The organism is Flavivirga jejuensis (assembly GCF_030540765.1).
Taxonomy (GTDB): domain Bacteria; phylum Bacteroidota; class Bacteroidia; order Flavobacteriales; family Flavobacteriaceae; genus Flavivirga; species Flavivirga jejuensis.
In genome coordinates, this window is record NZ_JAUOEL010000012.1 from 1 (window position 1) to 53,126 (window position 53,126).

At 31.3% G+C, this 53,126-nt stretch carries 58 protein-coding genes, 2 pseudogenes and 1 riboswitch; of the genes and pseudogenes, 18 read left to right on the forward strand and 42 right to left on the reverse strand.

Annotated elements, in window-relative coordinates; genetic code table 11:
- Positions 1-139: 139 nt before the first annotated feature.
- From Q4Q40_RS22985 to Q4Q40_RS23000, 4 genes are all read right to left on the reverse strand, one after another.
- Positions 140-1,054 carry a tyrosine-type recombinase/integrase gene (locus tag Q4Q40_RS22985; protein ID WP_303304406.1) on the reverse strand — a complete coding sequence of 305 codons (915 nt, stop codon included), beginning with the start codon at positions 1,052-1,054 and terminating at the stop codon, positions 140-142.
- A 582-nt stretch (positions 1,055-1,636) separates the two neighbouring features.
- Complete coding sequence (locus Q4Q40_RS22990; protein ID WP_303304407.1) at positions 1,637-1,948, reverse strand: type II toxin-antitoxin system RelE/ParE family toxin; 312 nt, start codon at positions 1,946-1,948, stop codon at positions 1,637-1,639.
- Positions 1,941-2,174, reverse strand: a complete 234-nt coding sequence (locus Q4Q40_RS22995; RefSeq protein ID WP_303304408.1) for a type II toxin-antitoxin system ParD family antitoxin — start codon at positions 2,172-2,174, stop codon at positions 1,941-1,943. Before Q4Q40_RS22995 ends, Q4Q40_RS22990 begins: the two co-directional genes overlap by 8 nt.
- A gap of 184 nt (positions 2,175-2,358) precedes the next feature.
- Entirely contained in the window at positions 2,359-2,652 is a 294-nt protein-coding gene (locus Q4Q40_RS23000) for a DUF6088 family protein (protein ID WP_303304409.1), read from the reverse strand.
- Positions 2,653-2,838: 186 nt separating this feature from the next.
- Here Q4Q40_RS23000 and Q4Q40_RS23005 point away from each other — a divergent pair, with 186 nt between their 5' ends.
- The 7 genes from Q4Q40_RS23005 to Q4Q40_RS23035 all read left to right on the forward strand — a co-directional run bounded on the left by Q4Q40_RS23005 (position 2,839) and on the right by Q4Q40_RS23035 (position 9,620).
- Positions 2,839-4,257, forward strand: coding sequence for a tyrosine-type recombinase/integrase (locus Q4Q40_RS23005; protein WP_303304410.1), 1,419 nt, complete (start codon positions 2,839-2,841; stop codon positions 4,255-4,257).
- Positions 4,258-4,269: 12 nt separating this feature from the next.
- Positions 4,270-5,106, forward strand: a complete 837-nt coding sequence (locus tag Q4Q40_RS23010; protein WP_303304411.1) for a hypothetical protein — start codon at positions 4,270-4,272, stop codon at positions 5,104-5,106.
- A 194-nt stretch (positions 5,107-5,300) separates the two neighbouring features.
- Entirely contained in the window at positions 5,301-5,591 is a 291-nt protein-coding gene (locus tag Q4Q40_RS23015) for a helix-turn-helix domain-containing protein (protein WP_303304412.1), read from the forward strand.
- A 12-nt stretch (positions 5,592-5,603) separates the two neighbouring features.
- Entirely contained in the window at positions 5,604-6,485 is an 882-nt protein-coding gene (locus Q4Q40_RS23020; protein ID WP_303304413.1) for a hypothetical protein, read from the forward strand.
- Between the two features lie 78 nt (positions 6,486-6,563).
- A riboswitch (SAM-I-IV-variant riboswitch) is annotated at positions 6,564-6,653 on the forward strand.
- Between the two features lie 167 nt (positions 6,654-6,820).
- A complete protein-coding gene (locus Q4Q40_RS23025; RefSeq protein ID WP_303304414.1) occupies positions 6,821-7,249 on the forward strand; it encodes a hypothetical protein in 429 nt (142 codons plus the stop codon).
- Positions 7,233-8,147 carry a hypothetical protein gene (locus Q4Q40_RS23030; protein WP_303304415.1) on the forward strand — a complete coding sequence of 305 codons (915 nt, stop codon included), beginning with the start codon at positions 7,233-7,235 and terminating at the stop codon, positions 8,145-8,147. Before Q4Q40_RS23025 ends, Q4Q40_RS23030 begins: the two co-directional genes overlap by 17 nt.
- Before the next feature lie 129 nt (positions 8,148-8,276).
- Positions 8,277-9,620: a hypothetical protein gene (locus tag Q4Q40_RS23035; protein WP_303304416.1), complete on the forward strand. Its 1,344-nt coding sequence runs from the start codon at positions 8,277-8,279 to the stop codon at positions 9,618-9,620.
- Positions 9,621-10,001: 381 nt separating this feature from the next.
- Here the strand turns inward: Q4Q40_RS23035 and Q4Q40_RS23040 are convergent, their stop codons facing one another.
- Genes Q4Q40_RS23040 through hsdR form a run of 5 tightly spaced genes read right to left on the reverse strand, consistent with a single transcriptional unit; the run spans position 10,002 to position 18,059 of the window.
- Positions 10,002-11,645, reverse strand: a complete 1,644-nt coding sequence (locus tag Q4Q40_RS23040; RefSeq protein WP_303304417.1) for a hypothetical protein — start codon at positions 11,643-11,645, stop codon at positions 10,002-10,004.
- Entirely contained in the window at positions 11,645-13,642 is a 1,998-nt protein-coding gene (locus Q4Q40_RS23045; RefSeq protein WP_303304418.1) for a restriction endonuclease subunit S, read from the reverse strand. The genes Q4Q40_RS23040 and Q4Q40_RS23045 overlap by 1 nt, the downstream gene beginning before the upstream one ends.
- Positions 13,635-15,059, reverse strand: coding sequence for a type I restriction-modification system subunit M (locus Q4Q40_RS23050; RefSeq protein ID WP_303304419.1), 1,425 nt, complete (start codon positions 15,057-15,059; stop codon positions 13,635-13,637). The genes Q4Q40_RS23045 and Q4Q40_RS23050 overlap by 8 nt, the downstream gene beginning before the upstream one ends.
- Positions 15,059-15,697, reverse strand: a complete 639-nt coding sequence (locus tag Q4Q40_RS23055) for a hypothetical protein (RefSeq protein WP_303304420.1) — start codon at positions 15,695-15,697, stop codon at positions 15,059-15,061. Before Q4Q40_RS23055 ends, Q4Q40_RS23050 begins: the two co-directional genes overlap by 1 nt.
- Positions 15,675-18,059, reverse strand: coding sequence for an EcoAI/FtnUII family type I restriction enzme subunit R (hsdR, locus tag Q4Q40_RS23060; RefSeq protein WP_303304421.1), 2,385 nt, complete (start codon positions 18,057-18,059; stop codon positions 15,675-15,677). Before hsdR ends, Q4Q40_RS23055 begins: the two co-directional genes overlap by 23 nt.
- Before the next feature lie 1,326 nt (positions 18,060-19,385).
- Between hsdR and Q4Q40_RS23065 the strand changes: the two genes are divergently transcribed.
- Positions 19,386-19,628, forward strand: coding sequence for a hypothetical protein (locus Q4Q40_RS23065; RefSeq protein WP_303304422.1), 243 nt, complete (start codon positions 19,386-19,388; stop codon positions 19,626-19,628).
- A gap of 105 nt (positions 19,629-19,733) precedes the next feature.
- Here the strand turns inward: Q4Q40_RS23065 and Q4Q40_RS23070 are convergent, their stop codons facing one another.
- The 20 genes and pseudogenes from Q4Q40_RS23070 to Q4Q40_RS23170 all read right to left on the reverse strand — a co-directional run bounded on the left by Q4Q40_RS23070 (position 19,734) and on the right by Q4Q40_RS23170 (position 33,162).
- A complete protein-coding gene (locus Q4Q40_RS23070; RefSeq protein WP_303304423.1) occupies positions 19,734-20,132 on the reverse strand; it encodes a GIY-YIG nuclease family protein in 399 nt (132 codons plus the stop codon).
- A 45-nt stretch (positions 20,133-20,177) separates the two neighbouring features.
- Positions 20,178-20,768 (reverse strand): PDDEXK nuclease domain-containing protein, encoded by a 591-nt coding sequence (locus Q4Q40_RS23075; protein ID WP_367892796.1) that lies wholly within the window; start codon positions 20,766-20,768, stop codon positions 20,178-20,180.
- Positions 20,745-21,224: pseudogene (locus Q4Q40_RS24165) on the reverse strand (DUF1016 N-terminal domain-containing protein); the annotation flags it as partial. The gene Q4Q40_RS23075 and the pseudogene Q4Q40_RS24165, both read right to left, overlap by 24 nt.
- Positions 21,225-21,234: 10 nt before the next feature.
- Positions 21,235-21,786 (reverse strand): hypothetical protein, encoded by a 552-nt coding sequence (locus Q4Q40_RS23085; protein WP_303304426.1) that lies wholly within the window; start codon positions 21,784-21,786, stop codon positions 21,235-21,237.
- 174 nt (positions 21,787-21,960) lie between these two features.
- Positions 21,961-22,218 carry a hypothetical protein gene (locus tag Q4Q40_RS23090; RefSeq protein WP_303304427.1) on the reverse strand — a complete coding sequence of 86 codons (258 nt, stop codon included), beginning with the start codon at positions 22,216-22,218 and terminating at the stop codon, positions 21,961-21,963.
- A gap of 52 nt (positions 22,219-22,270) precedes the next feature.
- Entirely contained in the window at positions 22,271-22,531 is a 261-nt protein-coding gene (locus tag Q4Q40_RS23095) for a hypothetical protein (RefSeq protein WP_303304428.1), read from the reverse strand.
- A gap of 3 nt (positions 22,532-22,534) precedes the next feature.
- Positions 22,535-22,795 carry a hypothetical protein gene (locus tag Q4Q40_RS23100; protein WP_303304429.1) on the reverse strand — a complete coding sequence of 87 codons (261 nt, stop codon included), beginning with the start codon at positions 22,793-22,795 and terminating at the stop codon, positions 22,535-22,537.
- A gap of 34 nt (positions 22,796-22,829) precedes the next feature.
- Positions 22,830-23,027: a hypothetical protein gene (locus Q4Q40_RS23105; RefSeq protein ID WP_303304430.1), complete on the reverse strand. Its 198-nt coding sequence runs from the start codon at positions 23,025-23,027 to the stop codon at positions 22,830-22,832.
- Positions 23,027-24,175 carry a trypsin-like peptidase domain-containing protein gene (locus tag Q4Q40_RS23110; protein ID WP_303304431.1) on the reverse strand — a complete coding sequence of 383 codons (1,149 nt, stop codon included), beginning with the start codon at positions 24,173-24,175 and terminating at the stop codon, positions 23,027-23,029. Before Q4Q40_RS23110 ends, Q4Q40_RS23105 begins: the two co-directional genes overlap by 1 nt.
- Before the next feature lie 15 nt (positions 24,176-24,190).
- On the reverse strand, positions 24,191-24,613 hold the full coding sequence (locus Q4Q40_RS23115; protein ID WP_303304432.1) for a p24 family protein: 423 nt from the start codon (positions 24,611-24,613) through the stop codon (positions 24,191-24,193).
- 46 nt (positions 24,614-24,659) lie between these two features.
- Complete coding sequence (locus tag Q4Q40_RS23120; protein ID WP_303304433.1) at positions 24,660-24,953, reverse strand: hypothetical protein; 294 nt, start codon at positions 24,951-24,953, stop codon at positions 24,660-24,662.
- A 650-nt stretch (positions 24,954-25,603) separates the two neighbouring features.
- Complete coding sequence (locus Q4Q40_RS23125) at positions 25,604-26,041, reverse strand: recombinase family protein (RefSeq protein WP_303304466.1); 438 nt, start codon at positions 26,039-26,041, stop codon at positions 25,604-25,606.
- Complete coding sequence (locus tag Q4Q40_RS23130; protein WP_303304434.1) at positions 26,038-26,835, reverse strand: DUF4138 domain-containing protein; 798 nt, start codon at positions 26,833-26,835, stop codon at positions 26,038-26,040. The genes Q4Q40_RS23125 and Q4Q40_RS23130 overlap by 4 nt, the downstream gene beginning before the upstream one ends.
- A 10-nt stretch (positions 26,836-26,845) precedes the next feature.
- Positions 26,846-27,781, reverse strand: coding sequence for a conjugative transposon protein TraM (gene traM / locus Q4Q40_RS23135; RefSeq protein ID WP_303304435.1), 936 nt, complete (start codon positions 27,779-27,781; stop codon positions 26,846-26,848).
- Positions 27,762-28,388, reverse strand: coding sequence for a conjugal transfer protein TraK (locus Q4Q40_RS23140; RefSeq protein WP_303304436.1), 627 nt, complete (start codon positions 28,386-28,388; stop codon positions 27,762-27,764). Before Q4Q40_RS23140 ends, traM begins: the two co-directional genes overlap by 20 nt.
- A complete protein-coding gene (locus Q4Q40_RS23145; RefSeq protein ID WP_303304437.1) occupies positions 28,372-28,719 on the reverse strand; it encodes a single-stranded DNA-binding protein in 348 nt (115 codons plus the stop codon). The genes Q4Q40_RS23140 and Q4Q40_RS23145 overlap by 17 nt, the downstream gene beginning before the upstream one ends.
- Positions 28,720-28,771: 52 nt before the next feature.
- Positions 28,772-29,611, reverse strand: a complete 840-nt coding sequence (locus Q4Q40_RS23150; protein ID WP_303304438.1) for a hypothetical protein — start codon at positions 29,609-29,611, stop codon at positions 28,772-28,774.
- On the reverse strand, positions 29,611-30,192 hold the full coding sequence (locus tag Q4Q40_RS23155) for a TrbJ/VirB5 family protein (RefSeq protein WP_486320584.1): 582 nt from the start codon (positions 30,190-30,192) through the stop codon (positions 29,611-29,613). Before Q4Q40_RS23155 ends, Q4Q40_RS23150 begins: the two co-directional genes overlap by 1 nt.
- Positions 30,193-30,203: 11 nt before the next feature.
- A pseudogene (locus Q4Q40_RS23160) lies at positions 30,204-32,604 on the reverse strand (TraG family conjugative transposon ATPase).
- 270 nt (positions 32,605-32,874) lie between these two features.
- The gene (locus tag Q4Q40_RS23170) at positions 32,875-33,162 is read right to left on the reverse strand and encodes a hypothetical protein (protein ID WP_303304440.1); all 288 of its coding nucleotides are present in this window, start codon (positions 33,160-33,162) and stop codon (positions 32,875-32,877) included.
- A 162-nt stretch (positions 33,163-33,324) separates the two neighbouring features.
- On the opposite strand from Q4Q40_RS23170, the gene Q4Q40_RS23175 reads away from it, so the two are divergent.
- Positions 33,325-33,984: an N-acetylmuramoyl-L-alanine amidase family protein gene (locus Q4Q40_RS23175; protein WP_303304441.1), complete on the forward strand. Its 660-nt coding sequence runs from the start codon at positions 33,325-33,327 to the stop codon at positions 33,982-33,984.
- Positions 33,985-34,090: 106 nt separating this feature from the next.
- Here the strand turns inward: Q4Q40_RS23175 and Q4Q40_RS23180 are convergent, their stop codons facing one another.
- From Q4Q40_RS23180 to Q4Q40_RS23195, 4 genes are all read right to left on the reverse strand, one after another.
- A complete protein-coding gene (locus Q4Q40_RS23180; protein WP_303304442.1) occupies positions 34,091-34,753 on the reverse strand; it encodes an ABC transporter ATP-binding protein in 663 nt (220 codons plus the stop codon).
- Entirely contained in the window at positions 34,750-35,289 is a 540-nt protein-coding gene (locus tag Q4Q40_RS23185) for a hypothetical protein (RefSeq protein WP_303304443.1), read from the reverse strand. The genes Q4Q40_RS23180 and Q4Q40_RS23185 overlap by 4 nt, the downstream gene beginning before the upstream one ends.
- A 6-nt stretch (positions 35,290-35,295) precedes the next feature.
- A complete protein-coding gene (locus Q4Q40_RS23190) occupies positions 35,296-35,574 on the reverse strand; it encodes a helix-turn-helix domain-containing protein (protein ID WP_303304444.1) in 279 nt (92 codons plus the stop codon).
- Positions 35,575-35,858: 284 nt separating this feature from the next.
- On the reverse strand, positions 35,859-36,695 hold the full coding sequence (locus Q4Q40_RS23195; protein WP_303304445.1) for an RteC domain-containing protein: 837 nt from the start codon (positions 36,693-36,695) through the stop codon (positions 35,859-35,861).
- A 320-nt stretch (positions 36,696-37,015) separates the two neighbouring features.
- Here Q4Q40_RS23195 and Q4Q40_RS23200 point away from each other — a divergent pair, with 320 nt between their 5' ends.
- Both Q4Q40_RS23200 and Q4Q40_RS23205 read left to right on the forward strand, forming a co-directional pair.
- Positions 37,016-37,387, forward strand: a complete 372-nt coding sequence (locus tag Q4Q40_RS23200; RefSeq protein WP_303304446.1) for a DUF7793 family protein — start codon at positions 37,016-37,018, stop codon at positions 37,385-37,387.
- 90 nt (positions 37,388-37,477) lie between these two features.
- On the forward strand, positions 37,478-38,518 hold the full coding sequence (locus Q4Q40_RS23205) for a helix-turn-helix transcriptional regulator (RefSeq protein ID WP_303304447.1): 1,041 nt from the start codon (positions 37,478-37,480) through the stop codon (positions 38,516-38,518).
- A gap of 33 nt (positions 38,519-38,551) precedes the next feature.
- On the opposite strand, the gene Q4Q40_RS23210 is transcribed toward Q4Q40_RS23205, so the two are convergent.
- From Q4Q40_RS23210 to Q4Q40_RS23245, 8 genes are all read right to left on the reverse strand, one after another.
- Positions 38,552-38,974: an exodeoxyribonuclease X C-terminal domain-containing protein gene (locus tag Q4Q40_RS23210; protein ID WP_303304448.1), complete on the reverse strand. Its 423-nt coding sequence runs from the start codon at positions 38,972-38,974 to the stop codon at positions 38,552-38,554.
- A 428-nt stretch (positions 38,975-39,402) separates the two neighbouring features.
- The gene (locus Q4Q40_RS23215) at positions 39,403-40,980 is read right to left on the reverse strand and encodes a type IV secretory system conjugative DNA transfer family protein (protein WP_345027163.1); all 1,578 of its coding nucleotides are present in this window, start codon (positions 40,978-40,980) and stop codon (positions 39,403-39,405) included.
- Positions 40,981-41,040: 60 nt separating this feature from the next.
- Positions 41,041-42,060 (reverse strand): MobB family relaxase, encoded by a 1,020-nt coding sequence (mobB, locus tag Q4Q40_RS23220; protein ID WP_303304450.1) that lies wholly within the window; start codon positions 42,058-42,060, stop codon positions 41,041-41,043.
- A 3-nt stretch (positions 42,061-42,063) separates the two neighbouring features.
- A complete protein-coding gene (locus tag Q4Q40_RS23225; RefSeq protein WP_303304451.1) occupies positions 42,064-42,693 on the reverse strand; it encodes a BfmA/BtgA family mobilization protein in 630 nt (209 codons plus the stop codon).
- Between the two features lie 979 nt (positions 42,694-43,672).
- Positions 43,673-44,122, reverse strand: a complete 450-nt coding sequence (locus Q4Q40_RS23230) for a JAB domain-containing protein (RefSeq protein WP_303304452.1) — start codon at positions 44,120-44,122, stop codon at positions 43,673-43,675.
- Positions 44,123-44,198: 76 nt separating this feature from the next.
- Complete coding sequence (locus Q4Q40_RS23235) at positions 44,199-44,555, reverse strand: single-stranded DNA-binding protein (RefSeq protein ID WP_303304453.1); 357 nt, start codon at positions 44,553-44,555, stop codon at positions 44,199-44,201.
- 62 nt (positions 44,556-44,617) lie between these two features.
- Positions 44,618-44,818, reverse strand: coding sequence for a hypothetical protein (locus tag Q4Q40_RS23240; RefSeq protein ID WP_303304454.1), 201 nt, complete (start codon positions 44,816-44,818; stop codon positions 44,618-44,620).
- Between the two features lie 755 nt (positions 44,819-45,573).
- On the reverse strand, positions 45,574-45,828 hold the full coding sequence (locus Q4Q40_RS23245) for a helix-turn-helix domain-containing protein (RefSeq protein ID WP_303304455.1): 255 nt from the start codon (positions 45,826-45,828) through the stop codon (positions 45,574-45,576).
- A 421-nt stretch (positions 45,829-46,249) separates the two neighbouring features.
- Here Q4Q40_RS23245 and Q4Q40_RS23250 point away from each other — a divergent pair, with 421 nt between their 5' ends.
- From Q4Q40_RS23250 to Q4Q40_RS23265, 4 genes are all read left to right on the forward strand, one after another.
- Positions 46,250-46,627, forward strand: a complete 378-nt coding sequence (locus Q4Q40_RS23250) for a hypothetical protein (RefSeq protein WP_303304456.1) — start codon at positions 46,250-46,252, stop codon at positions 46,625-46,627.
- 77 nt (positions 46,628-46,704) lie between these two features.
- The gene (locus Q4Q40_RS23255; RefSeq protein WP_303304457.1) at positions 46,705-47,157 is read left to right on the forward strand and encodes an RNA polymerase sigma factor; all 453 of its coding nucleotides are present in this window, start codon (positions 46,705-46,707) and stop codon (positions 47,155-47,157) included.
- Between the two features lie 962 nt (positions 47,158-48,119).
- Entirely contained in the window at positions 48,120-49,550 is a 1,431-nt protein-coding gene (locus tag Q4Q40_RS23260; protein WP_303304458.1) for a hypothetical protein, read from the forward strand.
- A 306-nt stretch (positions 49,551-49,856) separates the two neighbouring features.
- Entirely contained in the window at positions 49,857-50,171 is a 315-nt protein-coding gene (locus tag Q4Q40_RS23265; protein ID WP_303304459.1) for a hypothetical protein, read from the forward strand.
- A 152-nt stretch (positions 50,172-50,323) separates the two neighbouring features.
- Here the strand turns inward: Q4Q40_RS23265 and Q4Q40_RS23270 are convergent, their stop codons facing one another.
- Entirely contained in the window at positions 50,324-50,875 is a 552-nt protein-coding gene (locus Q4Q40_RS23270; protein ID WP_303304460.1) for a hypothetical protein, read from the reverse strand.
- A gap of 614 nt (positions 50,876-51,489) precedes the next feature.
- On the opposite strand from Q4Q40_RS23270, the gene Q4Q40_RS23275 reads away from it, so the two are divergent.
- From Q4Q40_RS23275 to Q4Q40_RS23285, 3 genes are all read left to right on the forward strand, one after another.
- Positions 51,490-51,759, forward strand: coding sequence for a hypothetical protein (locus tag Q4Q40_RS23275; protein WP_303304461.1), 270 nt, complete (start codon positions 51,490-51,492; stop codon positions 51,757-51,759).
- 241 nt (positions 51,760-52,000) lie between these two features.
- A complete protein-coding gene (locus Q4Q40_RS23280) occupies positions 52,001-52,276 on the forward strand; it encodes a transposase (RefSeq protein WP_303304462.1) in 276 nt (91 codons plus the stop codon).
- Positions 52,277-52,390: 114 nt separating this feature from the next.
- Positions 52,391-52,621 carry a hypothetical protein gene (locus Q4Q40_RS23285; protein ID WP_303304463.1) on the forward strand — a complete coding sequence of 77 codons (231 nt, stop codon included), beginning with the start codon at positions 52,391-52,393 and terminating at the stop codon, positions 52,619-52,621.
- The last annotated feature ends 505 nt before the right edge of the window (positions 52,622-53,126 follow it).

Genomic DNA, 53,126 nt, shown 5'->3' on the forward strand with positions numbered 1-53,126 from the left:
TCATCATCAATCTGTCTAATCTTTTTTGATAATTTTTGTAATGATTTTTTTGTATTGTGATTAGTTGACGATAGTATGATTAGAATTTTCCAAACACCCATAATAAATAGTTATCCGTTATTCGGAATCTAATTATTATCTAAATCGATATCAAATTTCGAGGGTTCTTTAAAGTAAGGAGTTCTGTCTTTTTTCTTTCATTTACATGTGTATATATTTGTGTCACCATTATAGAGCTATGCCCCAATAAGTGTTGAATATACCTTATGTCCGCATCCCCTTCTAACAATAAAGTAGCAAAGGAATGCCTAAATACATGAGGTGTAATGTTACGCTTAATTTGAGCTTCTTTAGCTATTTTTTTAACAAATAATCTCACTGATTGTTCTGACAATGGATTACCAAAACGGTTAATAAATAAATAGGATTGTTTTTTAATGGATTGTTTGAAATTGTCATAATTAGCTCTCAATGCATTTTGAGTTGCCTTATTAGTTATTGGAATTGTTCTCTCTTTATTCCCTTTACCTTGTATTTTAATTAAAGAAAAATCATGAGTAACGTTTGACCTTTTTAATGTACACAATTCAGACACTCTAACTCCTGAGGCTAATAAAAGTTCTATAACGGCTATGTTTCTAATAATTTCTTTGTAAGCATATGATTTTATATCAGAAATCCTATTTTTCGCTTTATAAAGGGTTTTTAAAATCTGCTCAATTTCTTTAACAGATAAAATTTTAGGCAATATCAAATCATCTTTAATTTTTATTCTAACTTTTCTAAAAGGATTATTTTCTATAATTTCTTCAAATTCTAAATAGGAAAAAAAGGTTTTTAACGTAGCTATTTTTCGTTTAATGGTCTTCCTTGCGAATTTAGATAAATATAAAAAATAGGACTTTAGTTCCTCCTTCCCAATATCTTTAGTATCATTGATATCGATAAAATTTTCAAATTGTCTTAAATCTGTTTCATAGGCTTTGATTGTTTTATCACTTAATTTCTTTTCTATTTTGCAATGGAAAATAAAGGTCAAAATGTGATTTTTCATCATTTAGGGAGTTTAATTATTGGGTTTAATTCAAATCCGCCTAAAGTACCTTTTATTTCTTAGTCTTGAATTGAAAAAAAATCTTTAGAGGTTATTGATAGTAAACACATGTTGGTTATTTGGGTTCCAGTAGGAAGCAATAGATCTGATAATGTTTTGGAGAAACATAAAACGTATAACTATCGTATATTAACATTCTTTATGCATATCAAAATTTTCATTATATTTTCTATTTCATGTAACATGAAATAGAAAATAAATGAAAAATGATTGAATTTTAGAAAATAAAAGACTTTTTTGAGAAACTTGAATTTGATGTTGAAATCAAAAAGCATCAAAACAAAAATGGACACTTATGTGATATTGTTGCAAACATTAACAAAGGGAAAGTATATGTAGATACTAGGGCAGAAATAAGACCAAGCAATACTTTCCATTTGTTGAATTATCTAAAAATCACATTCCGCTACTTGTTGTTGCTGATTATATTACACCAAATGCAAAAGAATCTCTAAAACAGAATAAGATTACAAGATTGGTGCAGTTAAATTTTCTTATAAAATAATAAATGTCTAAAACCGATTATTCTGACCTTTTTCTTATTTTAAATTGAGCAGGAATATCTTTTCTTCCGTGTAACACTCTTACAATTCTGATATGATTTAAAAAGACACGATAAAAAATGATATGTGAATTATATGGAAAACTTAATAAATCTTTTTTAATTTCATTTCGTTTTTTCCCTATTTCTGGATTCTCTTGAATTGATTTAAAGTAGGTTCTTAATCCTAATAAATAGTCTAGTGCTTTATCATTTCCAAAATGATGAATTCCACAATCAAACAGCTCATCAATATCCTCTTGGGTTTTTCTTGATAAAATATATTTATCCATTAATTTGCTTCTTCTTAGACTCAATTATTTCATCCATTGTCTTTGTGCTTTCTGCTCCTTCCCAGCCTTTCTCAATTTCTGCTCTTAAATCCTTAATAACTCTATGGCGATATATTTGATGCAATCTCAATGCGTCACGAACCAACTCACTAGCATTTTGAAAATCTCCAGATTCAATTTCATCTGAGATATAATCTTCTTGTTTTTTTGTTAAGCTTACATTCATTTTACTTATTTTATTGTTTACTCAAAAATAATAAATTTATCTATATTTAACAAATATGGATAACATTAAAGAAAAGAATCCTGAACTTGAAACACGATGGGGTGTTGAATCTGGAACTGCAATAATGACTAATCTAAATCCAGAAAGTATACCTTATTCACAAATCGACCAAAACAAGGCTTTATCAAAGATTACAGACTTGCATGCCTGTTGGAATGATTCGAGCATTATCCCTTTTGGCAATTTCTTGGGTAATGGTTTCAATACCTGGATATAAAACACCGAGCACGTCGTTCTTTTCTGGATATAAATAAACACCTCTTGTTAAACGTTCGATAAATCCCTCATTATTAAGTCGTAGTAATGCTTTTTTAGTATTTTCCATACTAAATTCCAGTTCATAATCTGAAGGCAGAATAATTTCTCCTTTGTTACGACTTTTAATTTTAGCACGTATTTTTTCTTTTACTGATTCCAACTACATCTATTTTGTCCCAAAAACACACTTTTTTTGGGACAAATATTAATTAAAAGAGTCAGATATAATGATTAAAAAAACAAATTCTGTACCCATTGTAAAAAAGAAAGGCTCCACATTTCGTGAAGCCCTATATTTACTAGTAGCGGGAACTGTTCTACGCCCTTTAATTTGGAATGAATTCAATTGAATTTAAAAACCTTGAAAATCCTATGTATATTAACTAATTCAAAATTCACTTCACTTTCAATTTTATCAAGATCGGATTCTTTTAAAAAAAATCGGGAAGATATCGGGAAAATATTTTGTATATTTGAGCATACTTTTAAAAATATGGCTAACGTAAAATTCTTAGTTAAATCTAAAAAGAATCCTGCAAGTGTCTATGCTCGATTCTATAAAGGAAAGGGCATAGATTTCACAAGCAATACAAACTATTTATTAAATCCTAAATATTGGTCAGAGAAACAACAAAGAGTTACTGTAGGAATTGAAACAAAAGCTCATGAACTTGACTTAACCAAAAAACTTAAAAACCTAAAAGAATTTATTATAGACTCATACAACTCTCACTATTCAGAAGGAGGCGTAATTGATAAAACATGGTTCGACAAGACAATATTAAAATTTAATAATAGACCTCAAGATGAATCTTCAAATCGTGAAATATACTTCATTCCATTTGTAGATAAATATATCGAAGAATCTAAAACAAGAATTAACCCCAATACTAATAAGGTAATTAGCACTAAAACAATTCAGAAATACCAAACCACTTTAAAAAGATTAAAAGAGTTTCAAGAAAAGGAACAAATAATTCTCAAAATTTGGGATATAAACTTAGCTTTTCACAGAACTTTTCTTTCCTTCTTAAAAATAGATGGGAACTATGGAGGAACTACAATTAGTAAATATCTAGACCAAATAAAAAATTTCTGTAGAGAAGCTAAAACTATGGGGCTGAAAGTTAGTCCAGAATTTGAACATAGAAGTTTTACCGCCAAAAGGGATAAGCCAATTGACGTTTACTTGAATGAATCTGAGATTAGTCAAATATTTAAAGCTGATTTCAAGAATAATGATAGGCTAAACAACACAAGACAACTCATGATTATTGGGCTTTGGTCTGGGCTGAGGATATCAGATTTAAAAAGAATTCATGACTTTAATATTAATGACAATGTTATTCAAATTGTAGACTCAGTAAAAACTGGGATCTTCATTAAGATTCCTATCCATAAGCATGTTAAGGCGGTAATAGCTGAAAACAAAGGGCAACTTCCAAGAATTATATCAGATGCTAAATTCAATAAATACATGAAAGAAGTATGTAAAGAAGTTGGTATCACTCAAATTGTCATGGGAAATAAAACAAATCCAAAAACCAAAAGGAAAGAAAAAGGTTATTATCCTAAATATAAATTAGTGTCTTCGCACACAAATCGTAGGTCGTTTGCGAGTAACCTTTATGGAAAGTTACCCAATCAAACTATAATGTCTATAACAGGTCATAAATCTGAGCAGCAGTTCATCAAATATGTAAAGACCACACAGGACGAACATGTAGCTATGGTTCAAGATCTCTGGGAGCAAAATTCTAAATAAAGCATAATTACCATGCCAAAAAAATTGGAAGTAAAATACACTAAATTATTTCTTAAACATGTCTCTCGAAATTTTACACATGATAAAAAAGGGAATGCTTTACATCCATTTGAATTTTTCGAAAAACTATTAAGCGAGGAAGGGTTCGAAGTAATTGAATTTAGAAATTTTGATAATGGATTTATTTTTTACAATAATTTACAAAAGCAAGCCGAACACTCATTTAATTGGTTTCAGTATGAGTATAGTCTAATTAAAGGTAGTAATGAATACCTTAATAAAATAGTAAACAAGTTATTGGGTTTTTATAAGCTTACCAGAACCTTTGACAAACAATATGAATTTAAGAAAGGATACTTTAACCTCATAGAAACCGTATTGAAAAATATTCTTGAAAAAATCTTTACTTCTTATCATTTAGACTTAAACAAAAGTAATCGCATTTATCTTTCAAAATGGTACTATTTAAAGGAACCTATCAATTCATTTAAGTTTTCAAAGTACCCAGAAGACAAAAGACTAAAAGAACTTTATGACAAATATTTAAAAACTTCCTTCATACACTATAATACGCCATTTGTTACATTCAAAGCTTTATTTGAAAACAGAACATTAGTCAATAAAATAAACTGGGTTGACCAAAAAACCACGCTTTACTTCTTTATTAAGTTGCTAAGACAACACAAAGTCATAAAAAATACTAAAAACAAGCATTGGATAATAGCTTCCGAATTTTTTCTTCTTAAAGGCGAAACCCTAATCCCAAAAGATTTCTTAAATCAAAAAGAACCCCAAACCAAGAAAAAAAGGGAACTACTGGAAAAATTCGTCCTAGCTTTAAAAATATAGGCTCTTAGTTTCTATTTATTTTTTCAAGGGTCATATTAACTAATTTAAAGTCTGCCATAATTTGCCATTTTCATTGACTTCTTAAAAATTATTTTTCTACACTTATAAACAAACTCTTAGTTTTAAATAAGAGTATTTTATTCTGTCTTTTTAAGCTTAATATTTGCCTTATCAATAATTAAAAAGTCAATATCATGGAAAAATTAATTTTAACACAAGTAACAGTAAATGAGCTGTTAGAATCTTTAATTAAAAATCTTTTACCTCGCCTGGAGAAGATTATATTATCAAGTAAAGAAGAAGGCATTAAAGAGTATTTAACTAGTGAGGAAGTTGCAGAACTGTGTAATATAAAATCACTAAGTACACTTTGGAATTGGAAAGAAAAAAATGTCTTAGTTCCAACAGCAAGGGCTGGCAGAAAACCACTTTATAAATATCAAGATGTAATTGATTATTTAGAAAACAAATCTATCGACCAATAAACCCCAATAAGTATGATAGATAATATAAAATTCAGTATAACTGACAAGGAAAGGTTAGAAATAGACCTTGAAAACAATAATTTAATTACTCTCAAGTCATCATTTGATAGAATTACTGGAGAAGCTAATGAATATCCTAAAATTGGGACATACAAAAATCTTCAAATTAGGATTACCCCAACCACCACCACAATAAAGGGAAGCATCCATAAGTATTATAATATAGTAAAGGGGAAAGGGAATCAAAACCATAGCGACTTTAGCTTTAAACAGTGGGAGTTTGCAATTAATCACCTATGTGAAAAGTTACAAATCAACAAAGAGAAGACTAAAATAACCAACTTAGAGTTTGGGTTTAATATTGAAGTGAACAGAAGTCCCAAATCTATAATTGACTATCAAATTCTCATGTACAACTTTCAAGACCATAATAGAAATCACAACTATAGAGGAAAGGGTAGTTATAAGGAATTTGAAAAAACAGATTATAGTATAAAAGTCTATGACAAATCTAAGCAGTATCTTCTTTTAGATAAAAGACTTTTAAGAATTGAACTAAAAATTGTTAACTCTAGATATTTAAAGAAAATAGGAATTGTCAACCTTAATCAATTTGGCAAAAGCACTTTTAAAACTCTTTTCAATTGCTTCTTAATCCATTTTAATAAACTAATGATAGTTGACTCTATTATGGCTCCAAAGGGCATTAGAGATGACCAAATGTTTTTATTTAAAATGTGTGTCAATCCAAATCATTGGAACAGTATCGACAATATTGAGAAGAAAGAGACCAAAAGAGAATTTATCAAATTAATTAAAAAGTATAATCATGACAAAACTCATTCCCTTTTAAGAGATATAATAATTAATAAATTTAAAATCCTTATGAGTTAAAAACCATAACAAAATGCTTAAATGTATTAAAATGTCAATAATAAGACTTAATACAAATAAATAAAGCTATATATAACTCTTATGCATCAGGAACGCTTTTAGCGTACCAACCTAGCACAAAAGCAAAGGTGGTTTAGAATGCGGACTTCGTCAAAAAAATGACTGCTTCATTGTATTTCTATTCCTGATGTTTTGCATTTATTTTTAATATATTTCTTTAGTAACTATATATATATTCTTATATTTATACAATTGAAATATTCTTCCCTATAGAATTTATAATAGCTATTACTCTGGGTTTTCCAGTATAATATTAACTTTTAATATAAGCTATTATGAAAATTGAATTTGAAATCACTAAAAGTGATGCTAAAATTATTGTTAAAGCACTTGAGTATGCAGCTTCTAAAGCAGGTAATCAAAGCTCTGTCAATGCAATTCAAAATGCCATTCAGGAAATAAAAGAAGATATACAGAATGGCATAAGAGTTTTAAAAAAATTAAAGTCAGAACTCAAAGGATATACAGATGGTAGTCCTATTTTAGAAACTTCTAAATTTAGAACTCAACTTGGCTTGTCGAATGCTTTTATCAAAAGTGACAATGGACTTATTGCCCTAATGAATTACATCCTAAAATCTTTTGTGAGCTTCTATAAACCTGGAGTAAAGCCCGACTTCATCAAAAAAACAAAAATAGACGATGCAAAAACAATAAAAGATTTAATCAATTTAATAATAAACAATTATGAAAGCTCTAATTAGTACAATTGTAATAAGTCTTTTGTTTATACCCTCTGTATTTTCACAAGTAACATTACGCCATAGTAATGACACTATAAGACTAAAACTTAATATTGGTAAAGCTTCAGATAACACATTCACCAAAAGTGAAGGAGCAGAAATAATTGGAACTTTTCCCAAAAATGATACTATAAAAAAAAGTTGGCAAACTAATGCGTATTTGGAGCTTGGAATCGTATCTGAGTCTAGTAAATGGAGTATTGGTTTAGTTGGTGAAATTCATAGAAACACACTCATTGAAAAAGAGCAAAATGTAAAACAATTTGGAGTCAACCTCGGAAAGATAATAATGTTTCGTGATAAAGTAACGAATGTATCAAACATGGAAATACCTCTCACTCTTTCCTTAAAAAAATCAAAAGATGAAATTAAAGACACTAATACTTTTCAAGGGATATTTGGATTAAGCATTAATAAATTTAAAGGTAGTAGTAGTTTGTTAAAAACACAAACTCAATTCCCTAGAATATCTTCATTTGTCGGGCAGTTAATTGGTTTTTCTCATAATCATAATATCGGTCTTGCTTACCTTGGTGGAGATGAAGATTTACTTCTGGGGCAGTTTGATTTTGAATTTAACACTTTCATATTACCATCATTGTCTGATAAATGGACAGATAGAACAGATTTTTTCAAAATTCAATATTTGTTCAAAGGCAGGACACGTTTTTCATCAGGCGAAACAAGCCTAGATTTAAACAATTATAGGTCTTTTCAAACAGGAATTAATTTATCCTTTAATAAAAAGAATTCTATTGAGTTAGCATACGCATGGATTAAAGGAGCTGCCCCCTTGAAGGGACTTGCTAACCAAAATTATGAAACATTAATTGCTAAAGTAAAAATCTCAATTGAATAGAATAACTTTTAAGCTAGCTTAAGAAAATTTATAAGGTACGCTAGAGTTAATTAATGTCCAAATAGCTCATAATATTCTTTGAAGCTAAATCCTTTTCATTATCATAAACAAGGAATAATAATATTTTAAATGCCAAATTACAAAGTTTCAAAAAAGGATTTAAAACGAATACAGAACAGTCTAAATAAATATGCAAGAAAATTTAAAGGACACCCTTTAAAAAGCTTTGGAAATAATATTAAAATTGAGACTCTACATAAGCATATAGGTTATGAATATGTTGTTCATTTCAATTATGAAAAAAGAACTGTTGTAAATAAAGTTAAGGCTACAAGAAAAAAGAAATTCCCTCCTCGTGAAATAACAAATACTTCACAGGTTGCTCCATGGTCTATTAAATTAAGAAAGCGGTATTTTAATATTAAAGCTATTAAGACAATTAAAGTACCTCGCAGTAGTTATCATAAAACATGTACAACATGCAGTGGCTCTAAAACTGTAACCTGTAATGATTGTAGAGGGCAAAGAAATTTTTCATGTTCTTCTTGTGGAGAAAAGGGTTATGTTAGATGCTCATGTATTGGAGGTAGAGAAACTTGTAGTAATTGTTCTTTTGGAAAAACTAACTGTAGAACTTGTGGAGGAAGTGGGCAGGATACAACAGGTCTTAAAGGTGTATATAGCACTTGCTATGGTTGCAATGGTAGTGGAAAGAAAACATGTTATTCGTGTGGAGGGACGACATCTGTAACTTGTCGAAATTGTTCAGGCACACAACAAAGAAGGTGCTACTCATGTGGAGGAAGCGGTAGAGTAAATTGTTCAGGATGTAGGGGTTCAGGATATAAAAAATGTTATTCTTGCAATGGTAAAGGAGGGTTCGAACATTATATTGGTTTAGAACAAAGTTTTAACAAAGATTCATACAGAGATTATTATATCCCAAGGACTCATATTTTAAAGACTGATAACGTAAGCCATAATAGTATAAAATCAGAAAACTTTGAAAAGGCTTTTCAAGCCCATGATTTCTTTAACCACATATCAATTAATATTAAATACCCTACAGAATCGATTAAGCGTATTTTACAAAGAATTAAAAACAACTGGCAAATAAGAACTTCTAAGCAAAAGTTAACAATTAACAGTTATTCACTTATAGAATTCACTTATTTCTTTGAAGGTAAATCATACATGTCATTTATTATTGGGAAAAGCAACACGTTATTTATTCATTCTTGTCCAATTTCTAAATATGCATTGAATCAACTTGAAGAGGTCAAGCGACAATTGAGATTTGAAAATTATTTTGAATCGTATAAAATATTAAAAAGAATAAATGGGCTACCCGATATTGAGGGCAAAGATGTTAAACATTTAGAAACGCTAATTAGACAAAGGTTAAAACTTAAGAAAGGTTACAAATATTATAAGCAAAAAATTAGAATTAAATTACATGGTAAAATTAAATAGTTTTAAACCTCCTTTTATTCATTATTTCAATACCAATTCTTTCTACCCCACCTTTCAAAAAATAAAATTCAAGATTTTATCTCAGACCCATTATTCTTTTTATTGATAAGTCGTGTTTGTAAAATAAATCTCCTGAACTAATTCTTCCCTGTTCGAAAGCCTTATATTTTTCGTAATGAAAGTATTTATTATATAGCCCCGATTTTAAGCTAATAAATATTCTCTGAATATTTGTATCAAAGCTATGACGAATACTGTCTACATAGAAGTAATCAGTCCCTACTTGTGCCTTTAAAAATGGAATTTCAATATTTTCTCCAACTCTAGGAATAAAAGGTAAGTTTCTACATTGAAAGTCCCCTCTATCGTATTCAAAATAATTTAAATCAAAGTAAATCTCTGTTTTGCTAAAATATTATTATAACCTTGGAAAAGCTTAAAAAAATCACAATCACCAGACTTAAGTGATTCTTCCATTGCTTGAAGCTCTGAAACACTCAATATGATTAGTGGTTTTATTGAATGCTGCTCGTTACTTAAATCAATTCCCTCTTCTTCCAATAGTTTTAAGAATCTTTGTTTCATAGCAAATGCTACATATGTAGAACTTAGGATAGGTTCATTTACTAGTAGAACAGGATAGAGATGAACTCTTTTATTTTCATTAAGTCCATCGTCACCTATACTCATTTTATATTCATGAAAGAACTTTATTGTCTTTGAAGATAGCTGACTAAGACCAAAATCCTTATAAAACTTTGGGAGATTTAAATTTCTGTAATCATCAACAGTGGCAACCAATTTATAACCTTGAACCATCGGAATATAATTACTCTTTGCTTCAATTAAAGCAATTTTATTTCCCTTTCGTAAATAAAAATCCGCATATTCAACTTCTGATTTCCTTCCCAGAGATACCTTCAAATCATCGGTAGATTTGTAAATATAATATGGGCTATTTTGAAGGCTATTAGTAAAAATTTCCTCAAGAAAAGGTTCGAAAAAAGTAGCTCCGATGAAATTCCCCCAGTCCGTCCTATTACAAACTTCGTTTTGCTTTAAATAATCAAACCAAAAATCATTCACAAAAAGAGAATACATCTTTTCAATAAAAAAAATATTGTCTAAAACAATATAACTTCTTATTTCATCATTACCAACATCTTCATTTATGTAAACAGGGCTTTTTTTCAAATCGAAAAAATCAAAAATGCGCAAATCGTCTTTAGCAGGAACTTCATATTCTTGTCGCTCACTTAGTTTATCCAATATGACTATTGCTTCTGTTTCAGAAATTAGAACATTTAAATAGTTTAAACCTAGATTTTCGTCATAGCTTTTAAAATAATTATACATCTGAAACTTAAAATAAGTATCAAGATTAGATGTCCCAAAATTATCATTTAAAAATACTTCCAAATGTTCCTTAAAAGCATCGGCATTTTTCAATGCGCTAAATAAAGACCATGATTTAAAAAAAACATTTAAAGGATTACTTGTTTCATAATACTGATTATGAGGTATTTCTTTAAACATGAAATATTCAAAAAAATCTTCTCCTAACTCTTCTGAAGTTCCTTCTTCATGAAACTGGTCAAAAAATAACAGGTTTTGATTTGAACATAAAAGAAACTTAAAAATTTGTTCTCGGTCTTCTGATGTATATTGTCTTTGCTCAATATTTGGAAAGTTATTATCTCCAATAATTTGTTGAAGAGCATATAAACATGTTACCCTTGTATATAAATTGAAATTAATTGCAAGCGAAGTATATCTTTGCATTAAATTAATAAAAAAACGAGATTTCGTTGGGTTAAGGTTTTCCAAGAAAAGAAATTCCGAACACTCAATTTGTTTTTCTCTGGAATCGTCAAAATGAGTTTGATATACTGGTTTTAATTTTGCATTGATTAGACTTATGGTAGTAATAATCTCTTTTTTTGGTAAATGACGTATAAAGTCTAAAGGTTCTTCTGGAGGTGCTTCACCATAAAAGTCGCTATATTTTACTGGAGAACCAATCATTAGTTATGTTGCGTTTTCTTATCCCATCCCAAATCTTTAATAAGAGTAATCATAGCGAAAGTTTCGGGTTTAGTAAACTTATCTGCCTTGGTTTTATATGCACCTTGTTTAATCTCCCATTCCTCTAAATATTTGTAAACAACATTGCCTATTAGAGACTTGGTGTCTTTTATAGCTCTCCAAACGGTATTTAACAGTTCTATACGGTCTGTAGACCCCTTTATTAAGTCGTTTTGGTACACTCTCAGTAATTCATCAATAGATTCTATAAATGATGCGTTTTCGGGCTTATTTAAAGCATTTAAAACCTCTTGTTGCTTATTGTTTTTAACCTCATAAATTTCTCCAACTTCTGTTTTAACTTTACGTAAATAAGGATTATTATCTAAATCATTTGAAAGTTGGTATGAAAACTCTCCATGGTGGGATTTCTCAAATGTATATGGTATATCTACACCAAATATATTCTTAAGATTAGCTGATGTTTTTTGAGCATAAACTTTACCACGTCCAGAACCTAATCCTAGTTCTGTTTTTTGGATAATCATGGCTTGTTGGAGGTTTGCTACTTCTGCAAATGTTTCTAAATCTGGAAATAAAACTTCTACTACATCTTCACTATTTTCCTTTTGCTTAGGATTAAACACCTCCTGTAATACTGCTTGCATCAATTGTTCTGCTTGAAGCTTGCTTTCCTCCACTTGTTTTTCTAATTGGTCGCAGTAGGACATCAACTCATTCACTTTTGAGACAATAATTTTTTGTTCCTCATGAGGAGGGAGGCAAAAAATCACATCACGTATAGTTCCCATTGATAAACTAGGTTGAGCAGTAGCCTTAATATGTTTAAAAAGTTCTGAACGTCCTATAGGTGATTGCAAATAGTATTGTAGATAATCAATTTCTATTTTTTGGCTCAAATTATTAAACGGCTCAAGTTTTGCAACATTTGGAGCTAAGTGCCATCTTTCTTTTTTCTTGAATATAGCAACATCTCCAATACCTGCTCCTATGAATGTGATTAGTAATGATTCTTTTACCAATTCACAACGATGTAGAAGTTTTGAAGTTTCTAAGTCAATATACTTTAGATTAGTTTCGTCAATACGGTTAGGTTTAACATTTTGAGCACGAATTACAGGCACCTCCCCTTCGTCTTTCAAGTTTATGTATTTCGTGTATTCAAAACCAGCTAGTTTAGTTACAAACCCTATATCTACTGCTTTTATAAGCTCCCATGAACTAGGGAAGTCTACTTTATACTCGTCTTCGGAAATAATTCCGTTTTCTTTAGTTTTCTTTAATTTTTTCTCGGCAATAAGTAGCTCCTTCTCCTTTTTAATTCGCTTTATCAATTCGGTAGCAGATTCTAGTTCTATATTGGAATTCTTTTGTCTCCATTCAGCTGTTAATTTTCCTTGAACTGTGTCTTTTAGAATACTTTGTCGTAGCTTTGAAATTAACTTTTTGTTATTTTCTAATAGGTTTCTCCCAATATTTAAGTCTGTTACTATATCATTTAAATTATTTACTATTTCTCTTTGTACCCTAATAGAAGGCAATAATATTTCTACATTTTCAAATTGTTTTGGATGTAAAGTTCTTCTCCTCATATTCGTACCAGATGATGCACTTCCAACTTCCTTCCATACATTAGATATTTTAAAATAGTAATCCAAAAACTCAGGTATTAACAGTTGTTCATTTGTTGTGTATGACACAAAAGCACCAGACATAACTGTATTATGAGCTTCTTCTGGGGCAATGGTAAATGCACCTTCCCAAGCCATAATTTTACTGTAAATAAAATCTCCTTTAAAAATCCGCTGAATCCTTTTTAATTTGAATGTATCTCCTTTAACAGACTCTCTTATTAAAATTCCTTTTGAAAATGAATAAATACCTGAAAACACATAATCCTTTTCTGGGCAACGTTCTTCAAATCGGTCATTCCTTGTAAGGACTGAAGATAGTTTAGTGTTTTTCCAATTACCCATCTTTCAAGCTTGCTTTGATTTTCATCATTAATTCATTAACAACATTATTCCCTTCTACTATAGAATTGATAATTTCGCCAGAATTTAACTGTTCATTCTCTGAATTAGATTTAGGATGGTTTATATCAAGATTAAAATCATTTAAGATAATCTCATTGATTGAAACTTTCCAAGCATTTTCATTTTCTACTCTATTGTTCCACCAGTCTTTTTCTAACTTAAATTCGGAAGCTTTAATTGGTCTTGTTTTACTATAGCTCTTTTGACCATTGGGGTATGGATGATTAAAATACCATGTTTCTTTAGTAGGCATTCCTTTATCAAAAAATAAAAGATTGGTCTTTATCTGAGTGTATGGATTGAATACTCCATTTGGAAGTCTAACTACAGTGTGTAAATTACATTTACTAAGCAATTCCTCTTTAAGTCTTGTCTTAACTCCATCACCAAATAAAGTGCCATCTGGCAACACAACAGCACAACGCCCCCCATCTTTTAGTAACTTAATGATTAAAGCTAAAAACAAGTCAGCCGTTTCTTTCGTTCTGAATTTTTGAGGAAAGTTATTTTCTGTACCATCTTCCTCAGTACCACCAAAAGGAGGGTTCATCAGGATAACGTTCACACGGTCTTTTTTCCCCCAATCGCTATAGGGCATTGTTAACATGTTATCACGCCTTACGGCAGGCAAATCAAAGCCGTGAAGCATTAAATTAGTGGTACATAACAAATGAGGTAAGGGTTTCTTTTCAATACCTCTAATAGACTTCTGTAAAATATCTCTTTCCTGAGGTGTATTCACTTGCTTGCGTACATGTTCGATACTACAAGTTAAAAAACCTCCTGTACCACTTGCCATGTCTAAAATAGTTTCCCCTAACTGAGGATTCACCATATCAACCATGAACTGTGTAACTGCTCTAGGTGTATAATACTCACCCGAAGAACCTGCACTTTGCAATCCCTTTAAAATAGTCTCATACAAATCATTAAAAACATGACGGTCTTTACTATTATTAAAATCTATTTTATTAATAATATTTATAACTTGACGAAACAGTGTTCCATTTTTCATATAGTTATAAGTATCTTCAAAAACAGAACGGATAATTTTAGCCTGTGGACTTTGAATATTCAAATCCTTAAGAGTTGGGAATAAATCATTATTGATGAATTCCATTAAAGCATCTCCAGTTAGCCCTTCATCGTCACTTGCCCATGAATCCCATTTTAAACGCTCTGGAATAGGGCTTTTGTAGTCTTCTACCGTTAACTCCCACTCCTCCTCTTTATCAGCAAAAATCTTCAAAAAAAGCATCCATACCATTTGGGATATACGCTGTGCATCACCATCTACACCTGCATCTTTACGCATGATGTCTCTTATGGATTTTATATTTGTCGTTATTTGTGTCATTAATTTAATATTGTTTCTAAGCTTTTATATTGAACAATTGGCTCAGGAAATCCATCTTTATGAGTAATATTATAATAAAAAACGAAACATTTTTTGTTAAACAAACTACTACTAAAAGAATCCTTTAATAATTTCTCAAATTCTTCAATGTCTTTATTTGCAGCTATAAATATTCCATTTTGAAAATTTAGTTGCTCGATGTAGTTTAGTAACTTCAAAATATCAACAACGTCATTAAAATCAGAATACCTCCCTGTTTTAATTTCAACAATTGATTTTTGCCAATTAAACTCTCTATTATTCTGTGCCTTGTGCAAAACTAAATCAGGTTGAACATTAAATGTCCTACCTATTCTTCCTAATACATATGAATCAAAACCTTTATATTGGTGTTGATTTAATTCCAAAGTTCTATCTATTTTACTAATTTCTCCATTAAGCTGAAGTCCACTATATTTTTGTTCATCCGACTCCATTTTTAATCTTATTTGATGATATAATTCGTACGCAAACACTCTTTCTATTTCTTGTTCCTCTCCCTCCATATGATATTTCCACTTAGAGTATTTTGCATCCACCTTTTGCATGGCTTCATATATTTGATATGAAAATTCGTTAAGCACTAGTGTATATCTCATTTTCTAGCTCTTCAATCGCTCTATCAAAATCTTTTTTCTTTCCAAAAGCACGAACTAATTCTACTGGTGAACCCATATCAATTAAAGGTTTTACTTTAAGTACACTATTATTCTCAATTGCCATCACTCCTTCATTTTCATATTTCTCAAGCAGCTTTTCAATTACTTCCTTAGCCTGTTTTCCGTATTTCCCAAAATAGTTTCTCTTTCGTACATTATTTGCTCGTTCTTTTCTGGTTAAAGCTGACTGGTCAAATGCAACATGGCATATTAAATCAAAGACATCCATATCCCTTCCAACTTCTTCCTTTAATGCCTCGTATAAAATTCCTTGCTCAGCTAATTCTTCTAATAATTCTGATTTTTTAGGAGTAGCCCTCCATTTTACAATAAAATCATCAAGTGAAGCAAAATTAGCTTTAACATTCTCCTTGGTGTAATCTTTGAGAGATTCTGTTATGAGCTTACCATCTTTTCCATAATACTGCACACGTTCATTAGCAACTTCAACTTTGATATTGTTTACATAATATTTCCTAGGTTCTGAATCTCCATCTACAATAGTAATGTCTGGAATTGTTCCTTCTGGATAATCTGGCTCATCATCAGTAGGTAACCATTCGTCACCATCAATAATAATTGTATCATCTTCTTCATCTGGCGGGATTACTGTATCCTCAGGTTCAGGCTCATATATTTGAACTGGGTCTCCATCAAAATCTGGGTCAGCAAAATGGTTTGTAGCTTTCCTAAAATCCATGATTGTAAAATAGACTTTCCCATCATCCTCACGAATACGAGTGCCACGCCCAACAATTTGTTTAAATTCAGTCATGGAATTTATATTAGATTCCAGAACTATACATTTAACCATCTTCGTGTCAATTCCTGTTGTAAGCATTTTAGATGTTGTTGCAATTACAGGAAACCTCTCTTCCACATCTGTAAAATTATCAAGCTCTTGCTTTCCAACTTCATCATCTCCTGTAATTTTAACGACATATAATGGATGTTTTGATACAATATCAGCATTCTCATTTATAAGCGCTATACGCATGCGATTTGCATGGTCTATATCGGTACAAAAAACAATAGTTTTAGCATAACGGTCTGTCCCTTTTAAATATTCAGTAATTTTTTTGGCTACAAGTTCTGTACGCTCATCTATTGCTAGTGTTCGGTCATAGTCCTTAAGGTTATATATACGGTCTTCAACTTCATACCCATATTTATCAACTAAACCTCTTGTAGGTCTCCAACCTTCATCAACTGTTGTTGATATTCGCACTACTTTGTATGGTGCTAAAAAGCCATCTTCTATACCTTGCTTTAATGAATATGTGTAAACTGGTTCTCCGAAATACGCAATATTAGAAACATCTTTCGTTTCCTTTGGCGTTGCTGTTAAACCTACTTGAGTTGCATTACTAAAATAATCAAGAACATCTCTCCAAGCCGAAGCTTCAGAAGCACTGCCTCGATGACACTCATCAATTATTACTAAATCGAAAAAATCTCTTGAAAATTCCTTATATACATTTTTTTCCTCTTCCGTTCCAGTCAATCCTTGATAAAGGGCAAAATATATTTGATATGATTTATCAATCTTTCGATTTTTAATAATATGCATGATTTCATTACCAAAAGGTTTAAAATCTCCATTCTTAGTTTGTGTTAATAATGCATTTCTATCAGCTAGAAATAATACACGTTGAAAACGTTTTGATTTCCATAACCTCCAAATAATATTAAAAGCGGTATATGTTTTTCCTGTACCAGTTGCCATTACCAATAACAACCTACTTTGACCTTTTGCAATTGATTCAATTGTCCTATTTACAGCATTTTGCTGATAATATCGAGGAGACATTCCTCTCTCATCAATATAGTAATCTTGTTCTACTAGTGCTCTAGATTCCTCTTCTTTGAGTCCCTTATATTCTAAATATCGCTCCCATAATTCTACTGGAGAAGGAAATGCATCCAATGAAAGCTCAGTTTCAATTTTACCTTCTTTTATGGTTTTATCATGAAACACAAAACTATCACCGTTTGAAGTAAACACAAAAGGTATATCAAGTATTTCTGCATACTCTAAAGCTTGTTGCATTCCATGTCCTACAGGCTGATTATTGTCTTTAGCTTCGACAATAGCAATTGGTTGACTTGGTTTATGGTAAAGTATGTAGTCTGCTCTTTTACGTTTACCCCTTGTATATAACTTACCTTGAACAATTATACGTCCATCAGTAAAAGAAACCTCTCTGCGCAATTGAGTAGTTTCATCCCATCCTGCTTGTTTTATTGCAGGAGTTATAAACTTGGCGCATATATCTGATTCGGATAAAGTTTTCTTATTCAAATTGCATCTAGGTTAACATTCTAAAGAGAGAGATTCAAATATAAGGAAAAGTAAACTGTTTGGTGTTTATAAGTGCCATTCTATTTGAGGTAAAATAATTAAAATTTTATTTTTTTTCACAATCATGTCTATCGAAAGAACAAGCTACCCTTTAATAAAGCCCCCCCATGTAATTTCAGTTTTCGTATGCACCCCTATTTTAAACTCCTAAAATTTCGATTATTTACAAACCAAATATTGCGTTTTACTAAAACTCAAATTTACAGACCTTGATTGGTTTATTCATTTCCGTAAAGCATCTTGTATTCCTTACTGAAATTTAGCAAAATGAACGCACACTCAGAATGTCGGGAAAATATCGGGTATAAAAAAAGTCAATTATCTGATAAACAAATAATTGACTCTTAATATAGTAGCAGGAACTTTTGACTCGAACCAGTGACCTTCGAATTATGAGCCCAGCGAAAAACACATCAAATCCTATCAAATTTAACATCAATTGCTAAAGTTTTCTTAAAAGGGGCTAATTCGGAGTCACTAAAATTTGAGGAAGCTTTTATACCTTATTAAACCTAGAAAAAATAATTTTTGGATAGTTCCTTCCAAACAATTCACAACACACTCTCTATATGTATCTATCCGAGTGAATGTGGTAACTCCAATATCCATTCCTGCTCATTAAATACACAGAAAACAGCCATTTCATGTTTTCATCAGATTAACACACACAAGTAATTAGCATTTTTGTGCATGAAAATTGAATACACACAAGAAAACCCGTATTATTGTGCATGAAAAACTAATACGCACAATAAAATAATATTTTGTCTATACAAAAGATATAGTTCAATGGATGAATTTGTAATGGATATGTTACCTCCTAAATATGTATAGGTGTTTGAAGGTCGCTTTATCCTTTTAACTATCCATTCCATTAATAAAATTTACTACTTTATTTAAGAGTCTATCACCAATAGCTTTGGGCTTCGTTTAAATTCTCTGATATGTATATACTTTTACCATTACCTTTTATGTTGCAATAAACCCTAAAAAAACGGGGTCTGTTGTTACGTGAATGGTAAAGACAGTTTTTTTATTTATAAAATTACATTAAAATAAAAAAATACCTTTTACTCATTTAATACCAATAATTTTTTAGACTAAAAAAAGAATTCCCTTGCAATATCATCCACACAAGGTAACGGGAGTATATTGCAAGGAAATTTTTATATTTGTCATTTACTCCCGTAGATCGAATACCTTAAGCCTATAGAAAGTAAAATTATATACAAAAATCGTTATCTTTGTTTGTATAATAGTAATGTTATGGATATTCAATTAGAAAAATATAAGTTAATGGAATGGCTGGTTAGTCTTAAAGATGAAACTATTATTTCTAAATTAAAAACTATAAAAAATAACATTTCCACATCTTCAGATTGGGCAGATGATATTTCTGATACTGAAAAATTATTGGTAGAGTCTGGATTAAAAGGTATAGAAAATGGGAACACGTTTACTCATGAGCAAGTCATGAAAGAAATTAACGATGCTTACGGTAATAAGTAAATGAAAATAGTTTGGACAAAAAACTAGCGAAGATCACTTTTTCACAAAATATTAATTCTGAAAACAATTATCCAAGTCTATAATAAGCCAATTCATAATTTAAAACTATTTACCTTGAATATTCCACTCTGGTTTTAACCTATATATTAATTCCAATTCAATTGTTTTTCTAAAAGAATCAGGCTCAATCAAAATAGTTTTAAAAGTTAATATTTTTCCTTTATTAAGTTCTTCCTCTACTTTATTCCATTTAGAAACAGTTCCATTTTGAATATTGTTTTCATTCACTGAGAAAGACTTTCCAAATAAGTGTTGATCCAGTCTAGTTTTTATGTCTTTTGCTTGCCATTGACCAATATATTTTAATTGAGTATCTGAAAGAATAAAATAGATATTCCCTTTTGCACTAAGTCGATCTTCATGAGTTCTGTTCTTAATAGAAGCACATCTATATTCTAATAATGCTCTATCGGTAATTGTATCTATTTCTTTCTGAAAATTCATCGTTTATTTAGATAACTATTTCAATTATTAATTTTGCAATATCGTTCATAATTCTCTTTCAAGTTCTTCTATGGTTGGTAAGCTACTTCTAAGTGATTCAGGTACAACCTCTGTAAGGTTAAATTCGCTAACCCCCATAGGTTGGCTCATACCACGCAGTGCAAATTCTACTTCTAGATTGTTTTTATCTCTACATAATAGAATACCTATTGAAGGATAGTCACTGTCTCTTTTTAAGGCATCATCTACAGCCGATAAATAAAAATTAAGCTTGCCGGCATACTCTGGTATAAACTTGGTGTTTTTTAATTCAATAACAACATAGCATTTCAGTTTTACATGATAGAATAGTAGATCTAAATAATAATCTTGTTCTGCTACCTCTAAATGGTATTGTTTAGCAATAAAAGCAAAACCTTTACCCAGCTCTAATAAAAACTTTGACACATTATCAACGAGCTGTTTTTCAATATCTCGCTCTTTCACACCATCTGTTATATTTAAGAAATCGAACAGATAAGGATCTTTCATAGTTTGTTGTGCCAAGTTCGATTGTGGTAGTGGCAATGTTTCTTTAAAATTGGTAATAGCTTGTCCTTGTCGGTTATATAAGTCACCTTTTATTTGCAATAGCATAGTATCTCTACTCCAGCCATTATTTGCAGTTTCAGTTAAGTAAAAAACACGTTCTTCAACATCTTTTATTTTAGTTAATAGACTGATATGGTGACACCAAGGTATTTGTGCAAGTGATACTTGCACAATATCATTAGAGTCTGGTGCAAGTAATACTTACACGATTGGAAAATCGGGGTATGCTTCAGAAAAAGCACGCATATATTTTAAGTTTCGTACCGAAAAACCACTATTATCTGGAAATTCTTTTTTTATATGCGCAGCCAACTTCTCTATAATTTGACTTCCCCAACCCAATCGTTTTTGGACATCTAATATTGAATTTCCAATGGAAAAATATAAATGTAAAAGTTCATTATTAACCTTTCTACTAGTTGTAATCCGCGTTTGATCTATTTTATTTTTAATAGAAGTAAACCAATCTTGGTATATGTTATCTATTGGTTTTAAATTCATTTGCTATCGTTTATTTAGACTTTAAAAATATTTCTCTTTTCTCTTTTTTATTATCCATTAAATCTGTGTGCTCTTCAATTTTTAATTGTTTTTTAAACCAATATCCAAGGTTTTGCAATTTTTCAAATGCTTCCCAATCATTAGGAATAGATTCTCTAAAGTGAAAGTAGAAAAAGTGATAAAAATTATCTGAAAATTCGTTACAGATATCTTTATTAATAATCATTCCTTTTCTTGTAAAATAATTTAATCTAGTGTAAAAACGCAATATTAAATCTACAGAAACACATTCTTTAGGGTATTTATTTCTTAGTTCTTTTAATCCCATGTGAATATTATTTTTCAACAAATTATCAGCTTCTCTCCTATGTGTTGTAAATTCAAAACTATTATATTCACTAATCAAGTTTACTGTTGTTTCTTGTTTGTTTCTTTTTTCACTTATTCTTTTTGCTATATAAGCACTTAACATTATCCCTATAATGCTAATAATACAAGGAATAAGAGCATTTGAAATGAGACTCTCGATATTTATTAATGAGCTTAATTCTTGAATAACCATCGTTTATTTAGACTTTAATGATTTAATAATTGGATGAACGATCAATTCTCCATTATGAAAACTGTAGGGGATATCATGTTCATTATATATTTTTATCTCATAGGAATATTTTTCTAAGAGAGAGTTTATTTCATTTTCATCCATCGGATAATTAGATTTTATTTTATAAATCGTTTATTTAGACTTTAAGTTTTCTTTTTTATCTTCATCAATATTATAAATTATATCTAAATCTTTACTTTCTCTTATAAAGAAATACATACCTGCTGCTAGAAAAAACCATAGTAAATAAGACTCTAAATCTGTTGATTTTCTCCAAAATATTTGTCGAATAATCCAAAACCAAGTATAAAAATTTACCGCCCATACATAAAGTCTTTTAAGCCAATACTCAATTTGTTTATAATTAGATTTAAAGGAATTGTCTTTCATGTCAATGTTTTTATTATTAGTATTTAATCATAAACAAACGTTACATATTAATTTATAGGCTTGTTTTATGTTTGTAACTTATACGGTCTGAAACAATTCTATTAATGGTTATTAAGCTGTTTTTGCAAAAACCTCGGACTATATTTTCTTCAATTTTAATTTTAGGATTCCATTCTTCAAGTAATAAAGAAACATCTTCATTTTCTTTAAAAGGTACATTTTCATTAGACATTCTATTTTGAAGAAATATTTCTATATCTTTTTTCTGATCATCCTCTAATTCTTGATATCTTTTTTCTATAATATTATTCATCGTTTATTTAGACTTTAAAAATTCAAAACCCTCTAGAGTAATAATATGCTTCCTTTTGGTCCCTAATTCATATTTTAGATAACCTAAGTCTTCTAAAATCATAACCAATGTATCTCCACTAACTTTGTCCTTGTATTGAAAGGCCTCCTCTTTCCTAACATATGCTAAAGCATCCCTTTCAAAATCCCTAGAATCTTTTACTGCATTTTTAAACTGTTTAAAGAAAATTAATGCGTGGTGATTTAATTTTTCACTTGTTATCATCGTTTAACTAGACTTTTAAATTGATTTAGAGGTGTTATATCCTTTGCAATCCTTGCAATTTTTCTATACAAATTGTTTCCAGTTGACCATTTGAAAAATTACTAAACTGAAAAGTATCACTGGAATTATTGTTTTCACTTTCGTAAGTGCCTGTGAAAACCTCCCCACCTTCATTGGTCAAACTTATTAATTCTCCTCTCTGTAATTTTAACTTATTAAAAAGGTATGTCATTACTTATCTTTTATTTGATTTAAAGATTCCTTCTTTGGGTACGCAAAAACGCCTCCCGAACATTTTCCTTTGCTACAGATTACTATTTCGGCACGTGTTCCTTTTTCATTCCAAACATAATAATTCCCCTCACCTTCTTTTAAGGTCCCTTTGTTCTGAGGTTTTCCATTAGAATCAAAATTTGATAATATGGACCACGGTAGCCCATCTTTATAAATACGTTTAGACCATATCTTACCATTTGGATAATAATAAGTATATTCTCCATTGTATTTCGGTGCAAACTTTAATGTTTCAAGTATTTGAAATGAAGGCACGATTGCCGCAAAACCACCCGGTTTTTGAGATAAATTACCATGGACTAGACCTATAATAGTTGGAGCCAACCTTGTTTTCTCTCCAAGGAAATCTACTGAATGTTTTGTTTTATGAATTTCTAATACCGGACCACCACTAAAGCCCCCAATACTTGGGTCGTCGGTAATAATAAATGGATTGCTAATACTGTTATCAAATCGACCGAAATATACAATATCACTAGCACTACGAGTATTGCGAGTAATTGGACATATTGATAAAGGATTAATACCTAATCCTAAAGGGTACCCCATAATAGTGAGGTCATTTAAACGGTTTGGAGCTTTAACAGACTCCTCCAAATATTCATGCGAAAACATAACTATATCTTTAACAACATTATCATATATTCCTAAATGTAAAATAGCTATATCAGCAGTAGTATGTCTTACCCAGTTCAATTTTTTAGAATCATTTTTAGCCAGTGTTAGTTCTTGAATAGTGATTTCTTTTTTTTGTCCATCAGTACCCAAATATTTTATACTACTTGTTCTTTTCAAAAACCTAGCAACATGTTCTGCGGTAATTAAATAGACATCCAAACCTCTTTTTAGAAAAAAACCTGTACCTAAAGAAGTAGTTCTTTTTTCTAAAATATTATCGGTCCATGGTTTTCTATATAAAATTTCATACTGCACTCCATTTATTTTCGTGGTTTCTAAAGCCTCGCCAGGCAAGTAAGCAATAGCACTGAAAAAATCTCTCAAATCATCATCATCATTGTTATAGTATTGAGAATGTAAATTCTGAAAACACAAAAACATAACAATTACAAATAAAAAACTCTTCATTGGTTTATCGTTTATTTAGACTTTATTTATTAATGCTTCATTTTCTTTTTTTAATTTATAATCTAAAAATATTTGTATTCTATTATACCAACAAACAAAACCAAATAAGCACATAATAACACCGACTATAATCCCGAAAATTGACCAATAAAAAACCCTTTTAATTTTTTTTGTTTTATTTTGTAACAATTCATCTAAACGATTAAACTTAAAAATTTTCAAATTTAATTTTTCGTTAAGTTTTTCTTTTTCATAATTATTCTTAAGTAATTGTATTTCATATTCAATTTCTCCTTTTTGAGTTATTAAGTTATCCATATCGGATTCAATATCAGATACTTTTAATTCAGTAGATGTAATACAAAAAATTATAATAAAAAGACCGCTTAAGGCAAAGAACTTATAAATATTATCAGTAGGTAAATTTGGTATAATCATCGTTTTATTGAACTTTTAATTTATTATCCTTCGGATTTAAGGTTGCTTAATTAGAGTTAGATGTATCTATTGGTATAAAAAAGTTTGGATGCAAAATGACTGGTAATTCAGTATTATGCCTTTCTTTAATCTTATACTCTAAAAATTTGACTAATTCATCCGCTAACTCTTTTCTGATTAAAATTAAATTATCCTCAATCCAGGAAGTTTGAACAAGCCACAAGGAATCATCTATTTTATCAACTTCTAGCAATAATTCATCATCTTTAGATACATCAACCTTAGAATCTTTATAAAAATCAACTTCTAAATCTGATATTTTATAATTAAACTCATTCATAAATATTTATCTAAAATTAATCGCTTATTTAAACTTTTTTGTTTTGGCTAGTCCACTTCGTGAACATGGACATAAACACATTTATATTTTTGTTAGTTCCTGTATTTACTATATTTCTTTAATTCTTATCACAAAAAAACACTTATTTCCTAACGTCATAATCTTATTTCTTTGCTTAATAATTTTCAGAGATATTCTCCTGGTCTTATGATCATTTATTTAAACTTTGTACTGCAGTTGCAGTATTATTATTTCGGTTGCATTTTGCTGGTCTTTTTATCCTGGTCCACTTCGTGGTACTTGGCCAAAAACACCGGCTACATTTTATTTTCCCTTTGTTTAATATTCAATTAGTTATCTTATTCATTTCAAGTAAAACCACGAACAAAAGCAATTTAAATACCAAATGTAAAACGCTTTACAAAATATTTAATACAGAAAACCGTAAACGGTTTGAAATAAAATGCTATAATTAATAATTTAGGAAGAGGTTAAATATACTAAATAATAGTAAGTAATTACTCATATTAAAATGAAAAAAACATGAATTTTCAATCATTTAGTACAACAAAAGATGCTGATAAAGAAAGTATTATTATAATATACATGCGCAATCACCCAACACTAAAAATAACAACGCAAACCTATTTTTATACTTTTTTATATGGCCGAATTTTTCCTTTTAATCCTTCATACTCTAAATAGGTATAATAAGTTCCTTTTGATATCCCAACTGTATTACAAATATCATCAACCTTTAATATGCCTTCTTTAAAGTAATAAGCACAAAGCTTCGCTTTTTTCTTGTTTTCCGAACTCAACCCTTTTGGCGCTCCTAATATAGCACCTCGATTTCTTGCCGATTCTAACCCCGCTTTTGTACGTTCTATTATAATATCCCTTTCTAATTCTGCTAATGATGCAAATATGTTTACTATAAAACTAGAATGAACTGATGTTTCTGTAGTATCAATAAAAGGTTCTGTTATACTTTTGAATTTAATGCCTTTTTCAGAAAACTCGTTCATTACTTTATTAAAATGAATAAGGCTTCTAGCAAGTCTATGAGCCGTCCTAAAAAAACTTATAGCTTAGTTGATAAAACAACAACTCTACTTCCTTTTAACTCCTTTAGTTCAATCTCTAGTTTTTCATTATCACCTAATACGAATTTTGGTAAAACATATACAATCCGCTTGGATTGTTTATTCTTAACCATGCTTGGCATTTTATGTTTTTGGATGATTTCTTGTTCCAATCGTTGATAAGAAGCTTTCTTTTTGTTATTACCATTTGTTCTGTAAATGTTCAAAAAATCAATTTCAAAGTCAATTCCAGAACGGTTGGTAATTTTCATAACTAGGTATATTTCATCAGAATTGTAAACTACTTTTTGGAGCTGCAATTTTAATCCTTGCTTACGTTTAGTTGCGATATTACCATTGTTTGATTTTAGCAGATGCGCACTGAACCTTTTAAAATAGTCTGCCTTTTTAGGATCTACATTGGTAACAACTTTCTTTTTTAATGGAATAATAGAAGGTTTTTCGTTTCCAATGCTCTCGTTTTTTGAAATAAAATAATTAAACTTAAGGAGCCTCGGAGAATATTTCAAAATATAGGAATATATTTTACCATCATTGGTGATGGTCAGTAAATTACTAACCGCCCCAGGTTTAGCCTGTAGCAGTGCAAAATATTGCTCTTTTTCTTGATTATAACTAAACACAAAATTGTCGGTTCCAGTAATTCCCTGACGTATCGGGTTTGGAAAAAACAGAGCGACATTCTTTTGGTCATTAGCATAGATGGTGTCCAAAGGTTGTTGAGCAAAAATAATAGTACTCAATAGAAGCAATGATATTGTTATATAAGTTTTCATAAGATTAATTTTATTTTGTTGTGACTGTTTTTAATATGAGTAGATAATTATCGTAAATGGTGGCTTTTACACTTCTGTTATTACGTTGAAAGATTTTTTTAATCCCACCTACTTGAGGAACACCGACAATATTGACATCATCAACGATATCCCCGATCACTTCTTGCCCCGCTTGGGCTTGAAATGTGTTAGTGATATTAATCCCCTCACTACCATCCTGTAAATCAAAAGACTTTAACTTTACTGCCTTATGATTTATATTTTCAATAGTGATGATTGTGCGATTTGGTTTGAAACTGATAAAACCATAGAGCAACGTATTTCTTTGGTAAATCACGTCATCAATCAGTGCATTTTTTGTCAAGCGCATTTGTAACCGATAGTCCTTTTTTACCGTTTGTGTGCCATCTACACGTACATAAATCATGTCATCGATCCTATTAGAATCAAGGTTGTCATTTTCCAATGGGTTAGAGGCAAAGAAAAGTTGATGCTCCAGTGCACGTTCTTTTGTCTTAATATCAATTTCCTTTTCCTGAATAATCTCTATTTCTTTTTTTTGAACGAGTCCTGGAGTTGCGTCAGGAACAATGGGTTTAAAATGTCTTTCTGTGTAAGTAATCCGTCCATCATTGTAAATACTATCAATCATATCCATCTTTTCCTTTTGCAACAACATGGGATCATAAACCCCTGTTGAATCCAATAATCGTTCATCATAAATACTTGGAGCATTAGTCTCCCTAGCTTCTTTTAGAGCTTCTAAAGCTTCCAATTTGGTATCATATTCTATTTGGTCATCCTCTAATTTCGGCAAAGGAATATGGTTGTTTTCTATGATTGGGGCTTCATCTTCTCCAAAGGTCAGCATAGCATATGCGCCGATGAACACGACGACACAAACCAATACGATTGCAAAGACAATTTTATTCTTCTCTATTTTCATAATTCTCTAGTTTTTGTAGTTTATTTTCAAAAAAATTGGTAATCAAAAATCCGTGGGTGTTCTTGGGAAAGTTCCTGTTTACATGGATTAGATTTCCAGTTGTAGTTAGCTCGTAGAGATCTGTTGCAGACCCTCGATTGATTTCAAATACGGTTTTGGTTTGAAAGCGATAGGGTTCTTGTTTAATATCTATTTTAGAATCGATACTTATTACTTTCTGAACCAATGAATACTGAAGAATCCGATTATACACCCCATCGGCTTTTTTTTGTCTATATAGAGCATCTACAGAACTATTCCCTAACCATAACGCCTTCTCCAAGTGCTTTTCATAATTAAGTGCGTCAATATGATAAAAATAAGTATGAAAAAGTTCAAGATGTGCCATTGTTTCTACTTGAAGGTTTTCTTGTTGTGAAACCAGTTTTAACGGAATCACAGCGCCGTCGGTGTTGACAACAAATGCGCTATTTACGGTATCTTTATGGAGTTTCAGGACAACAAGAATTGAAGCTACGCATGTAATTACGGCACCTATAACAACGGTCAATACAATAAAACGGTTAAGTCTTAGTACTGTATAAATATTTTTATAAGGTGTTTTCATCGCTGCTCAGTAATAAGATTTCAGTTATGACAACTTCAGAAGCGGATCTTTTGACACCCTCTTTGTCCTGGTAGGAACGCGCTACTAATCTTCCCGCTACAGCTATTTCCTTGCCTTTTTTTACATATTTTTCAATAATCTCCGCTATTTTCCCCCATGCAACAATATTGTGCCATTGGGTATCAGTGACTTTTTCACCTTTGGCATTTTTATAACTCTCATTAGTTGCCAATGACAAACGAGCTACTATTTTTCCCTCGTTCAGATTCGTTATGATAGGATCTTGTCCTATGTTACCTATTAACTGTACTTTATTTTTTAGTGTGTTCATATTTTAATTATTATAAATTGAATATTTCCTTTTGCAGATTATTAGTGCTTTGTTAAGCACTAAAGAGTTTGAAAACAAAAGATGTGGCTCTGCGGTATAACTTGAATTTCAATAGCACGATAAATCCGACAGCGCCTAACTGTATTAATGGTGCCATAAGGCTTGCTGCCCAATCCGCACCAATTATATTGCTCCAAAAATTGGTTGTTATTTCTGTGTAAAGATTATTCACAAATACATTCACCAAAAAGAAAGCTGGTACTAGCATATAAACTCCTGCATATAGCTTAAAGAAATTATAGGCCAACGTTCTAAATTTTTCAAAAACGGCGAGACTGATTATTAATGGAAAAAAGGCTTGCATAATGCCTAACAAAAAATAACGTTCAGCCAAAAACAGGGGATAAATGAATAGGTCAAGCATCCATAAAAACCAAGACAATATAAAGGCAATCCATTTTAGGCCATACATGGGTGTTATCAAAGCTTCATAGAACATCGCCATTGCTTTTGAGGCGGCTGTCACTACACCTACATCCTGTTCTAAATCCATATCTTGCATATGCAAAGGGAGGAGCGCAGGAGCTGTGTCACGGTATTGTCCTTCAATAGAAACTAATATCGTATCAAACACATCTAATACTTGTGTTGAAAAGATTACCAAAATGACTACAGCAAAATTCTTTGCTAGTTCCTGCGGTGTTAACCCCCAAGTATACCCCTCATCATTGGCAACACCTTCGTTATATTTTTTCAGGACGTTGACAAGGAATAGTAATAAGGCAAGGGTTTTCATGCCACCAATCGTGTACTGCGAAAAGTCACTGTTCTTTATCGTCTGAAAAATTGTATCGACATATTCCAGTCCGATTCCTAAAAAAAATCCAGACATCAGTAATTAGTTTCTCTATTATTGATTTTGTCTTGCATTTCCCTAAAATCTATAATTTCACGATAGCGTCTGGTCTTTGCTTGAATTTCAGCTACCATTTCTTTGGACTTCAATTCCATGTCCTTCAAAACCTCTGCCCTTTCAGCATCAGTCATTTTCATGTTCCCACTGGAAAGAATATGTTCGATATAATTCAAACCGTCCAGAGAGTTATCTATAATAGCATTGAATGATTCTGAAACCCGCGATACTTCATTCGATTTGATATAGGGAGAATTAAGAATTTCTCTAAGGTCATTCTGAACAATCGTGTATAGTTTTTGATTGTTTGTGTAAAGTTCTTTGACTGCTTTTAATTGTTTGATGGCATTATTGACTTTTTCAATATTTTCTTTCTGTTCTTTAAGAAATTCGACCTGTTTTAATAATTCGGCAGTCTGTTTGCCAGATTCGACTAGAGATTTCATAAATGAAACAAAATTAGTATTGTCATAAACAGGCATTCCTTGAGCAGAGACATTGGTGCCGATTAGCACTACTAAGAGTGCGAGTAGCATTAATTTTTTAATCATGTTTTTCATTATTTTTGGTTTTAAGAATTAATAAATATGTCAATGGCTTTTTCCATTGATTTATGTTTTTCAAAGAGGTTCATAAGTATTTCGTTTTCCTTGCCTTCAGTGAGATAAGCAGCATATACCTGTTTTGGAACTTCAAGGCGGAAAATGTTACTTTCCTTCCCGATTTTTATAAACATTTCAGTATATTTTCTATCTCCTGTAAGGGTTGTTCCTGATTGACTTTAACTGATTCAAGTCGTGACTGGATAAGTTTAGCCTGTTTTGTAATTCGGTATAGCCTTTTTCATTTCGCAAACTGTAAATAACCTGCGTGTTTTCAAGGATGCTGGCGGATGTGGAATTATCGGGTAATTGATTAATAGATTGCAGAATGATCCCAATGGCTCCGTTCTGTTTTCTAATAGCTTGATAATAGAATTCGACACTTTCCAGCACATTGCCAAATTTTAGTTGCTTGGCGAACTCATCAAAAAGTATGATGCCTCGTTCGGAACGATTGCGCCAAATGGTGCGCTGAATGGCAGATTTGATCAGTTTGAGCATTACGGAAAGAATTTCTTTGTTGTCCTTAACTTCATCCAGCTCAAAGACAATCAATCTTTTATCTTCTATCTTGTACGTTTGATCTTCACTAACATTAAAGAGAAAACTATAGAGTCCGTCATCGACATATTCCGATAGAATGTGTAAAAAATTATAGATACTAAAATGTTCTTCCCTAATTTTGAGATCGTCAATAAGAGTCTCTTTATTTTTATCAATAAAGGCATATAATGAGGCTAGAGAATGCGCCTGTCTTACTTTGTTATAATAATAAATCAACACCTTTTTTACGGCAACTTCTTTGGCTTTGGAAACCTTGTCAGCTTCAGCTAACAGTTCTAATAAGAACAAGGCAAGATCTTCCAGACGTTCAGGGGTTAGATCTTTCTCCGCTGAAATATAAAAAGGGTTTATCCCTAAATTCTTTCCTTGTTCATAGCGTAGGACAATATGTTTTTCGGGGTAGAGTTTTGCGAATTTGGAATAAGAACCGCCTAAATCAATAATCACCAAGCGGACATTACTTTCGAAGTATTGGCGTAATATATTGTTAGCTAAAAACGATTTTCCTTCTCCTGTGGGTGCGAAAATGGCAAAGTTTCGCGCTTTTATTCGTTTCTTCTTTTCATCCCAAACATCTTTTAAAACGGGGATGTTATGTTGTCTGTCGTTAAAAATAATACCAACGTCATCTGACTTATAATTGGTGTTATTGAGATACAAACAAAGCGCATGTTTAAAATCAGTAACATAAAGGTCTTCGTTTGAGAAATTAGAAGAAAAGCAAAAATAGCTGTTAAGAAAATAGCTTTTTCTTTCTTCTCCACCAGGGTAGTAAGGAACGATATCGAGTTCTTTGAATTCTGTCTTAACCTTAGACGCAATACGATTTAATTGGGATGCATCGGTGTCCCAAAAAATGACATTCAAATGGCCTCTTATTATTCTAGACGCATCATCACGATTAATTTTGTCAACAATGTCCTCAATCTTTTTTAAGATGACTTTATTCTGTGTTCCGAAATTTGAACTTTTACTTAGTTCCTCAATTTTCTTTTCTAACAGCTTACGCCATTTGTGTTTATCATCCAGATAAATAATTTGGTTAACAATATGGTTTTCGTTTAGATTAAGCCCCAGACCGTCAATGAAACCTTGATGAAATACAAAGTCATCGGATGTGAATTTATCATTTGTCTTGCTACTCTGAACCACATCACCAAAACATAGTTCACTGTTAACCGCCAACACATCAAAATGATTCTCACCAATTTCTATTTTGTTTTTTTTCAATTGAATGTCCGAATCAAAATTTTCATTAAAACCGTTGAAATAGTTGCTGGTTAGCTCATATATAGTTTCAGGTTCTAGAGGTGTCAGCGAAATCTTTCGACTATTATTTACAAAAGAAATGGCATCATTGACAGCGCCAATAAATTCTTGAACATTATGGTCTAGTTTCTTCCTAATTCCTTTTTCGACCTTTCTAAAGGGGTTGGAAAATTTGGATGCATTCAAGGCTTTGTTAAATGGTAGAACAAAGTATAGGTAGCACTTGTGTTCTATGAATTCCCGCCCTTTAAAATGACTATGTGTAGCTTTCTCCAAATAAGTATCGTTTTGAAGCTGCTTTGCACTATAGGCTTTTTTCTTATAAAGATCCTGTTTATGGATGACGGTACTTATAGGCAATGATTTGAAAGCTTGAAACCAGCTTCCGTGTAGCTCTTCAAAATCTTTTTCGGAAAGGGCATATATTTCTGGTAGTTCACAATGATAGCAAAGCACAACGTTTCCATTGTTGGCGAACACCATATTGTTTTGAATATCTAGTATGGGATGATACTCTGAAAGATTAATCTTCTTCATAGTAAATGTGACTTTCTTTTTTGTTACTAATGATTAGTGGAAACACTTTTTTAAATTGTAAAAGCGCTGGGTTTTTAGTGAGATTTGTAAGTACAACATAGAGGATTGCATTGAAGGCAAATACAGCTATGATTACAGAAAAGCTAAACGAAAAAATGATAAACAGTAAGGAACCGATGACCGAAACCATCAGCATTGCGAACAGTGCAATAGGCAATCCCATTATCACTGCTCGCTTTCTGATATTTTTAAAAACTTCGTAGCGTTTCATTACACTACAATAGAAATAAGGTAAGTAAAAATGCCTACTACAGCTCCTGCGATTAGCACAAACACTAATACGCGCGTAATCCCTTTTTTTAGATCGGCATTTTCACCAAAAAAGTGACCTGCATTAAACAGAAATCCGATTAAGAAAATGATCCCTAATATAATGGGGAAAATGGATCTAATAGTGTCGGAAACATCATTAACGGAATCCTCAATTCCTCCAATTTGCGCAAAAAGGGCATTAGAAAGAAGTAATAAAAATGTGGTTGTAAACAGTGGTTTTCTCATATTAAAAAGGTTTTAAAAATAGTTTCATTTTGTTATAAGAAAAATACATTATATTACAATACAAATAACTGATAATCAATAATTTATGTATAAAATATTATTTGAATCGAATTGTTTTTATTTGATGCGATTTGGTATCATATTTTATTAAAATTTAGTAGCATGGTGTTGATAACTCAAAAAATTCTACAAACAAAAGAGCTCAAAAACGTCAGTTTTGCGATTTTGATGTTAAACATTTGCTTTGTTTTTGGTCAAAAAACAATTATTGTGGTCGATGCTGGACATGGAGGAAAAGATTATGGCGCTATTGGAAAAAATGGAGAGAGAGAAAAGGATGTTGTTTTGAAAATTGCAAAGGAGATTAACAGTCTCAATACTCAGTTATTGAACAATAAATATGATATTTATTTGACACGAAATACTGACACTTTGATTTCCTTGAGAGATCGGACAAGGCTAGCAAATACATTGAAAGCGGATATTTTCATATCGATACATAATAATGCATCTCCAAAGCATGCCCAGGGCATGGAGGTATATGTTCATAATATATCCAATGGGCATCATCGCAAATCGATTCTACTAGGGCAATACATTATTAGAGAATTTACTCAAAAACTGGGATTCAAAATAAGGGGAGTTAAGTTTGCCAACTTTCAAGTTTTGAGAGAGACCAGAACACTTTGCCCCGCAATACTTGTGGAAACGGGTTTTTTAACGGATTTGGATGAATCAGATTATTTGTCTGTACAGAACAATCGACGTGCGCTTGCACTTGCCATTCTTATAGGTATCACTAATTATACAAATGAATTATGACAAAACTATTTATTGAAATCAGCCAGAACATTAAGGACATTATTTATGCTGTTATAAAGGAACTAGCAACCATCAAATTACGGCATAAACCACCGAAATAGTTTATTCATGTTCTTTTGTCTTTGCTGGCATTATCAAAAGCAATTAAATTAAACAGTTCTCTCATTCGAGAACGCACACGCTGACCGTAGCGTTCTTCGAGTTCTCGTGCATTAAGATTAGTGGTTGCATGTGTTTTTATCTTTTCTTCTACAAATAGATCATGTCGGGATAACAAAATTTCCCCCATGACATTACAATCTTTCCCATAATGCCGTCCAATAGGTTCCACACCCAAATCATCAAAACAAAAAAAATGATCATCCCCATAATCCTCAATTGTTTTATAACCAATATGGTTAAATCCAAAAACAATATTTCTTGCTGGTATCATTTTATAAGGTTTTTGATGTGGCACAATATATCTCAATAACTTCAATAAACTTGTTTTTCCACAGCCAACAGGGCCAGACAATAGAATACCTTTATTAATATCAATATCTAAACGCTTACAATTTGCTTCATCCTTAATAAAATAATTACAGAGTTTAAAAAGTATCTCTCGATCTTCTTCAAAGGTTTTAAATTTAGCACCAAATAGTAGCCTTCCTTTAGCGTTGAGATAAATGAGCATTTTATCAAAATCGTAGATAATCTGATTGCCATCAAGCTCGCCCAATTTAAATTCCACGCTTCCTTCTACAATGATATGTGGCTTTGAGTTATTCATAAAGGTTCACCATAATTTTTATCAGAGCTTGTCTTTAAGTTGTCCTGATATGGAACAGTTGCCATTTGTTTTTCTTCAGTTTCAGAATTTTCATTATTCGAAATTTTAAAATTTTCGCGTTTGTTTATGTTTTTACTGTTTTCTATAGTTTGTATATGTTTGTTTATACGTACCAATGCTTGTCCAGTGCTTGTCTCGATATTGGTACGACTTGGGTACAGAGCTTGTTCGGTACTTGTCCCAAAATCGAACATCTTGATTTTACTACCTTTAAAAGGATTATGAGATGGTGAATACAGCAAGTAATTCCAATGGCTTAATTCTTTAATGCAACGGTGATACGTAGACTTTGATCCGATTTTAGAATACGCCATAACCTCTTCCCTATTGATATAGAATTCTTCCTTAAAAAAGCTACTATTCCAAAGCTGAAACAAGGCGATATACAAACTAATATGGGTTGGATTTAAACGACTGTCTTTAGAGAATTGCACAAACACACCATTGAGGTGTTTGATATAATTAATGTCTTCCAAAACAACTTAAAACTTATTATGAATCCTGTTCTTTTCTAGCACTTCCATGATTTTTTGATAATCATAGAAAAGCACACCACCAATTTTAGTGTACGGGAGTGTTCCATTGATTCTAAAATTTTGGAGTGTTCCTGAAGAAATACCCAAAAGTTTCCTTACTTCAGGGGATCTAAGCCATTTTTTTTGAGATGAACCTGCTTGGTTTTGAAGTAGTTTTTTAATGTCTTCGAGTAATTCCAGTTTAAATACATACAGGTCTTCAGTGGTAATTATTTTTGCGCCCATTTAATTGATTTTGGTAACAAAGCCGTCCGCCATTTTCATAATATTAGACGGCTTTGAAATGATTTGACTTTCATTAGGCAAATTTTGAATGATTTACCGGTATTTAATCACAAGGCGTATCGTAGTTACGATAAATATTTTTGAGGGCACAATAACCATGAATTTCACGTTTTAAATCGAAATAAGAGCGATTGCATCAAGTATTAATCAGAAAATGAGAAAAGAAATTTGATTTCGGGATAGGTATCGTAGTTACGAAATGACAGTCAAACAAAGTTTAACGATTATAAGGCATCATCTTGTGTTATTTTGTGATTAAGTGAATTGGTGAGTTCATCTAAAAACTTAGCTTTTCTTCCCTTGCGCATCTTAATTTCCGAATATGTTTTATAGATATTGTCCAACTTAATATTGAACGTTTTTTCAAAAACAAGGGTAATACTTTTAATCCCTTCGTTACCATCGCTAATAGCAGCACTCGCATGTAATGCATAAATCAGTTCTGCTAAAGCTGCTTTTGATTGTGTCCATACGAGCGTATTCGAGTTTTTGAGGTTATTAAAGTCATCACGATTATTAGTCTTTAGTGACAGCATTAATTTCTTTAGGTATACCGAAAATTCATTTAGCCCTTTTATTTTAGCCCAGAGCATATCATGAGTGGTAAAGTAATTGGGGTCAAAGAAATAAACATCAGGAATGGCGCTCAAATGAGATTTAGAACTTTTTAAGGTAAAGTAATGTTTGTCCAGATAGTTTTGTTCTTCATTCATATATTGAACAAATTCTAAGTTTTCAAGAAAAAACTTATTTATTTTTTGGACTTTTTTATTCAAAAAAGACAATTGATTCTTAATGCCCATTTTTGGCATTTTGGTGTGACAGCACCTTATTTCACTAAAGTAGACCAAAGTGCTTAATGGTATTACTTTGACCATCTTGAAAAAATTAACTTCATCTTCTTCGGATTTTTGTACATTATTGTCAAAAATATTTTTGAGCTGGCATAGTGTCTTATGAGATAGTTGTATGCCCTCAATAGCCTGCTTTAAGTCAATTGATTCTTGTGCTTTAATTTTTTCAATTTCTACTTGAAATTTCTTTATTTCCTCTTGATACATTACTGTAATTCATTTTTATTAGGAAAGAAGATAAATTCGTTAATAGATTCGTTGGGGAACCCGTTATCTGTTTGATTGTGATCAACTTATTTCTCACAAGTGTCATAAACAAATTAAAACGAGAGATAAAAGATAGTAGCTTCTATTAAAAAAATTAAAATTGAGATGTATTAAAATCCGTAATTAGCAATTTTTAATCCCTTTTAGTCAAGAATGTATGTCGGGGTCTTAAATAAATCATAAACCCTTTTAATATGTAAGTGAAAAATATTCTTAAATTGTTACCAAAATATAATTCTCCCCTAAATTATAGAAATAGCATGCAAACCTACTTCCAGAATACCTATGCCAAATATATAATCAAAGACAGTATTTTACACATTACATACAAGGAGGGTGTTTTTCTTGACATAACAGCCGCTAAAGAAATCGTTAAGGATCGTATTGTGATGCAAAACGGTAAAGCCTTACCCGTTTTATGCGATACTCGTCTAATGAAAGATAGTACCAAGTCTGCAAGGGATTATCTTGCTCTGGAGGGGTCGACTTTAGTTAAGGCAGTAGCCTTTGTCACAGAGCCATCCGTTTCAGAATTTGTCATCAAAATATATATCCGTACAAGCAATCCACCTGTAAAAACCGAAATATTCTCTCAAATTTCTGATGCCAAAGAATATCTTTTGGCTTTTTAAAATAATTTATTAGCTCTCGTTTATTTCGAACAATTCTAAACGCTTCGGATTTATGCCTATTATTTTGCGTTAACATTAACATTGCACTTAATGAAACTAATACAAGTCAAAAAAGAACGCATACAAAGAATTCAACAAATGTTATTGGAAATGGCGGGTGGAAATTTTTTTTATCGCTTGGAGCGACTTGGCAATAATGACATTATTGAGGGGGTTGAAATGGCTCTTAATATGCTATCTGAGGAAATACAGGAGTCACTTCCTTATGAAAGTTTTGTTAATTCCAATGGAATCGGAAGAACTTTAGTTGAGATGTGTTTTCTATTGGATGTTAATGGATTAGTCCAAACAACGAATGAAAAAACGAGTCGCTTGATGTTCATTCAGCATGAGGATATCGTGGGAAAATCTTTTGAGTCTTTTCTAAGTGAAGATTCTAAAATAAAATGGCAGGTTGTATGGAAAAGTCTACTACAAACGGATTTATATGCTACCAATTTAGATCTGGTCTTTAGTATGAATAATGAACTGCTCATTCCAAAAAATTGTCATATCACTTCTTTAAAAGGCAGTCCAGAAATGGAAAAAACAATTCTGGTTACCGTTGTCCTACACACAAAAGTTCAATTAGAACTTGAAAAAGAATTAAAAAAGCGTATCATTCAATTTCAGGATCGTCAGTACCAAACAAATAAGAATCCCAAAACTTTGGTAAAACAAAAAACAATTTTAAGTATCAATGACGTGGATAAAGTTAAACAAGCGTATAATATTATTATAAACAATCCTGCAAAAGATTTCCCAAACTTAAAAGATTTTGCACTACAAATTGGGACAAATGAATTTAAGTTAAAGTTTGGTTTTAAGAAATTATATGGTACGAGTGTCCATCAGTTTTTGATTAGTGAAAGATTACGAAAGTCCATATTATTGGTTCAATATAGCGAGCTCTCTTTAAAGCGCATTGCTAATTTGACAGGTTTCAAGAGCTATCCGCATTTTTGCAGAACTTTTAAAAAGAGGTTTGAATTTACTCCAAGTACCCTTCGCAAACGGACATTGGAAGATAGAAAGAGTGATATTCCGCATTTGATTCCGTTAGAAAATGATATTTCAAATAAGGATGAATAAACACCGTATTTTAGTTTTAGAAACAAGTTGATGCTATATAGTATTTTCTATGAGGCTTTCGAGTGCCATTTCCTCGTTTGGATATTTATCGAATTCAACATTTTCACGTAACCAATCGATATAAGCCTTGTCATTATCCCAAACCTCTTTTACCAATTGCCCTTTGTACTTTCCAAAGCTAAACCTAGCTGTTTCGACATTTGATTGCGGCTTTTCTTCTACATCTTTATATAATTTATTGTAAATTTTCAACAAACCCTCTTCCTTGCATCGGTAATAAAGCCACGCTTTTTTATAGCCTTTATACTGCCTTCTTCGCTCCAAAAATTTCACTTTATCAAAATCTGAAAGTGTTTTATAACTATTATTATACTGTTTACGCGGCGTACTTCCTCTGAAGATTGCTCTTATGAGATATCCAAAAATTTGGAAAAAGAAAACCAATAATATTCTCATTTTATTTAGTCTTGTGTTAGCACCTTAAAGTCAAAAATCGAGCCAAAAAGGTGCAATTTGTATTACACCAAGAGTTATTTACAGGTCCTCATTTCGAATTCAATCAAATTTCTTAACTATTTTATATATAACGTTATAGCCTTTTTATTTACTATCAGAATACAGATAAGCACAGACCCATTGGTTAAGAATGAGGTCATTCAATTATAACATAAAAAAAGCTATTAAATATAAGAAATTAACCAATTTACGCTATATGTAATGTCGTTTTTTTATATGATTTTCTCAATTTTAAAAGATAATCATACAGCTCGCAGAAAAGTGATTAGACTACTAATCAAACAAGTCAACAACAAACACTAGGTTATACCAGTTATAAAATTACGTTAGATGAATTTTTCACGAACTTAAAGAGACATTCGTTTTGTTCAATTTTTGAATAAGGATTTTATCTCTTCATGAATCCGTATATAATTTACATCCAGGTCTTGTTCGGTATAGTTCTTAGAATTTGGCAATAGCCGATTAATATCAGGTTTTTTAAATTGCACTTTTCGATCGTTCCCATCCGCAAAAACAATAAATTCTCCTGCTTTGAGTCCAAAAAAGGCATCGGCACGCGTTTTGGCAACTTCGCGTTCGCCATGTGTCACGCGGGTATCAAAATTCAAGTTATACCCTTTATTGACACTCAAAGTTGGTTTTTTGACAATTTCAAAAAAACGTTCGTAATATTTAGCTGTGTCGGGGTCATTGGCTTTACCAAAAAATTGATAGGATAAGTTACTCAAAATAGCTTTACTGGCTTTATCACCATATAGCATATCATTTTGAATTTTGTCCTGAAGCACATAAACAGAGGCTATATTGTAGCTCCGTAAAGTGGCAGGAATACGGTGCATATTAAGCAATCTTATGGTCGAGGCTTCTTCTATCATAACAAATGATGGCAGTTGATTACGTTCGCTCATTTGTTTGGTCACGGTATGCATAATTGCAGCGATTACGGGAGATAAGGATGTTTCTTTTTTGGGATTATTAACAATAGAAATAACGGCTGGATTTTCGCGGTTATTGATGTTCAATGGAATTTCGTCCGCAGATAGGACCATAAATATTTTTCTGGTACTTATTTTTTTAAAGGCATTAGCCAATGTACTTTTCACACCAGCGGTTTGTCTATCAGAATCAACCCCGCTGATAAAAGCATCCGCCATAGCTTTTGCTGTCAAATTAGCCGAAAGGAAGCTCACTAGTGCCTTGGTATCTAAATATTGATAAAGAGCAATTAGGTGGGGAATGGTACAATAGTCTGGATAATCTGTTTTAAGCCTCCAAATAAGTCCACTAATAAGTCCCTCCACGGCATCATTAAAAAAGCGAGCCGTTCCAGAACTCCCACTTTCTCGGAGTTCCAAGAGGTTTTCCAGTAACACGCGAGAAATTTCATTGACACTTTCCTCGTCGGGCAAATACCGTGGAGCGATTGGGTTTACTTTTTTATAGATGGGGTCGAAAGAAACAATATGAAAATCGTTTCTGCTTTTTTTAAATATGGGATAGGCTATTTCTGTAAGCTCAAAATTCTTATAATCGTGCACAATACCACAAAACGCTTGTTTTTCAAAATGATGAAGCAAATTATTAATCACACTTTCGGTCTTACCGCTTCCTGCAGCTCCAATAATTGAAATGCCTCTTCGGATATTCTCCAGTACAAACCGTCTTTCTGTATTCAAAACGACCTTATAGGTTTCCTCTACCAAAGATGTATAACGATCTTTAGCAAAGTACACATAGAAAAATAGACTGCATAAAATAACGGGTAAGATTGAACAAAGCAATACGTTCAGAAAAGTCTGGAGCATTAAAAAGAAGTACGACGCTATCGTTAAACCAATTGTGACCAAAAGGCTTATTAAAAAACCATTGCGCAGGTATCGAATTATTAGATAGGACAAGGCACAACCAAAAAGAGGAGCCATTATGATATGTAAAGTTTCCATAGCAATTATTAGTTTAAAATGATTTAAGTATTACATTTTCAGGAATCATATATTATTAGATTAAATACCGATAGAACCTGAACGCACAGCGTTTTCCACTCCTTTTTTTAGTTTCATAAAAGTTTTAAAAGCCAATTGAACCGTATTGGTAGGAATGTTTGGAACATTGACACCAGCCTTATGCAGCAGGCTAAGTGCTACTTGTTTTTGGCTTGTTGGTAAGCCAGAGAGTAAGGAGAAAAACATTTTAGGGTTATTCAGTAGCATTTTTTTAGCCTTATAACTTTCCACAAAATTTCGTTGAAAACGGAATGTTTTATCAAAAGTTTTTTCGGCTGCTTTGAAAAACTCATCACGATTAAAGCCTCGTTTTACCTTTACACCATTTAAAGGTGTTTCGGATTTCTTGTACTGAGACCCTGGGGATAAACTCAATTTATTTGAGGCATCTGTTCGGCTAACAATGATATGAATATGGCTTTGCATACCGTCCTTTTTCATCCCCTGAACAATTCTTTTTCCATGCTGTTGGTGTGGTGCCTCGGCTTCAAGTTTCTGCATTTTAGTTCTTAACACATTTAGATTTCCCTTGGTCTTCCCAGCTTCAATATGTCGGATTTCTTTTTTCAGTTCCTGTATTTTTGTGGCATAGGGCTGGTTCTCTACTATTTGTAAATCGGTTCCCTTAAATGTTCTAGTATGTTCCAACTTGGCATAATATTTTATATCATCTACTGTTACCCGTTTATCCCTATAAAATGAAGCGGCATAATCCTTCATCAATTCCCTGGTATAAATCCTCAGTTTTTCGGGGTTATTTCCAATATGCTTTAATTCTCTTGGACTTGGACTGATCACTAATGAATAAAATTTGGGGGCTTTTTTTGGGAGTCGTGCCGTATTTTCATCAATCCCTTTAATGACTTGTTCTGGACTCACACGGTCATTATATTGATCGAAAAAATATTCCTCTACTTCAAGGTCTTTGTCTTCATTTTCCTTTTCAAGATACTCGACAAAATCACCAACACTTCCTTTATAATTGAGTCCACTATGTTGTTTGGTTATGGTAATGTACATGGCTTATATGTTTTTTAATGTTCTTCGAAATCGTTCAATTTCATCGCTGGTTAATTCCAGCTTCAGGTAGGCTTTACCAAAGCCACTTTTTACTGGTGTGATCTTTCCCAGTACATAGTTAAAATCACCCTTCACTATTTTAATTTTATGTTCTAATTTTTCATATCTAATTTTAGGTACTGTTGTGTTGTCCACAGCTATTATATCAGGTTGTTCCTCTACAAATTTTCGTTCAACAATTTCAGGTGTGTCTTGAGTAATTTTTTCCTCAAATAAGGATTGTAACATGGCGGTTGTTGGCTTGGTCTGACTCTTTTCAATATCCTTGATTATGGCAATTGATGCTTCCATACGTTTCCTGTTTTTCACAACTTCCTGAATGACGCTTTTCTCAAATCTATCAGAGGGCGAAAATCCGTGCCACTCAAAAAAATCCATAATCACAACAAGCGTATCCGAATGAGATTTTGCGATTTTTTTGGAAAACAAACGAAACCTTTTAGCCACTTTCTTCTTGATACTTATTGCAGAATAGCGATTTTTGTATGCTTTTTTTTTATTCATTTTACAGTAACTTTTTTCAATATTTAAGGGGCTTTCAAAGGGTTTTACAGTAAGTATTTTCACTTCCATAATTGTAAAACACCTCTAAAACCCTGTATTTATAGGGTTTTACGAAGCAAAACAGATCCGTAACGCTGCGTTAGCACGTTACCCTCTTGCTTCTCCAATTTCGTCCCTTTAGGGACGAATTTCCGAACAGTCGACTTGATAGTCGACTGCTTTTTTACGTATTACGATGATGGTACGGTCTAAATGGAAAGTCAAATCAAAGTGATTGACCGCACTTATTTGGCTGTTTGCAACCCACATAAATATACTGTTTTTGTGGATGAAAAGAAAATGCGAAATGAATCCAAATGGATAGAAATGCAACCAAAAAATATGAATTTTCAAGGAATCACAAAAAAAGACGTCAGATAGGGAGTTTATGGGTGTTCTTTTATTCCAAAAGCAACGAGTTACCTTTAGAACTGATCCATGTCATTTTTGGCGTGTATTTTTGAAACAAAAACCATGACAAAAATATAAACTAAAAAAAGGACTACGAGTTCCTTATTAATTTCAAAAAGAATTTTTCTTTTTTTGAAAACCGACGTTCACCATCCCGATAGAATAATTCAGAACCATCGAGAATGGATTTGCGGTATAGGCACTCTAAACGAATAAAAAAAATCTTGAAACTGACTATCCCCGAGACAAGCCATAGGGGCATTTCGCCAGTTTCATTTTGCCTTTATAGAGGCAAAAATCGAATTTTGTTATTTTGCCTCACCCAGAACTGCAAAAAAAAGCAGTTCTGACCTCTCCAAAGGAGAGGTTAATTGGAAACCCCGACCCAAGTGTCGGAGAATTTTTAGATTAAAGGATTTGGAAAAACTCTAAGAATAAAAAACGATAAATTTCATAATGTTATAATTTTAGATTGGAAGCTATCATTATAAAAAGTCAAGTCCTAAATATTGATTTTTGAGGGGGAAATCCCCTCAAAAATCAAACATTGAAAACAAAAAACGATCGAATTTAAAAGGTACTTAATTCAGTTTTATGCTTATATAATTGAATTATCTGCAAAGCTGTAGTAATCTCCATTTGGAGTAATAATTAAATGGTCTAGAACATTTACATCAAATAGAACCGCTGCCTTTTTAATTTTATTTGTTAGTCTGATATCGGATTCACTTGGTATCAATTTCCCACTCGGATGATTATGACACAAAACAATTCCTACAGATAAAGATTTTAATATCACCGCAAATAAAATTCTTAAATCGACTAAAGTGCCAGTTATTCCACCTTGTGAAACTTGGTAGATCCCTTTAACTTTATTGCTATTATTAAGCAATAATATTTTAAATGATTCATAAACACCAATAGTATCCTTATCCCAATTTTCAAATAAGAGATCAGCAGAATCTTTTGAGTTCCTAACTTTTTCCCACATAGAAAATTTAACATTCCCTATGTAACTAATTTTTATTTCGTTAACTTTATCACTCATTGTAATTTTTTTTTAAAGAGGTTATAAATGAAAAAGAGGGCGCATCTTTAGACAGGAACGCCCTCTTTATTTTTAGCTATTCACTAGCATATTCTTCACCTTTGATACCTAACAACAAAATTTCGTTAGCTACCACTTCGGTTACAGATCTTTTCTCCCCTGCTTCGGTTTCATAGCTTCTAGAAGTCAATTTGCCCTCTATGGCAACTTCTTTTCCTTTGTCTACATATTTTTCTATGATTTCGGAAATCTTACCCCAAGCCACTATATTGTGCCATTGGGTATTCTGTATTTTTTCTCCATCAGAATTTTTATAAAATTCATTCGTAGCCATTGAAAAATTAGCGACTTTTTTACCGTTTTCTAGAATCTTGATTTCGGGTGCATTTCCAACATTCCCGATTAACTGTACTTTGTTTTTTAGTGTACTCATAATTAAAAAATTTAAAGACCTATCTCTCGACAGGCAGGTTAATATGTACCTATCTGAACCATTCAGAAAGGCTTTAAAATTGATTTACTTATTATATCCAGAGCGTTTTCCTTTTTTTGTTTCCTGCCTCTCTCGGCAGGCAGATTTAACTTTTGTTCCGCTTCCTTTTTATTGATTTTGTAAGATTTCATAAGTTTCATTTTAGATTTACTTCCCATAGTGCCGTCACTGTTACCTTCTTTTTGTTGCTTGGTGCTTTTCAATATTCAGCTTTGTTAAGACATATAAAAAGTGCGAGGAACGAGCCTGATTATGCTGTCGTTCAAAACTGAATGTTGTTATTTTGCTGTCAAAAAAAGGATAGCGGTGATGGCTTACGGATGTGAGTCTAAACCGCTTGGGAAGTATAAAAGCATAGGAAGTGGAACTAAATGCAAATACTTAATTCCTATTAAAGCAGACTTAATCTTAAAATTTCATATTAGGAAAGAGGAGTTCCTGACATTTTCGGCAGAATGATACGAAGTGGGAGTCTAAAACTATGGGATTGTGTTCAATATCTTTTTAATGAAGTGCTTTTCCCGAAATGAAGTACAAAGGAATGTAGTAGAAAAGTGCTAAATCGCTTTCAAATTCTAACAATTCTTGTTTTTCTAATTTCAGTAAGGGTTTTAAGGTATAAATTATGGCTCTAGCCCCCTACCTTAAGTAAAATGGAAAGTTAAAATATCCAAAGATGATTACGAAAAACAAATATCTGATATATACAAAGTTTAGTATTTACTAATAAAAAAGATAAAAATTCTTAGAGATAAAAATTTAAGTATGTTTTATACATTATCAAATGGATTTTTAATATTTAAATGATAGTTGACAACTCAGTTAGTCACATTCAAAATCATAATCAAATAATTCCCTTACGTGAACATTCAATCCTTTCGATAATTTACAAAACAGTCAATAATTGTGTGCTTCCTTTGTCTTTTTCTATTCGAAAAAACAAATATCCGATATATAATCACATAAAAGCTTCATCTTTCCACTTATGCTCAAAATCAAAAAGTTCTTTGGGGTGTACTTTTAATGCTATAGAAATTTCTAATATCGTATAGAATCTAATTTCAACCTCGCCCTTTTCAATTTTACTTATTTTACTATATCCTAAGTCACATTCCTTCGCCATTTTTCTATAACTCAAATTTCTTTCTAGACGTAATTCTTTGATACGCTTACCAAATAGAGTTAAAACTTCCTGTTTATACAGTTTCTTCATATAGTATTTGTTTAGTTTCGAAATTGAAATAATTATTTTGAAGAAATGTGACCGAATTAGACCACATTATTTTTTTTCTTCTTATATTAGCTTTTGAATACATATATTTGTGATTCTTCGTATAAAAATATTTGAAGTAATCGCTTTGAACCTCGGTTTCAAAAACTGGTAATTTTTATAACCACGAGATGATAAGTAGGATGCTCACGTCTATTGGCGTGGGCTCACTTATTCGTGGTTGGGTAACCAGTACCTTGAAAGCGTTTAAGTTGAGTTCCACGCCTTTTTGTTTCTACACATTACAGGCTTTAATGGGTATTTATCTCATTTTTTTGGCAACTTCAACATATAACATAGATTCCACTTTTTAGTAAGATTAGCCTCGCTCAAGGTGGGACAAGTACAACTTAAAATTTAATCCATGAAAAAAAACAAAGCCAATAATTCACGAGAAACTTTGATTTTGACACACCATGCACTTTCAAATTCTTTAGCACTTTTGATTAATCAAACATCCCTTAAAGGTGAAGTAAAAAATCATTTCAAAATGGCCTTGAAAGTCATTGGAATCATTTTAGCCGATTTAAAATACGATACAGGAACCCATTTGCTAATGGAAAAAGAATTTGATCAATTCTTTGCTTCCTTTCCTGCAGAATACTACAACAAAAGAAAAGAGAATAGAAAATTGATTTGTATTTATACCGTGGCTAAAAATATAGAATCCTGCATTGAAACCAATAAGATTATACATAACCCAAAGGATAAATCCGAAAAGCACCTTAATTTAAAACCATGAGAGGGAAGGGAAAGGAATTAATCCTTAATGGTAAGAGTTATAAACAGCTTTTCGAGAGTTTATACCCCTAATTATGTGTGTTTGCATACAAGTACCTTAGCGATTTAGATATCTCAAAAGATGTCGTTCAGGAAGTATTTGTTAAAGTCTGGGAAGATGACATTGCTTTTCAAAATGAAAACCATGCCACAGGTTTTTTTTATAAAACCGTTAAAAATAAATGTCTCAATTATTTAAAAAGTAAACAGTATAGAGTGACAGAACGTTATGAACCTGCAAATCTGGAAGTCTATGAAACGGGAGCATTTTATATGTCTGAAGCCGTCGCTATAGAAACCGCCGCTGTTATAGATAAAGCCATTAGTAAGCTGCCAGAAAAAGCGGCTCAGGTTATTAGATTGAGTATAGAAGACTATACCAATAATGAGATAGCAGATCAATTATCGATATCCATCAATACGGTCAAGGATCATAAAAAAGCAGCCTATCGAAAATTAAGAGGTTTTCTAGGCTTTTTAAACATGGGGTAACTTCTTATAACAACAAATAAACAAAATGAAAAAAACCGAGCTTATGAAAGCTAAACTTTCTTACAACGTAGGTAGCTAAACGATTGATGTTACGCAAGATGTATTTTAACTTTCTTGCAGTCAGAAGAATGTGTTTTTAATGAAATTACACCCACCCCCTCTTATAATTTGTTGTATTAACAACAACAACCTCATCCTGCATTTTTTTATTAAAGTAAAAATGATGCTTCCCTCCCCAAAAAGTAAGCCTTTTATAACCTCATAGTTATAACAACCAAACGGATCATGTAACGAGTAACGGAGAAAAATAATATACAAGGCAGGCAATCCAAAAGCAAAAGCCATTGCCTATAACACGCTAACCATCCCTAGAGCTGGTCAATTCTATATCGTATTATCAGATGGCACTAAAGTCTGGTTGAATTCTGAATCCCAACTAAACTACCCAGTAACAACTAGTATTGGTGTGTTTTTTGCATTATCACCATTACCTATTCAATTAGCAATAGCTATTCTAGTAATTTCACTTGTAAGCGGTTTATTATTTTTTTATAGACCAACAACTTCACAAACAATTGATCAAAATAAAAAGGGATAATACCACCCCCTTTTATTATTTGTTGTGTTATAGTTAATCTAACTAATTAATTCTACCACTCTCATGCAAGACATCATCTTAATATTACTTGGCTTTAGTTTAAGCGTGCTATTTGTTATCATATATTTTTTAGTACGAAACAAAAAATACAATAGAAAAACATATCCTTCTGAAGATATTATAAAATCATTTAGATTAGTTTTTTCTATATCTTTATTTTTAAATATCGTATTGACTGCTTTATCTAACAATTGTGATTGTCTATCGGTTATGTCAAAAAACACGAGTAACCGTTAATTGGGTTGTGGCTATTAGGCTAACAAGGGCTACAACTAAAAAAAGTAACCCAAATATAAAAACATTTATGGAAGACAAAACTCAAACTGATTTTTTTGAAGATTCTTTAAAAAAATTCTCAGATTTCATTAAAATTTCTTTTAAGGATTTAATTAGATTAACACATAATGAAAAAAAAGTATTTTTAGACTTGTACTACAATAGGGTTACGGAGTTAAATAAAATGCAAAGTATTTTAAAAAATATTAGAAATAGAGGTGATAATATTTTAATTCTAGGTCACGCAGGTACAGGTAAAAGTAGCTTTATGTACAAAGTGTTTTTTGAAATCGGGAATTTACCTGATTATAATTTATATCCACTTATTGTTGATTTTAGAGATGGTAATAAATTCCATTTATATAAGCATTTTATCGAAAAAATGGAAAAATATTTTTCAGATATTAATTGCCCTATTCCTAAATTAATTACAAACAATGAAACTAATTTTAAAGAAAATATTTCACTTTTAAGAACACATTTAGCGAATATTGATGAGAAATGTTTCACAAAACACCTTATAATTTTATTAGATGATTTTGACTATCTTGATGAAGATGATTTATTTGATGTTTTAGAAGATTTTCAAGGATTCGGTATTCACAGACACGCAACTTTAGTTCTATCTGCAAGACCAGCATTATATACTGCTATAAAAGAATATGACAATAGACTAATTAAAACCTTTACAAGAGAAATTCATAAAATAAAACTGGTAAGACTTGATATTAACAAACTAATATCAAGAAGATTAGCGGGTATAATAATAGAAAATAAATCAAAGAGTTGGTTTAAAAAAATAACCCACAAAGAATCTGATTATATTCGGTTACTAAAAAAAATGGGGATTTCTGAAATAAATGATATTGAAAACATAACAATTCCATTTACTGGTTTATATCTAAATTTTATTTCAAATATAACTAATCACAATAATAGAGAAATATTTGATATCGTGCACGATAGTTTGATTTACGTACGTAAAAATTTTGAAATATTAGAATCAATTTCTGAAAAGAATGAAGATGGAGAAACTCATTCAAGAAAAAATATAACTAAAGAGCAAACATTGGAACTTTTTTATGATAATGATGATTCATTATTTAGAATAATAAATATTAATAAAAATATTAACAAAAAAGGAAATTCACTTTTATTCAACTTATTAGAAGGTGTGAAATTATATAAAGAATTAAATAGAACATTTACGGAACAAATGAATTTTCTTGGGCATAAGGAAAAAGAAATAATCTGGGGAATAAAAAAATTAAAACTTAATAATTTAATTTCACCAACTAAAATAGTACCTAATCGTTATGAAGAAAGGATTGATTTATATCCTGAATTTAGTATTACTGATAAAGGTGATTATTATCTTACAAATATCTGTTATTGGGAAGAGTATATAAATCGTTGTGGACATTTTGGAGTTTCAATTCATAATAATCTAATCGTATGAAAAAATTAAGTATAACAACCACATTTGAACTTGAAGTAAATGAAATTTGCGAATTATTTTTAATGAATAATAAAAATTGTATTAAAATTATTGAAATTCTAATCTCATTAAGATACAAAAATCCGATTTCATATAACAAAATCGGGTACATAGTTGTGAAAAATGCGTTTGTAAAATTATTTCCAATACATAAAAATAATCGTAAGAATACTAGTTATTTTAAGATAAGTAAAAGACAAATTAAATATAATAAAGATAATTGCGAACTTATAATTAAACCTATTTCACTTTTAAAACTTAATACCTATGGGCTTGAGAACTATTTTGAATGAAAAGATACCGAAAAAAAAACATTGTAGATTTTATGATAATGGGAAATGCATTTTACACTATAAAACTTGCTACCCTTGCTCGTCAGAAATAAAACGTATTGAAGGTGTTGATACAATAAGTGAATATTTAACTTTTGTCACTAATAGAAAAAATAATTCAATGATTTTATGGTTTACATTTTTATCATTAATAATATCTATCTCAGCATTATTTTCAACAATTTTTGAAGATGAAATAAAAAATCAATTTGATAAAGAACAGTTGCCAACAAAAAATATAAGCAAGTAAGATTACACTTATCTTTAGATTTTAAAACACCGAATACGGTATATGAACTAACAGCGTAAATTCAATTTTAAACTGTAGCCGTATTTCAGGACAAAACAATTCTAGTTCTTTTTTCAAATAAGATACAATAACCAAGTGTTTTTAATTAATATTTAATTATCAAAGAGGGTATCTTGATTAGTTGTAACTACATTAGATTTTGTAATTTTTTTAGTTTTTAATGAGTCCCTTAAAGCTTTGCGCCTTTTATTATAGACCCACTTTCGAAGGTCGTTCAACAGAAGCAGTTCATAATCGGTAAGATGCTCTGGGGCTATTTCTGCCAGAGCTTCGTTTTTCTCCTCTCCTTTGTGTGATTTAATATATTGAGCGCCTACCCATGTATAAATATTGACCCATTCTGAAGGCATAGGGGATTCAAGGGTTCTAGGCATCATATATGCAAGAACTTCGGTAAGAGAAGCCATGTATTTCCCTTTCATTAGACAGAGTAAACGAGACCTCTTAACACTACTTAGAATATCGGATGGAATGGTACCTTTCCAAGCAGATTTAAAAACAATAATAGGGCTTGTAAGGCAGTCCATAAACTCAAAAATATAATCATTTTGGGGTTTATTAGCGGTTTTTGGTGTATTTTTTTGATTGATAACAGGTTTGGTTTCGAAGCCAAAATCGAGCTGTAAAATGTTTTGATTTTTCATTTTGTAAATTTTTTGGATTAAACATTATTTGTGCATGCATCCAAACGTTAGACAAAATTTTGTCTCAAATTTTCAACTGAAAAATTGGACGAAAACCTTTAGGTGGTTCCGATTTTTTGGGCTGATAAATTTGAAGGAAATATTTTGCGAGTTTAAATTGCAGGAATATTGTATTAATATTCACTACCGCCATCTTTGAAAAAAGCGGTATTGCAATCGGGTATTATTTTTCTAAAATGAAGAGTAACAAAATGTAGAGAGAGGTGCTGAATGACTTTGGTTATGGTTTTTAAACAGAAAACTCCAGTTTATGGTACTGGAGAAACCTTTTAAATTACTGTATTATAGTAATTCATATATTTCATTAAACAATTTCTTATCTAATCGTTTCTGTTGTGAGAACGTTTTTTTTCAATTTGCTATGCAGTACTGAAATAAAGAATTTCTTGAAACCAACTATCCTCGGATTAATCACACCTGAAAAAATTTATTTAACTTATTATCACAAAGTTACAAAACCTCTTTCCTGTTTATACTATTGTACAACATATTATGAAAAAAAATGCCGTTTTGAAGCGTATAACCTCTGGAGGCATAAACTAAATACCTGTATTATGAAATTAAAAAAAATTAAAAACGTTTTGGCTGCTTTTGCATTTATTCCTATTGAAAATGATAGGACAGAAGGTTATCCAATTACTAGAGCCTGGTACTACTATGGCTCTGATGAGATGTGTGTCTTGGTTAAACCGGTTAGCTATGATGAAGTTGACCAAAATCTTGGGCTTTGTACTGTTACAATACTTGATGTTTCCCATCAATTATATGGCAAAGCCCCCAATGGTCCTTGTGCTAATATTATTTTGTATAAGTGTGAGCCGTAATAGTGGTTTTGTAATGATTAAGGCGTGTCAATTTCGACACTAAGAGACATCGCATACTATTTTAATTACCAAAATTATATGATGTCTCAATCGTACCTCATTTCGATAGGGCTCTGAAAAAATGAAGATGCTGTATTGGTCTTCAGAATAATAAAAAACACCTATTTGTCATTACTCAGAAGTGAACAAACTGTGTTGTAATAATGTTAGATTATTTGTATAGTAATAGTTAAATTGGTGTATGTCATATAAAACAGGAAATCGAGATCAAATTACATTCTTACCAGACTCTATAGATCAATATGTAAGAAAAGATGATCCAGTACGAGCCTATGATGCTTTTGTTGATTGTATTAATTTAGAAGAAATAGGTATTGTTGTTAACACCAATGCCGTTAGAAATTCATCCTATGCCCCATTGGTTATGTTAAAAGTATTAATTTATACGTATTCATTTGGATGGCGGATTTCAAGAAAAATAGAAAGAGCGTTATATCACAATATGTCCTTTATTTGATTAGCAGGCGGGTTGAAACCAGACCATAAAACAATATCGGTATTTCGTAAAGCAAATTTAGAAGCATTAAAGAAAGTATTGGTTCAGTGTGCAAGACTTTGTTTAAAGTTAGGAATGATAGAAGGCAATACGCTTTTTACTGATGGGGGTAAATTTAGAGCGAATGCAGGAAATAGAGAAACTAGAAGTCTTGAGAAATGGGAGGGTTATCAAAAGCATGTTGAAGCCAGAATAGAAGAAGTCCTTAAAGATGCAAAGTCCAAGGACCATACAGAACCTGAAAGTTTAATATCTATAAATAAAGAACTTAAAAGCAAGAAAAAATTAAAAACAAAAATTTCTTAATCAAAATTTAAATGAGCATATTTTTAGATTACGACACAGTCTGTAAGCATAGTTAAAGTGAAATGAATACTAAAAATTATGATCGAAATTATCATTGCTCGATTAAAATAATCTAACATTTAGCTTGAAGTATAATAGTCATAATAATTTAGGAGAAGATCTACAGGAACCTTGTTTATACTAGCTAAAAACGCTCTGAATATTTAAGGGAAGTACCTTTGTTGGTTAGTATCTTCTGTTAGTTGCCCTAAGCCTTTCTCTAGGTTCTAATGGCTAAGCGATCTAATGTCTTTATGCTCGTATATATTGGCTCTGCTCAGGTACACATTTTACTCATAAACGGCAAATTTTGAATACAATAATTAATTGAGCATTGCTTACATACATACATACATACATACATACATACATACATACATACATACATACATACATACATACATACATACATACATACATACATACATACATACATACATACATACATACATACATACATACATAC

Coding starts and splice junctions, on each gene's coding strand:
- Q4Q40_RS23235 (WP_303304453.1), bottom strand. CDS start 44,555: ATGAGTACACTAAAAAACAAAGTACAGTTAATCGGGAATGTTGGAAAT.
- Q4Q40_RS23020 (WP_303304413.1), top strand. CDS start 5,604: ATGATAGATAATATAAAATTCAGTATAACTGACAAGGAAAGGTTAGAA.
- Q4Q40_RS23055 (WP_303304420.1), bottom strand. CDS start 15,697: ATGAGATATACACTAGTGCTTAACGAATTTTCATATCAAATATATGAA.
- Q4Q40_RS23085 (WP_303304426.1), bottom strand. CDS start 21,786: ATGGTTATTCAAGAATTAAGCTCATTAATAAATATCGAGAGTCTCATT.
- Q4Q40_RS23275 (WP_303304461.1), top strand. CDS start 51,490: ATGAAATTAAAAAAAATTAAAAACGTTTTGGCTGCTTTTGCATTTATT.
- Q4Q40_RS23180 (WP_303304442.1), bottom strand. CDS start 34,753: ATGAATAACTCAAAGCCACATATCATTGTAGAAGGAAGCGTGGAATTT.
- Q4Q40_RS22990 (WP_303304407.1), bottom strand. CDS start 1,948: ATGGATAAATATATTTTATCAAGAAAAACCCAAGAGGATATTGATGAG.
- Q4Q40_RS23225 (WP_303304451.1), bottom strand. CDS start 42,693: ATGGAAGTGAAAATACTTACTGTAAAACCCTTTGAAAGCCCCTTAAAT.
- Q4Q40_RS23280 (WP_303304462.1), top strand. CDS start 52,001: ATGTCATATAAAACAGGAAATCGAGATCAAATTACATTCTTACCAGAC.
- Q4Q40_RS23130 (WP_303304434.1), bottom strand. CDS start 26,835: ATGAAAACTTATATAACAATATCATTGCTTCTATTGAGTACTATTATT.
- Q4Q40_RS23070 (WP_303304423.1), bottom strand. CDS start 20,132: ATGAATTTTCAGAAAGAAATAGATACAATTACCGATAGAGCATTATTA.
- Q4Q40_RS23120 (WP_303304433.1), bottom strand. CDS start 24,953: ATGAATGAGTTTAATTATAAAATATCAGATTTAGAAGTTGATTTTTAT.
- Q4Q40_RS23090 (WP_303304427.1), bottom strand. CDS start 22,218: ATGAAAGACAATTCCTTTAAATCTAATTATAAACAAATTGAGTATTGG.
- Q4Q40_RS23205 (WP_303304447.1), top strand. CDS start 37,478: ATGAAACTAATACAAGTCAAAAAAGAACGCATACAAAGAATTCAACAA.
- Q4Q40_RS23145 (WP_303304437.1), bottom strand. CDS start 28,719: ATGAACACACTAAAAAATAAAGTACAGTTAATAGGTAACATAGGACAA.
- Q4Q40_RS23100 (WP_303304429.1), bottom strand. CDS start 22,795: ATGATAACAAGTGAAAAATTAAATCACCACGCATTAATTTTCTTTAAA.
- Q4Q40_RS23245 (WP_303304455.1), bottom strand. CDS start 45,828: ATGAAGAAACTGTATAAACAGGAAGTTTTAACTCTATTTGGTAAGCGT.
- Q4Q40_RS23200 (WP_303304446.1), top strand. CDS start 37,016: ATGCAAACCTACTTCCAGAATACCTATGCCAAATATATAATCAAAGAC.
- Q4Q40_RS23105 (WP_303304430.1), bottom strand. CDS start 23,027: ATGACATACCTTTTTAATAAGTTAAAATTACAGAGAGGAGAATTAATA.
- Q4Q40_RS23075 (WP_367892796.1), bottom strand. CDS start 20,768: ATGCTATTGCAAATAAAAGGTGACTTATATAACCGACAAGGACAAGCT.
- Q4Q40_RS23140 (WP_303304436.1), bottom strand. CDS start 28,388: ATGAAAACACCTTATAAAAATATTTATACAGTACTAAGACTTAACCGT.
- Q4Q40_RS23270 (WP_303304460.1), bottom strand. CDS start 50,875: ATGAAAAATCAAAACATTTTACAGCTCGATTTTGGCTTCGAAACCAAA.
- Q4Q40_RS23110 (WP_303304431.1), bottom strand. CDS start 24,175: ATGAAGAGTTTTTTATTTGTAATTGTTATGTTTTTGTGTTTTCAGAAT.
- Q4Q40_RS23040 (WP_303304417.1), bottom strand. CDS start 11,645: ATGATTGGTTCTCCAGTAAAATATAGCGACTTTTATGGTGAAGCACCT.
- Q4Q40_RS23230 (WP_303304452.1), bottom strand. CDS start 44,122: ATGAGTGATAAAGTTAACGAAATAAAAATTAGTTACATAGGGAATGTT.
- Q4Q40_RS23050 (WP_303304419.1), bottom strand. CDS start 15,059: ATGACACAAATAACGACAAATATAAAATCCATAAGAGACATCATGCGT.
- Q4Q40_RS23150 (WP_303304438.1), bottom strand. CDS start 29,611: ATGTCTGGATTTTTTTTAGGAATCGGACTGGAATATGTCGATACAATT.
- Q4Q40_RS23155 (WP_486320584.1), bottom strand. CDS start 30,192: ATGAAAAACATGATTAAAAAATTAATGCTACTCGCACTCTTAGTAGTG.
- Q4Q40_RS23035 (WP_303304416.1), top strand. CDS start 8,277: ATGCCAAATTACAAAGTTTCAAAAAAGGATTTAAAACGAATACAGAAC.
- Q4Q40_RS23030 (WP_303304415.1), top strand. CDS start 7,233: ATGAAAGCTCTAATTAGTACAATTGTAATAAGTCTTTTGTTTATACCC.
- Q4Q40_RS23250 (WP_303304456.1), top strand. CDS start 46,250: ATGAAAAAAAACAAAGCCAATAATTCACGAGAAACTTTGATTTTGACA.
- Q4Q40_RS23175 (WP_303304441.1), top strand. CDS start 33,325: ATGGTGTTGATAACTCAAAAAATTCTACAAACAAAAGAGCTCAAAAAC.
- Q4Q40_RS23285 (WP_303304463.1), top strand. CDS start 52,391: ATGATAGAAGGCAATACGCTTTTTACTGATGGGGGTAAATTTAGAGCG.
- Q4Q40_RS22995 (WP_303304408.1), bottom strand. CDS start 2,174: ATGAATGTAAGCTTAACAAAAAAACAAGAAGATTATATCTCAGATGAA.
- Q4Q40_RS23010 (WP_303304411.1), top strand. CDS start 4,270: ATGCCAAAAAAATTGGAAGTAAAATACACTAAATTATTTCTTAAACAT.
- Q4Q40_RS23190 (WP_303304444.1), bottom strand. CDS start 35,574: ATGGGCGCAAAAATAATTACCACTGAAGACCTGTATGTATTTAAACTG.
- Q4Q40_RS23265 (WP_303304459.1), top strand. CDS start 49,857: ATGGGCTTGAGAACTATTTTGAATGAAAAGATACCGAAAAAAAAACAT.
- Q4Q40_RS22985 (WP_303304406.1), bottom strand. CDS start 1,054: ATGAAAAATCACATTTTGACCTTTATTTTCCATTGCAAAATAGAAAAG.
- Q4Q40_RS23210 (WP_303304448.1), bottom strand. CDS start 38,974: ATGAGAATATTATTGGTTTTCTTTTTCCAAATTTTTGGATATCTCATA.
- Q4Q40_RS23025 (WP_303304414.1), top strand. CDS start 6,821: ATGAAAATTGAATTTGAAATCACTAAAAGTGATGCTAAAATTATTGTT.
- mobB (WP_303304450.1), bottom strand. CDS start 42,060: ATGTACATTACCATAACCAAACAACATAGTGGACTCAATTATAAAGGA.
- Q4Q40_RS23170 (WP_303304440.1), bottom strand. CDS start 33,162: ATGAGAAAACCACTGTTTACAACCACATTTTTATTACTTCTTTCTAAT.
- Q4Q40_RS23195 (WP_303304445.1), bottom strand. CDS start 36,695: ATGTATCAAGAGGAAATAAAGAAATTTCAAGTAGAAATTGAAAAAATT.
- Q4Q40_RS23215 (WP_345027163.1), bottom strand. CDS start 40,980: ATGGAAACTTTACATATCATAATGGCTCCTCTTTTTGGTTGTGCCTTG.
- traM (WP_303304435.1), bottom strand. CDS start 27,781: ATGAAAATAGAGAAGAATAAAATTGTCTTTGCAATCGTATTGGTTTGT.
- Q4Q40_RS23065 (WP_303304422.1), top strand. CDS start 19,386: ATGGATATTCAATTAGAAAAATATAAGTTAATGGAATGGCTGGTTAGT.
- Q4Q40_RS23115 (WP_303304432.1), bottom strand. CDS start 24,613: ATGATTATACCAAATTTACCTACTGATAATATTTATAAGTTCTTTGCC.
- Q4Q40_RS23045 (WP_303304418.1), bottom strand. CDS start 13,642: ATGGGTAATTGGAAAAACACTAAACTATCTTCAGTCCTTACAAGGAAT.
- Q4Q40_RS23095 (WP_303304428.1), bottom strand. CDS start 22,531: ATGAATAATATTATAGAAAAAAGATATCAAGAATTAGAGGATGATCAG.
- Q4Q40_RS23015 (WP_303304412.1), top strand. CDS start 5,301: ATGGAAAAATTAATTTTAACACAAGTAACAGTAAATGAGCTGTTAGAA.
- Q4Q40_RS23260 (WP_303304458.1), top strand. CDS start 48,120: ATGGAAGACAAAACTCAAACTGATTTTTTTGAAGATTCTTTAAAAAAA.